This is a genomic window from Azospirillum brasilense, from assembly GCF_003349955.1.
Classification (GTDB): domain Bacteria; phylum Pseudomonadota; class Alphaproteobacteria; order Azospirillales; family Azospirillaceae; genus Azospirillum; species Azospirillum brasilense_B.
In genome coordinates this window covers 1-56814 of record NZ_QLKQ01000040.1, presented here as the reverse complement: position 1 = coordinate 56814, position 56814 = coordinate 1, and the positions used below count along the sequence as shown (strand labels likewise).

General features: G+C 69.2%; 48 protein-coding genes and 1 other RNA gene (1 of these 49 only partly in view). 18 read left to right on the top strand and 31 right to left on the bottom strand.

The window, feature by feature from the left end:
• On the top strand, positions 1–97 hold the 3' portion of the coding sequence (locus DXK32_RS18210) for a CBS domain-containing protein (protein WP_162801244.1). It extends 344 nt beyond the left edge of the window; only the last 97 of its 441 coding nucleotides appear in the window; its start codon lies off the left edge, out of view; the stop codon is at positions 95–97.
• Positions 98–155: 58 nt separating this feature from the next.
• Here DXK32_RS18210 and DXK32_RS18205 read toward each other — a convergent pair whose 3' ends face one another.
• A complete protein-coding gene (locus DXK32_RS18205; RefSeq protein WP_114859811.1) occupies positions 156–1430 on the bottom strand; it encodes a hypothetical protein in 1275 nt (424 codons plus the stop codon).
• 177 nt (positions 1431–1607) lie between these two features.
• Between DXK32_RS18205 and DXK32_RS18200 the strand changes: the two genes are divergently transcribed.
• Positions 1608–2765: a DUF3095 family protein gene (locus DXK32_RS18200; RefSeq protein ID WP_114859810.1), complete on the top strand. Its 1158-nt coding sequence runs from the start codon at positions 1608–1610 to the stop codon at positions 2763–2765.
• On the opposite strand, the gene DXK32_RS18195 is transcribed toward DXK32_RS18200, so the two are convergent.
• The gene (locus DXK32_RS18195; RefSeq protein WP_035675480.1) at positions 2759–3208 is read right to left on the bottom strand and encodes a YccF domain-containing protein; all 450 of its coding nucleotides are present in this window, start codon (positions 3206–3208) and stop codon (positions 2759–2761) included. The two genes, DXK32_RS18200 and DXK32_RS18195, sit on opposite strands and share 7 nt — an antisense overlap.
• Positions 3209–3440: 232 nt before the next feature.
• On the opposite strand from DXK32_RS18195, the gene DXK32_RS18190 reads away from it, so the two are divergent.
• Together DXK32_RS18190 and DXK32_RS18185 are read left to right on the top strand one after the other, a co-directional pair.
• Positions 3441–4001, top strand: a complete 561-nt coding sequence (locus DXK32_RS18190) for a hypothetical protein (RefSeq protein ID WP_114859809.1) — start codon at positions 3441–3443, stop codon at positions 3999–4001.
• 212 nt (positions 4002–4213) lie between these two features.
• A complete protein-coding gene (locus DXK32_RS18185; protein ID WP_114859808.1) occupies positions 4214–4981 on the top strand; it encodes an alpha/beta fold hydrolase in 768 nt (255 codons plus the stop codon).
• A 25-nt stretch (positions 4982–5006) separates the two neighbouring features.
• Here the strand turns inward: DXK32_RS18185 and DXK32_RS18180 are convergent, their stop codons facing one another.
• Positions 5007–5702, bottom strand: a complete 696-nt coding sequence (locus tag DXK32_RS18180) for a LuxR C-terminal-related transcriptional regulator (protein WP_432612354.1) — start codon at positions 5700–5702, stop codon at positions 5007–5009.
• A 227-nt stretch (positions 5703–5929) separates the two neighbouring features.
• Complete coding sequence (locus DXK32_RS18175; protein ID WP_114859807.1) at positions 5930–6619, bottom strand: LuxR C-terminal-related transcriptional regulator; 690 nt, start codon at positions 6617–6619, stop codon at positions 5930–5932.
• Positions 6620–7181: 562 nt separating this feature from the next.
• Here DXK32_RS18175 and DXK32_RS18170 point away from each other — a divergent pair.
• Complete coding sequence (locus DXK32_RS18170) at positions 7182–9524, top strand: ATP-dependent helicase (protein ID WP_114859806.1); 2343 nt, start codon at positions 7182–7184, stop codon at positions 9522–9524.
• Positions 9525–9660: 136 nt separating this feature from the next.
• Positions 9661–10857 (top strand): hypothetical protein, encoded by a 1197-nt coding sequence (locus DXK32_RS18165; protein WP_114859805.1) that lies wholly within the window; start codon positions 9661–9663, stop codon positions 10855–10857.
• A 16-nt stretch (positions 10858–10873) separates the two neighbouring features.
• On the opposite strand, the gene DXK32_RS18160 is transcribed toward DXK32_RS18165, so the two are convergent.
• A complete protein-coding gene (locus DXK32_RS18160; protein ID WP_162801242.1) occupies positions 10874–12013 on the bottom strand; it encodes a PDZ domain-containing protein in 1140 nt (379 codons plus the stop codon).
• Between the two features lie 319 nt (positions 12014–12332).
• On the opposite strand from DXK32_RS18160, the gene DXK32_RS18155 reads away from it, so the two are divergent.
• From DXK32_RS18155 to DXK32_RS18110, 10 genes are all read left to right on the top strand, one after another.
• Positions 12333–13247: a 50S ribosomal protein L11 methyltransferase gene (locus tag DXK32_RS18155; RefSeq protein ID WP_114859803.1), complete on the top strand. Its 915-nt coding sequence runs from the start codon at positions 12333–12335 to the stop codon at positions 13245–13247.
• Between the two features lie 67 nt (positions 13248–13314).
• Complete coding sequence (locus tag DXK32_RS18150; RefSeq protein WP_114859802.1) at positions 13315–13776, top strand: TerB family tellurite resistance protein; 462 nt, start codon at positions 13315–13317, stop codon at positions 13774–13776.
• A gap of 109 nt (positions 13777–13885) precedes the next feature.
• Positions 13886–15916, top strand: a complete 2031-nt coding sequence (locus DXK32_RS18145; RefSeq protein WP_114859801.1) for a M24 family metallopeptidase — start codon at positions 13886–13888, stop codon at positions 15914–15916.
• A 368-nt stretch (positions 15917–16284) separates the two neighbouring features.
• Complete coding sequence (locus DXK32_RS18140) at positions 16285–16650, top strand: chemotaxis response regulator CheY (RefSeq protein WP_014241240.1); 366 nt, start codon at positions 16285–16287, stop codon at positions 16648–16650.
• Positions 16651–16653: 3 nt separating this feature from the next.
• Positions 16654–17838: a protein phosphatase CheZ gene (locus tag DXK32_RS18135; protein ID WP_114859800.1), complete on the top strand. Its 1185-nt coding sequence runs from the start codon at positions 16654–16656 to the stop codon at positions 17836–17838.
• A gap of 201 nt (positions 17839–18039) precedes the next feature.
• Complete coding sequence (locus DXK32_RS18130) at positions 18040–18777, top strand: protein phosphatase CheZ (RefSeq protein WP_114859799.1); 738 nt, start codon at positions 18040–18042, stop codon at positions 18775–18777.
• Between the two features lie 141 nt (positions 18778–18918).
• Entirely contained in the window at positions 18919–19737 is an 819-nt protein-coding gene (locus DXK32_RS18125; RefSeq protein WP_014241237.1) for an outer membrane protein assembly factor BamD, read from the top strand.
• A gap of 8 nt (positions 19738–19745) precedes the next feature.
• Positions 19746–21416: a DNA repair protein RecN gene (recN, locus tag DXK32_RS18120; RefSeq protein WP_114859798.1), complete on the top strand. Its 1671-nt coding sequence runs from the start codon at positions 19746–19748 to the stop codon at positions 21414–21416.
• A 334-nt stretch (positions 21417–21750) separates the two neighbouring features.
• On the top strand, positions 21751–23601 hold the full coding sequence (locus DXK32_RS33180; protein WP_247877218.1) for a carbohydrate-binding domain-containing protein: 1851 nt from the start codon (positions 21751–21753) through the stop codon (positions 23599–23601).
• Between the two features lie 109 nt (positions 23602–23710).
• On the top strand, positions 23711–24385 hold the full coding sequence (locus DXK32_RS18110; protein WP_162801241.1) for a hypothetical protein: 675 nt from the start codon (positions 23711–23713) through the stop codon (positions 24383–24385).
• Positions 24386–24412: 27 nt separating this feature from the next.
• On the opposite strand, the gene DXK32_RS18105 is transcribed toward DXK32_RS18110, so the two are convergent.
• On the bottom strand, positions 24413–25759 hold the full coding sequence (locus DXK32_RS18105) for a globin-coupled sensor protein (RefSeq protein WP_162801239.1): 1347 nt from the start codon (positions 25757–25759) through the stop codon (positions 24413–24415).
• Positions 25760–26139: 380 nt separating this feature from the next.
• Positions 26140–26682 carry a hypothetical protein gene (locus DXK32_RS18100; protein WP_114859818.1) on the bottom strand — a complete coding sequence of 181 codons (543 nt, stop codon included), beginning with the start codon at positions 26680–26682 and terminating at the stop codon, positions 26140–26142.
• Between the two features lie 231 nt (positions 26683–26913).
• On the opposite strand from DXK32_RS18100, the gene ligA reads away from it, so the two are divergent.
• Complete coding sequence (gene ligA / locus DXK32_RS18095) at positions 26914–29301, top strand: NAD-dependent DNA ligase LigA (protein ID WP_114859795.1); 2388 nt, start codon at positions 26914–26916, stop codon at positions 29299–29301.
• A 109-nt stretch (positions 29302–29410) separates the two neighbouring features.
• The gene (locus DXK32_RS18090) at positions 29411–29809 is read left to right on the top strand and encodes a bacteriohemerythrin (RefSeq protein WP_162801238.1); all 399 of its coding nucleotides are present in this window, start codon (positions 29411–29413) and stop codon (positions 29807–29809) included.
• A 367-nt stretch (positions 29810–30176) separates the two neighbouring features.
• Here the strand turns inward: DXK32_RS18090 and lpxC are convergent, their stop codons facing one another.
• The 24 genes from lpxC to DXK32_RS17970 form a co-directional block, all read right to left on the bottom strand.
• Positions 30177–31121, bottom strand: coding sequence for a UDP-3-O-acyl-N-acetylglucosamine deacetylase (lpxC, locus tag DXK32_RS18085; RefSeq protein ID WP_114859793.1), 945 nt, complete (start codon positions 31119–31121; stop codon positions 30177–30179).
• Between the two features lie 359 nt (positions 31122–31480).
• The gene (gene ftsZ, locus DXK32_RS18080) at positions 31481–33244 is read right to left on the bottom strand and encodes a cell division protein FtsZ (RefSeq protein WP_114859792.1); all 1764 of its coding nucleotides are present in this window, start codon (positions 33242–33244) and stop codon (positions 31481–31483) included.
• Positions 33245–33385: 141 nt separating this feature from the next.
• The gene (ftsA, locus tag DXK32_RS18075) at positions 33386–34648 is read right to left on the bottom strand and encodes a cell division protein FtsA (protein ID WP_205215759.1); all 1263 of its coding nucleotides are present in this window, start codon (positions 34646–34648) and stop codon (positions 33386–33388) included.
• A 68-nt stretch (positions 34649–34716) separates the two neighbouring features.
• Positions 34717–35679 carry a cell division protein FtsQ/DivIB gene (locus tag DXK32_RS18070; RefSeq protein WP_114859790.1) on the bottom strand — a complete coding sequence of 321 codons (963 nt, stop codon included), beginning with the start codon at positions 35677–35679 and terminating at the stop codon, positions 34717–34719.
• Positions 35664–36614 carry a D-alanine--D-alanine ligase gene (locus DXK32_RS18065; protein WP_038526503.1) on the bottom strand — a complete coding sequence of 317 codons (951 nt, stop codon included), beginning with the start codon at positions 36612–36614 and terminating at the stop codon, positions 35664–35666. Before DXK32_RS18065 ends, DXK32_RS18070 begins: the two co-directional genes overlap by 16 nt.
• Complete coding sequence (gene murB / locus DXK32_RS18060) at positions 36611–37537, bottom strand: UDP-N-acetylmuramate dehydrogenase (protein WP_114859789.1); 927 nt, start codon at positions 37535–37537, stop codon at positions 36611–36613. The genes DXK32_RS18065 and murB overlap by 4 nt, the downstream gene beginning before the upstream one ends.
• Before the next feature lie 11 nt (positions 37538–37548).
• The gene (murC, locus tag DXK32_RS18055) at positions 37549–38964 is read right to left on the bottom strand and encodes a UDP-N-acetylmuramate--L-alanine ligase (RefSeq protein WP_014241223.1); all 1416 of its coding nucleotides are present in this window, start codon (positions 38962–38964) and stop codon (positions 37549–37551) included.
• A 7-nt stretch (positions 38965–38971) separates the two neighbouring features.
• Positions 38972–39238 carry a hypothetical protein gene (locus DXK32_RS18050; protein ID WP_114859788.1) on the bottom strand — a complete coding sequence of 89 codons (267 nt, stop codon included), beginning with the start codon at positions 39236–39238 and terminating at the stop codon, positions 38972–38974.
• Positions 39235–40374 carry an undecaprenyldiphospho-muramoylpentapeptide beta-N-acetylglucosaminyltransferase gene (gene murG / locus DXK32_RS18045; RefSeq protein WP_114859787.1) on the bottom strand — a complete coding sequence of 380 codons (1140 nt, stop codon included), beginning with the start codon at positions 40372–40374 and terminating at the stop codon, positions 39235–39237. Before murG ends, DXK32_RS18050 begins: the two co-directional genes overlap by 4 nt.
• A gap of 5 nt (positions 40375–40379) precedes the next feature.
• Positions 40380–41501 (bottom strand): putative lipid II flippase FtsW, encoded by a 1122-nt coding sequence (gene ftsW, locus DXK32_RS18040; RefSeq protein ID WP_205215758.1) that lies wholly within the window; start codon positions 41499–41501, stop codon positions 40380–40382.
• Complete coding sequence (gene murD, locus DXK32_RS18035; RefSeq protein ID WP_114859786.1) at positions 41501–42904, bottom strand: UDP-N-acetylmuramoyl-L-alanine--D-glutamate ligase; 1404 nt, start codon at positions 42902–42904, stop codon at positions 41501–41503. The genes ftsW and murD overlap by 1 nt, the downstream gene beginning before the upstream one ends.
• A 13-nt stretch (positions 42905–42917) precedes the next feature.
• On the bottom strand, positions 42918–44003 hold the full coding sequence (mraY, locus tag DXK32_RS18030) for a phospho-N-acetylmuramoyl-pentapeptide-transferase (protein WP_035675379.1): 1086 nt from the start codon (positions 44001–44003) through the stop codon (positions 42918–42920).
• A gap of 10 nt (positions 44004–44013) precedes the next feature.
• Positions 44014–45510 carry a UDP-N-acetylmuramoylalanyl-D-glutamyl-2,6-diaminopimelate--D-alanyl-D-alanine ligase gene (locus tag DXK32_RS18025; RefSeq protein ID WP_114859785.1) on the bottom strand — a complete coding sequence of 499 codons (1497 nt, stop codon included), beginning with the start codon at positions 45508–45510 and terminating at the stop codon, positions 44014–44016.
• Positions 45507–46961 (bottom strand): UDP-N-acetylmuramoyl-L-alanyl-D-glutamate--2,6-diaminopimelate ligase, encoded by a 1455-nt coding sequence (locus tag DXK32_RS18020; RefSeq protein ID WP_114859816.1) that lies wholly within the window; start codon positions 46959–46961, stop codon positions 45507–45509. The genes DXK32_RS18025 and DXK32_RS18020 overlap by 4 nt, the downstream gene beginning before the upstream one ends.
• Positions 46942–48747 carry a peptidoglycan D,D-transpeptidase FtsI family protein gene (locus tag DXK32_RS18015; protein WP_114859784.1) on the bottom strand — a complete coding sequence of 602 codons (1806 nt, stop codon included), beginning with the start codon at positions 48745–48747 and terminating at the stop codon, positions 46942–46944. The genes DXK32_RS18020 and DXK32_RS18015 overlap by 20 nt, the downstream gene beginning before the upstream one ends.
• Positions 48744–49454, bottom strand: a complete 711-nt coding sequence (gene ftsL / locus DXK32_RS18010) for a cell division protein FtsL (RefSeq protein ID WP_114859783.1) — start codon at positions 49452–49454, stop codon at positions 48744–48746. Before ftsL ends, DXK32_RS18015 begins: the two co-directional genes overlap by 4 nt.
• Positions 49451–50455, bottom strand: a complete 1005-nt coding sequence (rsmH, locus tag DXK32_RS18005; protein WP_114859782.1) for a 16S rRNA (cytosine(1402)-N(4))-methyltransferase RsmH — start codon at positions 50453–50455, stop codon at positions 49451–49453. The genes ftsL and rsmH overlap by 4 nt, the downstream gene beginning before the upstream one ends.
• On the bottom strand, positions 50452–50949 hold the full coding sequence (locus DXK32_RS18000) for a division/cell wall cluster transcriptional repressor MraZ (RefSeq protein WP_014241212.1): 498 nt from the start codon (positions 50947–50949) through the stop codon (positions 50452–50454). The genes rsmH and DXK32_RS18000 overlap by 4 nt, the downstream gene beginning before the upstream one ends.
• A 553-nt stretch (positions 50950–51502) precedes the next feature.
• An RNA gene (rnpB, locus tag DXK32_RS17995) (RNase P RNA component class A) lies at positions 51503–51920 on the bottom strand.
• A gap of 97 nt (positions 51921–52017) precedes the next feature.
• Positions 52018–52368 (bottom strand): hypothetical protein, encoded by a 351-nt coding sequence (locus tag DXK32_RS17990; protein ID WP_114859781.1) that lies wholly within the window; start codon positions 52366–52368, stop codon positions 52018–52020.
• Positions 52365–53084, bottom strand: a complete 720-nt coding sequence (locus DXK32_RS17985) for a hypothetical protein (protein ID WP_114859780.1) — start codon at positions 53082–53084, stop codon at positions 52365–52367. Before DXK32_RS17985 ends, DXK32_RS17990 begins: the two co-directional genes overlap by 4 nt.
• A gap of 119 nt (positions 53085–53203) precedes the next feature.
• Positions 53204–53902, bottom strand: a complete 699-nt coding sequence (locus DXK32_RS17980; RefSeq protein WP_114859779.1) for an N-acetylmuramoyl-L-alanine amidase — start codon at positions 53900–53902, stop codon at positions 53204–53206.
• Between the two features lie 22 nt (positions 53903–53924).
• Positions 53925–54803 carry a DMT family transporter gene (locus DXK32_RS17975; protein ID WP_114859778.1) on the bottom strand — a complete coding sequence of 293 codons (879 nt, stop codon included), beginning with the start codon at positions 54801–54803 and terminating at the stop codon, positions 53925–53927.
• A complete protein-coding gene (locus tag DXK32_RS17970; RefSeq protein WP_114859777.1) occupies positions 54800–56626 on the bottom strand; it encodes an ATP-binding cassette domain-containing protein in 1827 nt (608 codons plus the stop codon). The genes DXK32_RS17975 and DXK32_RS17970 overlap by 4 nt, the downstream gene beginning before the upstream one ends.
• Between the last annotated feature and the right edge of the window lie 188 nt (positions 56627–56814).

Genomic DNA, 56814 nt, shown 5'->3' with positions numbered 1-56814 from the left:
CGGCGTCCTGTCCATGCGCGACTTCCTGGGCGAGGAGCTGATGCTGATCGAGCACGAACGGGAGATGATGGACAGCCTGACCGAAGTCATGATGTGACGCCGCCCGACGCCTCCCGCGCCCGTCCGGGCGGCGCGGGAGGTGCCGGACGGTCCCGTCAGCCCAACTTCTTCAGGGCGGTCTCGACCTTGTCGATCTTGGTCTCGGCCTTGACCAGGGCGGCGTGCGACTCCTTCAGCCCGTCCAGGGACACCTTCGCCCCGGCGAGCAGCGGGCCGAACTCGGGGTCCTTGTCGGAGACCATGGACGGGAAAGACTTGCGGGTGCTGGTGATCTCGTTGGCGGCGGCGAGGATCTCCTTCTTCGCCTGGGCGGCCTGCTGGCGCACCTGCGTGATGTAGAAGGTCGCCGTCTTGATCGAGGCCGCGCGCTTGTCGTCCGCCGCCTCCTCGGCGACCATCTGCTCCTGCTGCGCGCGGTCGGCCTGCCCGCCGACGTCGCGGGCGACGGTGTCATAGAGGGAGTCGGCGTCCTGCGCCCGCTTGGCCAGCTTGCGGCAACTCGCCAGATAGGTGGCGCGCAGGTCCAGGGCGCCCTTCAGCGCCTGGGCGGCCTCCTTGACGGTGCCGGCCGCCTCGACGGCGGCCTCGGCGGCCTCGTCCTTGATCTGGTCCAGCTTCATGACGATGCCGTCGGCCCGGTCGAAGGCCCCCTGGGCCGGGTCGCGCCCGCCATGCTGCTTGGGGTCGAGCTTCATCTTGGCGACGGCGGCCTTGCCCTGGGAGAACAGCTTGGCGGCCTGCGCGGCGGTCGCGGCGATCTTCTTGGCCTGGGTGTCCACGGCCTTGGCGGCGGTCTGGACCGCGGCGGCCTGGGACTTCGCCTCCTTGGCGTTGCCCGCCCCCTGCGCCTCCAGCACGTTGCGCAGCGCGAGGTCGGCGTTGGCGGCGGCCTGGTCGAGCAGCTTGACGTCGGCGTTGGTGGTCTTCAGCAGCCCGTCGATCTGCACCGCGACCTTGTCGGCGATGGCGCGGGCGGCCTTGCCCTGCTCCTCGATCTCCTTGGCCTTCTCGGCCTCGGCGTCCTCGCGCATCTCGGCGATGCGCTCGTTGACGGCCACGCCGGCGCGGCGCCCGATGTCGTCCAGCGCCTGCCCGAGCTTCTTCAGCTCCGCCGCGATGGTCGCGACGCCCTCGGCCTTGGCCGACTTCTCCAGCGTCGTCTGATAGGCGGTGGCGCTCTTCACATAGTCGAGCAGCGCCTTCTCCAGCGCCTTGGCGTCGCTCTTGCCCAGCGCGCCGTCGAGCGCCTTGGTCACGTCCTCCAGCCCGGACTTGTGGAAGACGCCCATGAATTTGGCGCTCGGCTTCTTCTTGCCGGTGGCAGTTTCAAAAGCCGTCTTGGCGGATTTCCAGTCGCTTGCGAATCCCATGGCGTTCCTCCCCGGATTGGACGGCGGAACGATGGGCCGGACGGGTCGGACCGACAATCCGGGATGGGTCCATTGCGGATGGGTTCGGGGGTGCGGCGCGGGAGCGATTCACAGGGGGCGTGACTGGGGGTAGACTGGCGCGGCCCGTCCCCGGAACCTCCTGGCGCGAGGAAGGCGATGTCTCTGCCGTCCATCCACGATTTCACCGCCGAAGCCGCCGACCCCGCCCATTACGCGGCGCTGGACGGCGACTGGTCGCTGGCCGTCGCCGACGTGGTGGCGAGCACCCGCCTGGCCGGTGAGGGGCGGCACCGCGACGTGAATTTCGTGGCGGCCGCGGTGGTCGCCGTCCTGTCGGAGGCGGTGCGGGAACCGGAGCAGCTCCCCGCCTGCCAGTTCGGCGGGGACGGCGCCATCGCCGCGGTTCCGCCGGGCCGCCGGGCGGCGGCGGAGCAGGCGCTGGCGGCGCTCGCCCATTGGGCGACGACGGAGATGGACGTGCCGCTGCGGGTCGGCCTCGTCCCGGTGCGGGCGCTTCTCGACGAGGGGCTGGAAGTGCTGGTCGCCCTGCAGGACTTCGGCAACGGCGACGCCTTCGGCCTGTTCCTGGGGCGCGGGGTCGCCGCGGCGGACGCCTGGGTGAAGGCCGATCCGCGCTGGCGGCTGGAACCGCGGCTGGGCCCGCTGACCGGGTTGGAGAGCGTGTCCTGCCGCTGGAACCCGGTGAACAGCGGGCGCGGCGTGATCCTGTGCGTGATCGTCGACCCGCTGTCCGGCGGCGGTCCTGGGCTGTCGGTGCTGGCCCGCGTCCAGGCCGACATCGAGCGGATCGTGCCGACGGCCACGGCGGCGCCGCTCGGCATGGGGGAACGGCTGGCGGTGCGCTGGCCGCCTTCCTGGCGGTCGCTGTGGCTGGAGGCGCGGACGCGCCCGCGCGGGCGGCGGCTGGGCTGCGTCCTGTCGCTTCTCGGGAAATCCGCGCTGCTCGCCGCGACGCTGGGGGGTGGCTGGCGGCTGGCCGGCTTCGACCCGGACCGCTACCGCCGCGGCATGGCGGAGCGGTCGGACTTCCGCAAGTCGGCGGGCGGGCCGCGCCTCGTCCTCGACGTCACGGAGGCGGAGGCGGAGGCCATCGAGGCCATGCTGGCCGACCACGCGGCGGCCGGGCGCATCCGCTACGGCACGGCGCGGGCGGCGGCCTCCACGGTGACCTGCCTGGTCGGCGACCTCGCCGCCGACCGGCACGTCCATTTCGTCGATGGGGCGGAACTCGGCTTCTGGCGGGCCTCGGTCATGCTGAAGCGGATGGCCGGACAGGAGCCGTCTGTTCAGTAAGCCCCGCGTCCGAGCAGGCGGCGGCGGGATTCCGCCTCGTCCACCGTCACGATCTCGGTGCCGACCGGCCACAGGGCCAGCAGGGCGAGCTTCAGATGCGCCCAGGCGAAGGGCAGGCCGATGATGGTGATGGCGAGGCCGACCGCGGCCACCAGATGGCCGAGCGCCAGCCACCAGCCGGCCAGCACGAACCACAGGATGTTGCCCAGCGTGCCGAGCAGGCCGGTGCCGATGTCCTCGCGGCCACGGAACTCATCCCGGCGGACGGCGGTTTGTCCAAAGGGCAACAGGGTGTACCAGGCGATCGTGAAGGCCGACCGCGCCCACGGGATGCCGACGATGGTGATGACCATCAGGATGGCCGCGAAGAGCCATCCGGCGGCCATCCAGATGCCGCCGGTCACCACCCACAGGATGTTGAGAAGAAGGCTGAGGAAGGGCATCGGGTGTTTCTCCTTTTGCCCGCACATGTGGGGATGGTGGGTGGCTTCGCCCAGAGGAGGGATCGGCGAAAGTGGCGCATCGAAAGATTCACCCCCTCCCGGCTTCCGGCGGCTTGAATGCCCTCCGGAAAGGCCACAGATCGAAAGAGGGACCTTTGAGCAAAAAGCGGTTCCGCAGGGAACCGGGGTCCGCGCCGCACGCCATCCAGGGTATCACCGGATCGGAGGCCGCATGAACGAGGTCCAGAACCACGACGAGTCCACCGACGCTGCCGTCATGGGCGACGACGCCGAAAGCATGGCGCCGGTGGTCACCGCCATCCTTGGCACCGCCATCGCCGCGGCGGCCAAGCGCGCCGGAACCGCCGACGTCACCCACGGGGTGATCGCGGGCTTGCGCCTGCTGCGCTCCGCGGCGGAATCGGAGGCCGGCTACACCATGGGGGCGGCGATCGACACCGCCATCCGCACGCGCCTGCTGGTGGAAAACCTGTCGGCCCTGCGCACCACCGGGTCCGCCCCGGCGCCGGTGCCGCTGCCCGCGCCGGGACCGGGGGTGGCCATCGCGTCGGCCATCTTCGTCAGTGCCGCGGAATCCTGCCTGACCGTCAACGCCCACGCCGAGGACAACGGACCGCTGGAGATGGCCGTCTTCGCCTTCTCCACGCAGTTGATCCAGCAGCTCGGCGGGTCGCCGGACTGGCGGGATCTGATGCGCGAACTGCACCGTCCGTCCGAACCGCGCGACGACCGTCCGGTCGAGGCGCTGCCCGACGGCAACACCATCCACTGAGCGTCCCCAATTCTTGTGCGGATTCCGCGGGCGATCGCGGAACTGCACAACAATTGGGGTAAAAACCTGCGATTTTCGGGATTTACGGCCACCGTTCGCGCCATTTCGGGCCTTTTTATGGTACGGGACAAGGCCGCGAACCCTCCATTAGGCTCCCTGTCAATCGGCGGAGACGATCTCCGCACCATGTTCGGGAATCGGGGAGCGGAGCCTTGACCATACACAGCAGCGCCGGGCGGCCCGCCGGAGCCGCGTTCGGCATCGTGCCGTCGTCGCCCGGCGAGGCGCCAACCGCACGCTGCGGCGCATCGCGGGAGGTGGGGCCGGGCTGCGTCGTCGCCGGCGATCCCGCCGGACGGCGCATCATCCTGGTCCACGCGGCGTCCAGCGAATCCCGGGCCTGGACCCGCCTGCTGCGCGCCGTTCCGGCGGGGCAGGAGTGGGTGGCCGTGCCGCGTCCCGATCCGGCGCCGATCAACGGCGCCTCCCGCCTGCGCGGCGACCCGGGCGTGCCGGCGGCGGCGCTGCGTCCGCTTCTGGCGCTCCGCCGCTCGCGCAAGCCGCTTCTCATCGGCTGCGGCAGCGGCGTTTCGGTGGCGTTGCGGGCGGTGCTGGATTTCCCCGAGCTGGTCGGCGGTCTTTTGCTGATCGACCCGATGGCCGGAGAGGCGGTCCGGCCGGGCGTGTTCCGACGCATCGCCGCCCGCATCCTGCCGCCGGTCGCCCGCGACAGCGCGGCGGAGCTTCAGGCCATGGGCCCCATGCTCGACGCGGTCCGCGTGCCGGTCACCTTGGTGCAGGGCAAGGATGGGCCGGACGGCGTGCCGGGCGCGTCCTTTCTGGAACAGCGCCTGACCGGCTGCCGCAACCTGACCGTGGTGACCGTCCCCGGCCAGCAGGTTCTGCCCGCCAAGCACGAGTCGGCGATCCGCGGCGCCTTGGCCGCGTTGGTCGCCTCGGTGGAGCGGGGAGGGGCCTGAGAGCAACGAGTCTCAGGGCGTCCGGTCAGAAGCCGTTCGCGGTGATCGCCGCCTGGGTGCGGTTGCGGACGCCGAGCTGGCGCAGGATCGCGGTGACATGCACCTTCACGGTGCCTTCGGTCAGGCCCAGCTCATGGGCGATCTGCTTGTTGGACTTGCCGTCGCGCAGGCGGTTCAGAACGTCGCGCTGGCGCGGGGTCAATTGGTCGCCCGCTCCGTCGGCCAGGGGGCCCAGCGGATCGCAATCGCCCGCGCCGTTGCCGGATTGCGGGGCGCTGTCGGCGGCCATCCGGTGGTCGCCGCGGATCGCCTGTTCCGGCAGATAGACGCCGCCGGCCAGCACGAGTTGCAGGGCGCCCATCAGCACCTTCGCGCTGCTCGACTTCGGAATGAAGCCGGCGGCGCCGTTCTCCAGCGCGGCCAGAAGGTCCGACCGCTTCTCCGATCCCGACACCACGACCAGCAGCGCCTTGGGCAGCCGCTGGTGGATCTCGCCGAGCAGGGAGAAGCCGTTCCATCCCGGCATCCCGAGATCCAGGAGAATCAGGTCGAAGGCGATGGCGCCGTCGCACAGGCGGCGGACGTCGTCGAACGTCCCGGCCTCGTGAAACACCATGCTGTCGTCCGACTGGGCGAGCAGACGCCGCAGCCCGTCCCGGAACAGCAGGTGGTCGTCGGCAAGCAGAACGTTCAGGGTCGGCTTTTCCGCGCTGTATTCCATGATGCTCATCGTGTCGGGGCTGCGATCCAACCAAATTCGGAACGTATTGCCGAAATAGCCATCATCATTTCGGGGCGGAAGAGGGCCTTTGGTCCTATGGCGCACCACTTATGGCGTGTCACCACACCCAAAACGGGTGATCCGGACGCGACAACGCCGGCCGCGGGATGGCGCGGCCGGCGTTGTCGGTGCCGGGAAGGCAGAACCGCAAGACGCAGGACGATGGATCAGACCACGTTGGCGCTGACCCCGGCGGCTTCCGCCGGCTGGTCGCCGATGCCGTTGTTGAGCGCCCAGATGGCCGCCTGGGTGCGGTTGGAGGCGTTGATCTTGCGCAGCAGGCTCTTCAGATGGACCTTCACCGTGGCCTCCGTGATGTGGAGGTGGTTGGCGATCATCTTGTTGGAGTTGCCGTTCAGCAGGCAGCGCAGGATCTGGATCTCGCGCTGGGACAGGCCCTTGCGGCGGGCCGGGACCTCGGTCGCCAGCTCGTCGCTGCGGCCGTTGATCAGAAGCTCGGCGAGGTGGGTGGGGAACACCTTCTCGCCCATCATCACCAGCTTCAGCGACTGCATCAGCGCTTCGCAGGCGATGTCCTTCATCAGATAGCCGTGGGCGCCGGCGCCGAGCGCCCCCGACAGGCGGCGGGTGCACAGGTCGGTGGTCAGGATGACGACGCGGATGCCGGGGTGGCCGTCGCGCAGGGCGCGGAGCTGGTCGGCCTCGTCCTCGCCGCCGTTGATGAGGTCGATGAGGACCAGATCGGGCTGGGTGCCCGCCGCCTCGACCGCGGGGACGCCCTCGCGCAGGGTGCCCGCCTCGCCCATCACCTTGAAGGGCGTGTTCTCGAACAGACGCTTCATGCCTTCGCGGAAGAGCTTGTTCGCGTCGATCAGGAAAACGTTCACGGGGTCCATTGTTCCTACCCGCCCTCTGTTTGTTTCAATTCGGTCGTTCGTCTGGCGCCTCCGTGGACATCCGGTCCGGGGGGAGGGCCGCTCTCCGCGGCTGTCCGTTTGGTTCCGGGGTGCCACGATCTGATTGGACATTACCCCGGATTTGCGGAACAGAAAATTTCCCCAAAGGAAAAATTATGTCTCGCAATGGGCATATGCCCTAAGCCGAAATAAGACAAACCGTTCAAGGAACCGCTCACGAATGTCCCACGTGGAATAATCAATCGGTCCTGAATTCGGTTCAGCCTGTGATTTGTCTGTGACTGCGGGTGATTCTTGGGATCCTATGGCCGATGTGACTTCGGGCGATTGTGATAAGACAAGCGCTATGGTGTCGGACATAGTGCGGGTCGCGTCCATCTCTGCCCATGGGCCTAGGTCCATGCCCATTGGCGGAGCGCTCCGGCCGTTCCGTCAAGGGAAGGGGTTCGATGCGCCGGGGGGCGTGCTATATACGGTGTCCTCTTTCGAAGAAGGGCGTCTCCCGGCCGCGGGGGAGCCCGCCCAGGAAATCCGGTGCCGCATGTCCGATCCCTACGCCTACGACGACCCGCTGGGCCATGATCCCCTCAGCCACGCGGGCGCCCCGGCCCCCGCGCCGGTCCAGCGCTTCGCCTATCTGGACGGGCTGAACCCCGTTCAGCGCGAGGCGGTGGAGGCTCTGGACGGCCCGGTTCTGGTTCTGGCCGGCGCCGGCACCGGCAAGACGCGGGTGCTGACCACCCGGCTGGCCCATCTGCTGATGACGCGCCGCGCCGCCGCCTTCCAGATCCTGGCGGTGACCTTCACCAACAAGGCCGCCCGCGAGATGCGCGAGCGCGTCGCCCATCTGGTGGGGATCGAGCCGGAGGGCTGGTGGCTGGGCACCTTCCACGCCCTGGCCGCGCGCATCCTGCGCCGCCACGCCGAGCTGGTGGGGTTGAAGTCCAATTTCACCATCCTCGACACCGACGACCAGATCCGCCTGATCAAGCAGCTTCTGGAGGCGGCGAACGTCGATTCCAAGAAGTGGCCGGCGCGGCAGGTGCTGGGCGTGATCGAGCGCTGGAAGGACCGCGGCCTGACCCCGGACCGGCTGAACGAGGGCGACGGCGGTGACGTGGCCGGCGGGCGCGTGGTGGCGCTCTACCGCGCCTATCAGGAGCGGCTGCGCACGCTGAACGCCTGCGACTTCGGCGACCTGCTGCTGCACAACATCACGCTGTTCCAGAAGCACCCGGACGTGCTGGCGGAATACCACCGCAAGTTCAAGTACATCCTGGTCGACGAGTACCAGGACACCAACGTCGCCCAGTATCTGTGGCTGCGCATCCTCTCGCAGGCCCACAAGAACATCTGCTGCGTCGGCGACGAGGACCAGTCGATCTACGCCTGGCGTGGCGCCGAGATCGGCAACATCCTGCGCTTCGAGGCCGACTTCCCCGGCGCCAAGGTGGTGAAGCTGGAGCAGAACTACCGCTCCACCGGGCACATCCTGTCGGCGGCCTCCGGCCTGATCGCCAACAACAAGGGGCGGCTCGGCAAGACGCTGTGGACCCAGGCGGACGGCGGCGAGCCGGTGCGCGTGCGCGGCGTCTGGGACGGCGAGGAGGAGGCCCGCTGGGTCGGCGACGAGATCGAGGCGCTGCAGCGCCAGGGCGTCTCGCTCGCCCAGATCGCCGTGCTGGTCCGCGCCGGCTTCCAGACCCGCGAGTTCGAAGAGCGCTTCATCACGCTGGGCCTGCCCTACCGGGTGATCGGCGGCCCGCGCTTCTACGAGCGGCAGGAGATCCGCGACGCGATGGCCTATCTGCGCGTCGTCAACTCCCCCGACGACGATCTGGCCTTCGAGCGCATCGTCAACGTGCCCAAGCGCGGCGTCGGGCCGGCGGCCCTGCAATGCCTCTATCAGGCGGCGCGCTCGCGCGGGATGCCGCTGACCGAGGCCGGCTGGGCGCTGACCGAGACGGACGAGCTGAAGCCCAAGCTGCGCGGGGTGATGCGCAACCTGCTTCAGGACTTCTTCCGCTGGCGCACCCTGTCGGCGACCATGCCGCACACCGAACTGGCCCGGATGATTTTGGATGAATCCGGCTACACCCGCATGTGGCAGGAGGACAAGACGCCCGAGGCGCCGGGCCGGCTGGAGAACCTGAAGGAACTTATCACCGCCATGGCGGAGTTCGAGAACCTGTCGGGCTTCCTGGAGCACGTCGCCCTGGTCATGGAGAACGCCGAGGCCGCCGGGGTCGATCAGGTCACGGTGATGACCCTGCATGGCGCCAAGGGGCTGGAGTTCGACATGGTCTTCCTGCCCGGCTGGGAGGAGGGCGTGTTCCCCAACCAGCGCGCGCTGGACGAGACCGGCATCGCCGGGCTGGAGGAGGAGCGCCGCCTCGCCTATGTCGGTCTGACCCGGGCGCGCAAGCGGGCCTACATCAGCCACGCCGCCAACCGGCGGCTCTACGGCAACTGGGTCAGCGCCATCCCCTCCCGTTTCGTCGAGGAGATCCCCGGCGGCGACGTCGAGGCCGAGGCGGCGAACGGCCTTTATCCGGGCGGCAACGCCGGGGGCGGGGCGTTTGGCGGGGGAGGGAGCTTCCGCGATTCGTCGAGCTACGCCGCCTTCCGCGCCGGCCAGCAGGCGGCGGGCCGGCAGCAGCCCCCGTCGCCGCGCACCATCACGCTGGACAGCGGGTCCTATCAGGTCGCTCCCCGCGCGCGTCCGAACGCGCCCTTCCCGAAGGGCGCACGGGTGTTCCACCAGAAATTCGGCTACGGCACCGTCACGGCGGTCGACCAGGACAAGCTGGAGATCGACTTCGATCAGGCCGGCAGCAAGAAGGTGATGGACAGCTTCGTGGTGCCGGCGGAGAAGGCGGGCTGAGGATCAGGGGGTGCTGAAGGCGGGGTGACCGATTGCCGCAGCGCCCCGCCGCGGTGACGATCGTCACAGGCCGGGCGGCGGCGTTCGGCTACTGGTGGGGTCCAGACAGCGTCCCCACAGTCACGGAACCCGCCCAGTGTTCGGCAAGAGCAGCACCGCGTTCGAGGTCCAGATCCGCCGCGAGGGACGCTGGACCATCGAGGGGACCTACGACGAGGAGCGCCGGGCCCTGGCCTCCGCCCGCAGTTGGCTGGCCGTCAGAGGGGTGGAGGAGGTCAAGGCCCTCAAGTTCCGCACGCTGGCCGGGCTGTCGCTGGAGACGGTGATCTTCCAGAAGGCCGTTCCGGTGGTGAAGGACAAGCCCATGACGCTGGGCGGCACGGCGGAGGGCGCGCCCTACTGCACGGCCCCCGGCGATCTCTACGGTTTCGAGGCTCGGGTGGTCACCGGGCGGCTGCTGCGCGCCTTCCTCGACAAGTTCCGCATCACCCCGACCGAGCTTCTTCATTCCTGGACCTACCTGCGCAAGCTCGACGAGCAGGGCCTGCTGCTCGGCGCGGCGATCCAGGCGGTGGCCCGCCACCACGCGGACCGCCATGGCGTCGCGGTGCCGGCGCGGGCGCGCGAGCTGCGGGGCTTCGCCGACGCGGTGATGGCGCGTGTCCGGGACTTCCAGGCGGAGCGCAAGGCCCTGCCGGCCTTCGACCCCGCCGACCTGTCCCGCTCCAGCCGCGCCCTGGTCATGGCGGTGGGGGAGGAGGGGCACGATTTCGCCTTCCTCAGCCAGCTCACCGTCCATCTGGCCGACCGCAATTCGCTGGCCGGCAAGCTGGAGATGCTGCTCGACCTGATCGGGCCGGAGGTGGAGCCGCGCCACCTCGCCCTGCTCGACGGGGTGATGGCCGACGCGCTGGGCTCCGCCGAGCTGGTGAAGGAGCTTCTCGGTGCGCAGCCGAACCTCGCCCTGGGTCTGTGCGCGCTGGCCGACCTGATCCTGGGCCGCGACCCGCAGCCGAAGAGCGAGCCGGTCAGCCCGCTGCTCGCCCATGTCGGGGCGCTGATCGTCCAGGGGCGCGCGCCGTGCTGCCGCGCCGTCCTGCTGGAGCGCATCCAGCATTCGCTGAACGGCACCCAGCCGCTCGACCGCCGCGACCCGAAGAAGGAGGCGCTGCTGGCCGACCATCTCGCCACCCACCTGCGCGATCCGCAGGGGCGCCTGCTCGGCGGCGCCGAGGTGGAGAAGGCGCTGGCCCGCCGCCTCATCCGCCACCGTCAGGCCATCCTGCGCGAGCAGGGGATGCACGACATCGCGGACCGGCTGTCGGGGCGGTGACCCCGCCGGCTTCGCCTCACGACTCCGGCGGCGACCAGGGCATTTCGGTCCGCGGCTTGTCCCGCCGCAGCGCTTCGTAGATCTCCACGCCCTTCCCGCGGTCCGTCTCGCACAGCATCATCAGCACGTCGGAGTCGGCGCTGACCGACGTGCAGACCTTCGAATCCCGGGTGCAGGTCGGCTGCGGGTGCGGCGCCAGCCAGTATCCGGGTTGAGCCTTCCGCGCCGCCTCCCAAAAGGCCGTCGTCAGCTTGGTGCTTTCCGCCTCGCTGCCGTCGTTGCGCACCGTGAACAGCGGCGAGTGCACGCTGCTCGAGAACAGGCCCGAACCGGTCATCTGGGCCACGCAGAAGCGTTCGCGCACCGGCGCGGCCGGCAGGACCGGCGCATCGGCGTACACGGCACCCGGCGGCAGGGCCGGGGTCGTGCTGATGATCGGGCCGACGATCAGCTCGCGCGGCTCGCGGGCGCGCCACAGCTTGACCAGCACGCTCTGCCCGCTGGGCACCACGCCCAGAACGCGGCGCATCTGCATCACATCATCCACCGCGACGCCGCGCACCTCCAGGATCACGTCGCCGCCGCGGATGCCCGACAGCTCGGCCGCCTTGCCCGGGACCAGCGCCGTCACCACCAGGCCGCGCGGCGACTCCAGCCCCAAGGCCTGCGTCAGATGGGGTGTCAACGGACCCACAGCCGCTCCCATCGCCCCCTGCGGTTCGCTCGCCGGTGCCGCGGCGGGAGCGGCCGTGCCGGCCACCGCTCCGCCGATGCCATTGGGGCCGGTGGTGACGGTCGTCGCCGGTGCGGAGCCCGCACCCGCCACCGTGCCGCCACCCTCCTCACAGCGCTGCTCCGCCATGACTTGACGCACCGCCTTGATGTTGACCACCACCGCCTCGCGGTACGCCGGGTCCACCGTGGGCAGTTGGTCGATGTAGCCTTTCTGGAGCGACGCCAGGGCTCGGCAGCCCGTGCCCCGGTAGGAGGGGACCATATCGGCCACCAGGGACGCTTCCGATGGCATGTTCGCCGCGTTCATCGCCCCGATCGCCAGCCCGACCGGATCGAGCGCGCAGCCCGACACCATCGCCGCCCCTGAAACCGCCACCAGCGCGGCCATCCATGCCCTGGCCGCTTTGCAAACACGCTGCATCAAGCCCGTCTCCCCCCTGTGCCCACGAAACAGCCTTTGGCGGGCCTCTGGCCCGCTTGTCTCCGGGTGCAGTGTGCCCGCTCAAAAGTGGTAAGAAAAGCGGCAGCAAGCCTGTGACGTGTTTTCGTCGGCCAAAATGTCGCATGCCGGGGTCGATCCAGCGTGGCCGACCGGTTTCCGGGTGCGGCAACCGTGTGCGGCGATGGCGAACGCGCTCGACCGCGGGACGTCCCGGCCGCAGGAAATCTTTGTGTCTCCGCGTCTCTGTGGTTAAGTCTCCCACCAGACAACGACCACCCCATCATCGGCGACCCTCCCCATGTCCTCCTCCAAGCTCTGGCGCATCGCGCTCGTCATTCCCGAAGCCCACGCCCCCGCGTTCGCCGAGGCGATTGGCGACCATGCCGACGCGGTGTCCACCTTCGAGCTGGAGGAGCATGGCGACTGGCTGGTCGAGGCGACGGTCTACGGGCAGCCGGACGAGCCGCGGCTGAATGCCCGCGTCGCCGTTCTGGCCGAGGCCATGGGCATCCCCGAGCCGAAGCTGATCGTCGAGGAGCTGCCGCTCATCGACTGGGTGTCGCACAGCTACCAGGGCTTTCCGCCGATCCAGGCCGGGCGCTTCTTCGTCCACGGCTCCCACCATGAGGGCATCGTCCCGGCGGGCAGCATCCCGCTGCTGGTCGACGCCGCCACCGCCTTCGGCACCGGCGAGCACGGCTCCACCAAGGGCTGCCTGATGGCGCTGGACCGGCTGGCCCGGCGGATGAGCCTGCCGCGCGCCGGCCGGGGCGGGGCGCTCGACATGGGCTGCGGTTCGGGCATCCTGGCTCTGGCGGTGACCAAGCGCTGGCGGGTGCCCGTCACCGCCGTGGACATCGACCCGGAGGCGGTGCGCGTCACCCGCGTCAACGCCGCGCTCAACGGGGTGAAGGCGCGCATCCGCTCGCAGGGCGGCGACGGCTACCACACCGCCATCGTGGGCAAGCACAAGCCCTACCGCCTGATCACCGCCAACATCCTGGCCCGCCCGCTGGCCCGCATGGCGCCGAAGCTCAAGCGCCATCTGCAGCGCGGCGGTGTCGCCATCCTGGCCGGCCTGCTGAACCGGCAGGAGCGCCACGTCATCCAGGCGCACCGCACCCAGGGCCTGCATCTGGTCGCGCGCATCCCGGTCGGCGAATGGACCACCCTTGTGGTGAAGCGCCCGAAGCGGACGGCCGTAAAGGGCTGACGCCCCTGGATTTCGGTCCTCCCGCCGCCAATGTCTTGCGGACATATGGACGACCCGCGGAGGACCGATGCTGAACCGGATCAGGGCGCTGTTCCAGGAGAACGACCCCGGCGACGACCGCCACAGGCTGGAGGCCGCCGCCGCCGCCCTTCTGGTCGAGGCCGCGCGCACCGACAACACCATTTCCCAGGCGGAGCGCGAGCGCATCCTCGACGTCACCCGCCGCCACTTCAAGCTGAGCGAGGAGGAGGCGCAGGACCTGCTGTCCGCCGCCGTGTTCGACACGGAGGGCGCCTCGCCCTACTACCGCTACGTCACGGTGATCAACGACCACTGCCCGCCGGACAAGCGGCTGTGGATCATCGAGATGCTGTGGGAGGTCGCCTACGCCGACGGCGAGCTGAACGACCTGGAATCCAACCTGCTGCGCCGCATCGGCGGTCTGCTGCACGTTCCCGACGTCGACCGCGGCCTCGCCCGCAAGCGCGTGCTGGAGCGGCTGGGCCTGCCCGACGATTCGGGGCTGTAGGGCGTCCCGCCGGGACCGTCGCGCGGCTATGCCCATTCCCGCGCTTGCGCGGTGGGGCGTCCCTGCCTAGCCTGTCGCGGACGGCTTCACCGGATGAGGATCAGCCCCCGTGTCCAGCGCTTACCGCGGCGACGAAACCCTGGCGCAGCTCCTGGCCCAGGCGGGCCTGCCCTACACCCCCGCGGACATCCGCGGCCTCGTCGCCGGGGTGCTCGCCGCGCCGGAGGGGGAGGAGCCCGACGGCTGGCTGGTCCTCGTCGGGGCGCGGCTCCCGGAGGACCTCGCCGGGCAACTCCGCGCCCTGAAGGCCGACCTTGCTGACGGTCGCGTCGCGGAGGCGCCGGATTACGCCGCCCGCATCGCCGCCCTGCGCGGCGTCCTGGCGCGCGCCGACCTCGACGGCTTCATCGTGCCGCGCGGCGACGAGCATCAGGGCGAGTATGTGCCGCCGCGCGCCCAGCGCCTCGCCTGGCTGACCGGCTTCACCGGATCGGCGGGCCACGCCGTCGTCGGGCGGCAGCGCGCCGCCATCTTCGTGGACGGGCGCTACACCCTCCAGGTCCAGACGGAGGTGTCGGGCGATCTCTACGAGTACCGGCATCTGGTCGACGACCCACTGACCGAGTGGGTGGGGGAGGCGCTGCCGCAGGGCGGCCGGCTCGGCTACGACCCGTGGCTGCACACCGCCGGCTGGGTGGAGCGCACCCGCCAGCAGATGGAGCGCATCGGCCTGTCGCTGGTGCCCTGCCCGGACAACCCGGTGGACCGCGTGTGGGCGGACCAGCCGCCGCCCCCCTTGGCCCCGGTGGTCGCCCAGGACCTTCTCTTTGCCGGGGACAGCGCCGCCGACAAGCGCGCCCGCATCGCCGGCGACCTGGCGCGCAACGGCATCGGCGCCGTGGTGCTGACCCAGCCCGACTCCATCGCGTGGCTGCTCAACCTGCGCGGCGCGGACGTGCCCTGCACGCCGCTGCCGCTGTCCTTCGCGATTCTGAAGGATGACGCGCAGGTCGATCTGTTCATCGACCGCCGCAAGCTGGCGCCGGGCGTCGAGGCCCATCTCGGCAACCAGGTCGCCGTGCGCGCCCCGGACGAGCTGGGGACCGCGCTCGACGGGCTGGGTCGCGAGGGGCGCAAGGTGATGGCCGACCCGGCCAGCACCTCGGCCTGGATCTTCGACCGGCTGCACATGGCCGGCGCCAAGCTGGAGCGCGACCCCGACCCCTGTGCCCTGCCCAAGGCCTGCAAGAACGAGGCGGAGCTGGCCGGCACCCGCGCCGCCCACGCCCGCGACGGTGCGGCGCTCGTCCGCTTCCTGCACTGGCTGTCGCAGGAGGCGCCGTCGGGCACGGTGACGGAGATCGCGGCGGCGGACCGGCTGCTGGCCTTCCGCCGCGCCAACGACCGCTTCCGCGGCCTCAGCTTCGACACGATTTCCGGGGCGGGGCCGAACGGCGCCATCGTCCATTACCGGGTGTCGGAGGCGACCGACCGCCGGCTGGAGCCGGGCAGCCTGTTCCTTCTGGACAGCGGCGCCCAGTATCAGGACGGCACCACCGACGTGACGCGCACCATCGCCATCGGCGCGCCGACCCCGGAGATGCGCGAGCGTTTCACGCTGGTCCTCAAGGGGCATATCGCCGTCAGCACGGCGCGATTCCCGCGCGGCACCACCGGGTCGCAGCTCGACACGCTGGCCCGCCTGCCGCTGTGGTCGCTGGGGCTGGACTACGACCACGGCACCGGTCACGGGGTGGGCAGCTACCTGTCGGTGCACGAGGGGCCGCAGCGGATCTCCAAGGTGCCGAACAGCGTGGCCCTGCAGCCGGGCATGATCCTGTCCAACGAGCCCGGCTACTACAAGACCGGCGCCTACGGCATCCGCATCGAGAACCTGATCGTCGTCCAGCCGCTTGACCTGCCCATGGCGGAACGGCCCATGCTGGGGTTCGAGGTGCTGACCCTGGCCCCCATCGACCGCAATCTGGTCGAGCCGGCGCTGCTGACCCAGGCGGAGATCGCGTGGCTGAACGCCTATCACACCCACGTGCGCGAGGCGCTGGAGCCGCGGCTCGCGGGCGAGGGGGATGCCGCCGTGGCGCAATGGCTGAGGCAGGCGACCTCGCCGATCATCGACTGAGGGACATGGTCCGGGATGGAGCATTGCCGGCGGGTGGAAGGCGTGTCGCGCGAGAATCAGCCCGTGCGTTCGCCTGTGAAATCTGGCAAGGTCCCCACCCGACGCAGGGGTATGTCCGTTCGGACCGCCGCCGGACGCGCGTCCGTGCCTTCAAGCGATGCCTCATCGCCTCGGGGAGCGGCCGAAATTCGGCGGTCTTGGTAACCCGATATTTACGGGCGTACGTCACTGTGGCCGTGAGGGATGACTTTTCGGCAGACTTAAGGCATCACAGTCGGACCAGACCGACCCCGGCGCACGCCATGCAGCGCCGGGCGGGCTGAACGCCGGGCCGGGGCCTAGCAACGGAAGAATGCGGAGACGCGTAGATGAAGATCCTTGTCGTCGATGACTACGCCACCATGCGGCGCATCGTGCGGAACCTCCTGACCCAGATCGGCTACACGGACATCGACGAGGCCGGCGACGGCGTCTCGGCCCTGCAGAAGCTGCGCGAGAGCAAGTTCGGCCTCATCATTTCCGACTGGAACATGGAGCCGATGACCGGCCTGCAGCTCCTCAAGGAGATCCGCGCCGACGCCAAGCTCGCCTCGACCCCGTTCATCATGGTCACCGCCGAGAGCAAGACCGAGAACGTGATCGCCGCCAAGCAGGCCGGTGTGAACAACTACATCGTCAAGCCTTTCAACGCCGATACCCTGAAGCAGAAGATCCAGGCCGTCATCGGCGGGTAAGGAGTGGTTGGGTTGGATCAGCTTCCGCAGCTTTCCGAGGAAGAGTTCGACCAGATCGAGGAAGCGATCGCCCGCACGACCAAGGGGCGAGCCTTCCTGCGCCGCTTCCACCGCCGGGCCCATGGGGCAGCGGCGGAGGAGGTGCGCAAGATGCTGCTGGAGTTCCGCAGCTCCTGGCATCAGCAGAGCGAGGTGGTGGAAGCCTCCAAGCACGTCGAGGTGCTGCGGCGCGAGCTGATGGAGATGGCTGCCTCCATCGAGCAGGCGCGGCGCGAGGTCGCAGCCCTGCGTCCGCCCGACGCCGGCGGCGACAAGATCACCTCGGCGACCAACGAGCTGGACGCCATCGTCATCTCCACCGAACGCGCGTCCTTCGAGATCCTGAACGCCGCCGAACGGCTGATGGACCTGTCGGGCAAGCTGAAGGCGGAGGGCGCCGACCCCGGCCTGTGCTCCGAGATCGAGGGGGAGGTGACCAACATCTTCACCGCCTGCTCGTTCCAGGACCTGACCGGCCAGCGCACCAGCAAGGTGGTCAACGCGCTGCGCTACATCGAGCAGCGCGTCAACGCGATGATCAACATCTGGGGCGTCGAGAAGCTCGCCGGCCTCCAGGTCGCGCCTGACAACACGGACACCCGGCCGGACGCCCATCTGCTGAACGGCCCGCAGCTCGACGGCCTCGGCGTCAGCCAGGCCGACGTGGACAGCATGTTCGACAGCCCGGCGATGGCGGTGCCCCCGCCACCGGCTCACGAACCGCCGCCCGCTCCGCCTCCGGCCCCCGCTCCGGCGGCCCCGGCCCAGACCGGAGCCAAGGCGAGTCAGGCCGACATCGACAGCCTGTTCGACAGCCCGGTTCCCGCTCCGGCCGCTCCGGCCAAGGCCAGCCAGGCGGACATCGACAGCCTGTTCGACAGCCCGGCCCCTGCCGCTCCGGCCAAGGCCAGCCAGGCGGACATCGACAGCTTGTTCGACAGTCCGGCTCCCGCCCCGGCCGCGGCTCCGCCGGCCCCCGCTCCGGCTCCGGCCCCTGCCGCCAAGAAGCCGGTGCCGAAGCCGGCCACGGCGGCAAAGCCCACCCCGAAGCCGGCCCCGGCTGCCAAGCCGGCGGCCGCCCCGCCGCCCGCGGCGGACGAGCCTCCGACTCCGCTGGATCAGGCGGCCATCGACGCCCTGTTCGGCTGACCTCACGGTCAACAAGACGGTTCGGCGTCGGATTTGTGAAGAGTTGCCGCCGCACCAAACGGCGGGCGCATTGGGACCTTGAAGTTTGCTATGACGATCGTCGCCCGCCGGGTCGATGCCGGCCTTGGCGGGCAGTCCTGACCAGACGGGCCGGCGTGCGCGGATGCCCCGGACGTCCCTTCGGAAAGAGGCGCAGCCCGCATGAGGAATCTCTCGAAACCCTTCATGGCGGAGCTTCAAAAGGCCCGCCGGACCGGCAATCCCTATCAGGCGGTGGTGGACGACGCCTCCGCCCTGGCGCCGGCGCTGGCGTCGCTGCCGTCCGGTCCGGTCACGGTTGACAACAGCGACGTCATCCGCGCCATCGGCGACCTCGGCGCGAAGCTCGACCGCTTCCTGACCATGGACGCCCAGCAGATCGACCAGATCCAGGTCGAGATCGCCGACATCTCGGGCCGCATCAAGGCCACCAAGGTGGAGATGGCGGCGATCCGCCACCCGCTGGCCGGCGACGACAAGTTCGTGCAGGCGTCCCAGGAACTGAACGCCGTCGTCTCGGCGACGGAGGCCGCCACCAACACCATCATGGCCTGCGCCGAGGAACTGGAGGAGGTCGTTCACGAGCTGAAGTCGTCGCTGCCGGAGGGCTACCACGCCGACCGCGTCAACGACATGAACGACGTGATCGTCCGCATCTACGAGGCCTGCAACTTCCAGGACCTGACCGGCCAGCGCATCACCAAGGTCGTCCGCGCCCTGTCCTTCATCGAGGAGCGCGTCGACGCGATGATGAGCCACTGGAACAAGCGCGAGTTCGAGGCGATGCCGCTGCCGCCCACCGTCACCAAGATGGACGAGTCGCTGGAGCTGCACGGCCCGGCCGACCATCAGGAAATGGGCAACATCAGCCAGGCCGACATCGACGCCCTCTTTGGCTGATCAGTTCGGCTGATCGCCGTCCATTCCGGGTGTCCGTCCGCGTCATGCCGGCGAGGTTCGAAATTTGTTCGCCGAAGCGGCTTGCCGCCCCCGCGCCCCGGCGTGCTATATAGGGCCAACTTCGAAAGCATCGCGACGACCATGCCCTGCCGTTTTTCCCGTCTGCCGCTTGCGGCCCTCCTCCTGGCTTCCGCCCTGACCGCCTGCTCCTCGACCAAACCCGAGGACCAGTATGTCGAGCGTCCGGCCGAGCAGATCTACCAAGAGGCCGACGCCGCCATGCGGGAAGAGCGGTTCAAGGTGGCCGCCAAGCTCTATGACGAGGTGGAGCGCCAGCACCCCTATTCCGAATGGGCGGGCAAGGCGCAGATCATGGCGGCCTACGCCCATTACCAGGACCTGAAGTACGACGACGCCATCCTGGCGCTCGACCGCTACATCCAGCTCCATCCGGGCAGCCCCGACGTCTCCTACGCCTACTACATGCGGGCGCTGTCCTATTACGAGCAGATCACCGACGTCCGCCGCGACCAGCGCATGACCCGTCTGGCGCTCGACGCGCTGTCGGAGGTCGTGCGCCGCTTCCCGGACAGCCAGTACGCCCGCGACGCCAAGATCAAGATCGACCTGACCAACGACCATCTCGCCGGCAAGGAGATGGAGGTCGGGCGCTTCTATCTGAAGCAGGGGCAGTACACCGCGGCCATCGGCCGGTTCCGCACGGTGATTGAAAACTACCAGACCACCTCCCACGTCCCTGAGGCGCTGCACCGGCTGGTGGAGTGCTATCTGGCGCTGGGAATCACGGACGAGGCGAAGACCGCCGCCGCCGTGCTCGGCCACAACTTCCCCGGCAGCGAATGGTACACGGACAGCTACGCACTGCTGGTGGACGCCAACGTGCGTCCGGAGCGAAACGAGAAGTCCTGGATCAGCAGAGCCTGGAGCTCCCTGTTCTAGGACGATCCATGCTGGCCTCGCTGACGATCCGGGACGTCGTCCTGATCGAGCGGCTGGGGCTGGGCTTCCGCAAGGGCCTGTGCGTCCTCACCGGCGAGACCGGTGCGGGCAAGTCGATCCTGCTCGACGCGCTGGGTCTTGCGCTCGGTGCGCGGGCCGATTCGGGCCTCGTCCGCCACGGCGCCGATCAGGCGTCGGTGACGGCGGAGTTCGACCTGTCCGGCGACCACCCGGCGCTCGCCATCCTCAAGGAGCAGGGGCTCGACCCCGAGGAACGGCTGGTCGTCCGCCGCACCGTCAGCGCCGACGGACGCAGCCGCGCCTGGGTCAACGACCAGGCGGTCGGCGTCGGCCTGCTGAAGCGGCTGGGCGAGGAGCTGGTCGAGGTCCATGGCCAGTTCGACACCCACGGCCTGCTGAATCCGCAAACCCACCGCGGCGTTCTGGACGCCTACGCCGGTCTGTCCGGCCACGCCGCCCAGGTCGCCGCCGCCCACCGGGCGTGGAGGCAGGTCGAGGACGCGCGCGCCAACGCCGCCGCCGAGATCGCCCGCGCCCGCTCGGAGGAGGAGTATCTCCGCCACGCCGTGGCCGAGCTGGATGCCCTCGCCCCCAAGCCGGGCGAGGAAGAGGAACTCGCCGAGACCCGCGCCGTGCTGATGCACCGGGAAAAGCTGGTCGACGCGCTGAACGCCGCCTATGGGGAGCTGTCGGGCGACCGCGGGGTGGAGCGCGCCCTGTCCTCGGCCATCCGCACGCTGAGCCGCATCGCCGACAAGGCCGCCGGCAAGCTCGACCCGGTCATCGCCGCCCTGGACCGCGCCGCGACCGAGGCGGGGGAGGCCATCGCCGGTCTCCAAGCCGTGTCCTCCGACGTGGACATGGACCCGCAGGCCCTGGAAAAGCTGGAGGAGCGGCTGTTCGCCCTGCGCGCCGCCGCCCGCAAGCACGGGGTGGACGTGGACGCGCTGGCTCCCCTGCGCAAGGACATGGCCGACCGGCTGCTGCTGATCGAGGATCAGGGCGATCTGCTGGCCCGCCTCGCCCGCGAGGCGGAGATCGCCCGGGATGCCTACCGCAAGGCCGCCGAGTCGCTCAGCGGGGAGCGCCAGCAGGCTGCCGGCCGCCTGGACGCCGCCGTCGCCACGGAACTCGCTCCGCTGAAGCTGGAAAAAGCGAAGTTCCGCACGCTGGTCGAGCCGCTGGCCGACGAATCGGATTGGACGGCGTCGGGCATGGACCGCGTCGCCTTCCAGGTCGCCACCAACCCCGGCTCGCCCCCCGGCGCGCTGAACAAGATTGCGTCGGGCGGTGAACTGGCGCGCTTCATGCTGGCGCTGAAGGTGGTGCTGGCCCAGACCTCGACCGTCGGCACGCTGGTGTTCGACGAGGTGGACACCGGCATCGGCGGCGCCGTCGCCGCCGCGGTGGGCGAGCGGCTGAAGACGCTCGGCAACGGGCTCCAGGTGCTCGTGGTCACCCACAGCCCGCAGGTTGCCGCCCGCGGCTCCATCCACCTCAAGGTGCAGAAGTCGGTGAAGGGCGAGCAGGTGACGACCGGCGTGGTCGAACTGGACGGCGACGACCGCCGCGAGGAGATCGCCCGCATGCTGTCCGGCGCCACCGTCACCGCCGAGGCCCGCGCCGCCGCCGACAGCCTGATCGCCGGGCGGGGATAGTGCTTCTGTCCCCTCTCCCCTCCGGGGAGAGGGTTAGGGTGAGGGGGTTGCGCTTTTGCCGAACGTACCGCTATGGCGGGACCCCCTCACCGGCCCTTCGGGCCACCCTCTCCCCGCTTTCGGCGGACCGGAGGTCCGCCTGTCGCGTCAGCGCAAACGAAGTTTGCGCGTGAGCGGAGGGGAGAGGGCTAAATCCTCCGTCCAGGTCACAGCATTCGCCCGCAGCGGTCATACGGCGGCCACAGCAAAACACGCATAGTCCAGCCTTGCGCGTCCGGTAACCGGGCGCCGTTCGCCCAAGAACGAACGCCCAAGAACGAACAAGGTTGGCAAGATGTCGAACAGCTCCGCTTCCGCCGGCAACGTCGTCGTGATCGACAGCGGCCTGTCCTCCGCCTGGAACACGGGTCGGCTGGTCTATCAGTATGACTTCTACGGAAACGACAACGACGTCATGGTCGCCAACGCGAACACGCACGGCGCCCTGGTCACCGCGGAAATCCTGGAGAACGCGCCGGACGTCGGCATCATCGCGCTGAAGGTCATGCCCGATGACGGCAGCGGCGCCAGCGAGGCCAACATCGAGAAGGCCCTGCAGTGGGTTGTCGCCAACGCCGACGCCTACAACATCACGGCTGTGAACCTGTCGCTGGGCGGCGGCGCGCAGACGACCGCGGCCACCACCTCGATCTCCGACGAGTTGGCGGCGCTGGCCGCCAAGCGCGTGCTGACCGTGGCCGCCGCCGGCAACAGCGGCGACGGCGGGGTGTCGCAGAGCGTGTCCAGCTACTCGGCCGACGTGAACCAAATCTGCGTCTCGGCTTCCACCGGCGACGGCGCCTTCCCGTCCTGGGCGCAGCGCAGCCCGTCCCTGACCGACGTTTGCGCCGACGGCACCGACGTGCGGATCACCAACCTCTCGGGCGTCACCTACACGGCCAACGGCTCCTCCTTCGCCGCTCCGGCGGTCACCGCGGCGGTGGCGAAAGCGCAGCAGGCGTGGGTGGAGCAGACCGGCACCCGGCTGACCCAGTCGGAGTTCCTCGATCTCGCCCGCAGCACCGGCAAGGCGATGGGCACCGCCGGCTATTTCGAGCTGGACACCGATGCCCTGCTCGCCAAGATCGCCCAGTCCGCCCCGGTCTCCACGGCGCAGAGCGCCACGACGATCACCGTCAACGCCTCCGGCGCCCCGGCCGGCGGGGTGAACGCCCATTTCAAGCTGCTGGTGGACGGCAAGACGGTGGGGCAGGCCACGGTGGATTCGGCGGCGAAGGACTACAGCTTCACCACCAACCTGACCGCCGACCAGGCCCACAAGGTGCAGGTCCAGTACGACAACGACGGCTTCGTGAACGGCCAGGACCGCAACCTGTTCGTCAACAAGGTCACCATCAACGGCACCGCCCACAGCCCGACCGCCGCCAACGTCACCTATGACAAGGGCGCTCTCGACGGCAAGGACGTGGTGAAGGGCCAGTCGTCCATGTGGTGGGGCGGTACGCTGGTGGTCGATGCCCCGGCCAAGGATTTCCCGGTCCAGGCGGCGCCGGCCAACACGACCATCACGGTCAACGCCTCCGGCACACCGGCCGGCGGGGTGAACGCCCACTTCAACCTGCTGGTCGATGGCCACAAGATCGGCGAGGGCGTGGCCGGCACGGCGGCCAAGGACTATACCTTCGCCACCAACCTGACCGCCGATCAGGCGCACAAGGTCCAGGTGCAATACGACAACGACGCCGTGGTGAACGGGCAGGATCGCTCGCTGTTCGTCAACAAGGTCACCATCAACGGCCACGCCGTCGCTCCCACGGCGTCGAACGTCACCTACGACAAGGGCGCGCTCGACGGGAAGGACGTGGTCAAGGGGCAGGCCGGCCTGTGGTGGAACGGCACGCTGGTGGTCGACGCCGACAAGTCCTGGTTCCCCTCCGCTACTGGGATGGGCGCCAACGGGATGGGCGCCGTGGCGTCGGCCCAGTCCGTGAACCAGCTCGCGGATGGCCAGGACACCGTGTGGCAGCATCTCGTCGCCCAGGGGTTGGAGGCGGCGGCTCCATCGCATGGGGATCATGGGGCGCCGCTGTACGACGCCGCGTCGATGGACGCCTACGCCCTCGCCCACGCCGCGACTCCGGCGGAGCATCACCCCGACCCGCTGCACCCGCTCGACATGGTTTGAGGGCGGCCCCGTTCACGAAAGTCCGTTTCCGCTCGTCCTTTCCAGTGGTGTCCGGCCGGTGCGCGTCTTCGCGGGCGCCGGCGGCACCGCTGCCGATCGAGGAGGAGCGATGCCCAGGGAAAAATTCATCGGGAACGACAGCCATCACGATATGGCGTGCCATGTCTTCGCCCTGTCCGGCGATCCCGACACGGCCATCGCGGTCAACGCCCGGTACGCCAAGCTGGGCGACCTGCTCTACGGGGTGGAGGTGGTCCCGGTCGACGACGAGGTCGCCAACGGGCTGACAACGGTCACCAACAACGACATCTGGACATGTCCGGGGCCCGATCAGCCTGCGGCGCAGGTCGCTCCGATCAGCCTCACTCTGCTGTGCCGGGAGTTCGGGTTTGCGCCGCAGGAAGGCAGCGGCATCCGTCTGTGGGGCCGCTTTCTTCCGGGGCAGGTGCTGCCGCAGCACATGTATGTGACCACGCCCAACGGCATGATCTGGGACACCATGCCGGGGATGCCGATCTACCGCCGCATCAACCAGGACGGACGGAATCCCGGGGCCGAGGGTGACGGACCCGACGGGCAGGACATCATGTTGGCCCCCGACGAGGTCTTCAGCATCGAGGTGGCGTCCCTGGCCCTGAAAACCCGGGAGGTCATCGAAACCCCCAACGACCAGTGGGAAGTGGATGCCGGGGATGCCGACGCGGGTCAGGCCGGGCTGAACGGGCTTGGAGCCGGCGGCGATTTCATCGGCGGCGAGGACGAGAACGCGCTGGGCGATCCCTGACTCCTGGCCGCCGCCGATCCCGTCCGGTCACGCCGCCACGCGCAGGGACATCATGTGCGACAGGAACTTGTCCAGCGCGGTACGCAGTTCCTCCGCCGTCCCGGTCAGCCGTGCGGTGGTGTGAAAGGCGTCCTCGACCGATGCCATGACCGACCGCGCGCCGTCGGCAAGGTGCCCGGCCTCTTCGGACATGTGTTCCGCGGACCGGCTGGCCTCATGGATGTTCTGGGCGATTTCCCGCGTCGCGTCGTTCTGCTGGCCCATGATGGACAGCACGTCCTGCGAATGGGTGCGCAACGACCCGACCACCGCGCCGATCCCGGCGATCTCGTCGCGGGTCCGCCCGGTCGCGCCATCGATTTCCTGCAACAGGCGGGTGATGTCCTCGGTCGCACCGGCGGTCTGCTTGGCGAGCACCTTCACCTCCGCCGCCACGACGGAGAAGCCACGCCCGGCCTCGCCGGCGCGGGCCGCCTCGATGGTGGCGTTGAGGGCCAGCAGGTTGGTCTGGTTGGCGATGGTGTTGATCAGCTTCAGCGTTCCACCGATCCGCCCGGCGATCCCGGCCAGCGCGGTGACCGCCTCGGTGGAGCGCTGGGTGGCGGCCTGGGCCTCGGTGACGATGGAGAAGGCGCTTTCCATGCGCGACACCACGCTGTGGTTGGTGGCGGTCAGCTCCTCGGCGGCGGCGGCGATGGCGCGGGCGTTGCTGGCGGTGCCGGAGACCGCGCCGGTCAGATGCTCCGTGCGCACGCCGGTGTCCTGGGCGATGCCGCGCACCGTGCCGGTCGCCGCGTTGACCGCCGCCGCCGACTGTCCGACGGTTTCGATGGTGCCCTGCACCGTGTCCCGGAAATTCTCCGCCAGCTCGACCAGCATCCGGTTGGTCATGGTCATCACGGCGGTGCTGTAGGCGTCGAAGGACAGGTCGAGATCGAGGAAGATCGCGGTTTCCACCGCCCCCATGATCTTCATGGCGCGCGGCGCGTCGCGGCGGTGCCGCTCGCCGATCAGCCCGCCCAGCCGTCCCATGACCAGCCGGTAGGCGCCGAAGTACCAGCGCGGGTGCAGGCCGATGCGGTAATGCGCCTGACCCACCGCCTTCACGCGCGTCAGGTAGACGTCGTCGAAGCTTCCGGAAAACAGATGCCGCCAGTGGTTGACCTGAGCTTCCTTCAACCGCTCGACGGATTTCCCATCAAGGATTTTCCGGAGTTCGGGAATGGCGAGAAGGTGGTCGTAGAAGTCTTTGAGAATGACGGGCAGGTGGGGCTCGGCAATGCTCCAGGCTTCCTTCAAAAGCGTGGCCGTCTCGCCACCGATCCGCAGAAAGGAAAGGCGTTCCTGAACGCCGCTTCGAATGCCACTGTCCATGGTGTTGGTCTCTTTGTTCTTGGTTGGCAAGCGTTGGCGCGCGGCTGGACCGGGGCTCCTCCTGGTTGGCTGCCGCTCGGTTATCACCATACGAGGATCATGGACATGACAGTTTTAACGATCGGTTTCATGCTACATTGCAGATTTGTAAAATATTGAACTTATTCAATTTCAAGGAATAAGAAGGGGAAATCATGGGAACAACTTAATTTCAGAGGCCAACTTCCGGCGGTGGTCATAGGAAGCAAGGCGGGGGCTCAAGTCTTTGGAAATTCTGGCAAAGGCGCCGCGTTGCAGACTTGCTGCGCCGTCTGGGGATAGACTGTAGGAACGTTTTAATACTCCGGTATGCGACAACCGGGCGCAGGCCTATGCCGGTCTCAGGCAGCGCGCTTCCACGGCTGCCAGCCACCCAGGCGAAGTCCAACAGCGATGCCTGTGAAGGGAATTCTCAACTCCAGATCGCGGGGCTGGAAGAAGGTCAGGCGTTCCGGTGCGCCGGTGGGGCCGTATTCCAGGCGGGCGCCCTTCGGCTCCTCGGCGAACTCGTCGCTCATCACCTGCCAGATCTCCAGGTCGTCGCCGTGGTTGGAGATCTTGTACTGGCCGCAGCGCCAGACCTGGGCTTCTCCCACACCGCCCTCGACCACCTTTTTGTCACCGTCCATCTTCACGTCGCCGACGCCGGCAGCGCGGCCCGACATGGACGGCCCCTGGCTTTCCGCGCGGAAGCCCAGCCGCAGCCAGGGGGAGCGGGTGCGCGGGATCATGCGGCGCAGCAGGCGCGCATCCTCCGTCGCGAACTGGTCGGGATCGTCGTACAGGATGCGGTCAAGCGCCGCGGCGATGACGAAACGGTCGTCAATGGTCAGGTTGCTGGCGGTCAGGCTGCCGGCGGTCGCACGGCTGGTCGGCTCGGTCATGCAGCACATCCGTTTACGGGCGCCGGCTCATCATACACGCAACCCCAGCACCCCCGCAGCTTTCTAGGTCTGCTCGATCTCGGCGGTTTCAAGGGTGGTGCGGACGGGGCCGAATGCCAGACCGGCTCAAGGGCGGACTCCACGGCACGCCGCCGCGGCGCTATGCTGCGCCCCCGGCGGCGCCCGCCGATCCCGCGCCGTCCCCACGAGAAGGCACCGAAGAGACCCGCCATGAACGACCTGTTCGACACCCCCGCCGCGCTCCGCAGCATCCCCGTGGAGGAGCTGACGGTGGAGCAGGCGCAGGCGGAACTGGCCGCGCTGGCCCAGGAGATCGCCCACCACGACCGGCTCTACCACCAGCAGGACAAGCCGGCGATCTCCGACGCCGACTATGACGCGCTGGTCCGCCGCAACAATGGGATCGAGGCGCGCTATCCGGAGCTGCGCCGGGCCGACTCGCCGTCGCTGCGTGTCGGGGCCGCCCCGTCGGCGGCCTTCCGCAAGGTGCGGCACGCGCTGCCCATGCTGTCGCTCGGCAACGCCTTCGAGCCGGAGGAGGCGCACGAGTTCGTCGCCCGGGTCCGCCGCTTCCTCGGCCTGTCCGACGACGCTCCGCTGGAGTTCGTGGCCGAGCCGAAGATCGACGGGCTGTCCTGCTCGCTCCGCTACGAGAACGGCCGGCTGGTCCTGGCCGCCACCCGCGGAGACGGGACGGAGGGCGAGGACGTGACCGCCAACGTCCGCACCATCAAGGACGTGCCGCAGACCCTGGAGGCGCCCTATCCCGCGGTGCTGGAGGTGCGCGGAGAGGTCTACATGAACCGCGACGACTTCCTGGCGATGAACCGCGGCTACGCGGAGCGGGGGGAGGACCTGTTCGCCAACCCGCGCAACGCCGCCGCCGGGTCGCTGCGCCAGAAGGATTCGACGGTCACCGCGTCGCGCCCGCTCTGCTTCTTCGGCTACGCGCTGGGCGAGCTGTCGGAGCCGATCGCCGACACCCAATGGGGCATCCGCGAGCGGCTGCGCGGCTGGGGCTTCTCGCTGAACCGCCCGGCCAACCTGTGCGACGGCGCCGAGGCGCTGCTGACCCACTACCGCAAGATCGGCGAGGAGCGCTCGGCGCTGCCCTTCGACATCGACGGGGTGGTCTACAAGGTCAACAGCCTGGAGCTTCAGCAGCGGCTGGGCTTCGTCAGCCGGGCGCCGCGCTGGGCCATCGCCCACAAGTTCCCAGCCGAGCAGGCGCAGACCCGGTTGAAGGGCATCACCATCCAGGTCGGCCGCACCGGCGCCCTGACCCCGGTGGCCGAGTTGGAGGACATCACCGTCGGCGGCGTGGTGGTCAGCCGCGCGACCCTGCACAACGAGGACGAGATCGCCCGCAAGGACGTCCGCATCGGCGATCTGGTGACCGTCCAGCGGGCCGGCGACGTGATTCCGCAGATCGTCGGGGTGGTGGAGGGGCAGCGCCCCGACGACGCCGTGCCCTATGTCTTCCCCGACCATTGCCCGGTCTGCGGCAGCCTCGCCGTGCGCGAGCCGGACGAGGCGGTGCGCCGCTGCACCGGCGGTCTGATCTGCGCCGCCCAGGCCAAGGAGCGGCTGCGCCATTTCGTGTCGCGCAACGCCTTCGACATCGAAGGGCTGGGCGAGAAGACCATCGAGGAGTTCTGGGAGGACGGGCTGATCCGCTCCCCCGTGGACATCTTCACGCTGGAGCGCCGGGTGGCGGCGGGCGAGATCGCCATCCTCGGCCGTCCCGGCTGGAAGGAGAAGTCGGTCGAGAACCTGTTCGCCGCGATCAACCAGCGGCGCGAGCGCATCGACCTGCACCGCTTCATCTTCGCGCTGGGCATCCGCCACATCGGCGAGGTGACCGCCAAGTCGCTGGCCCGCCAGTACGGCTCCATCGAAGGCTGGCTGGAGGGGATGGAGCGCGCCGTCGCCAACATGCCGGGCGATGCGTGGCGCGACCTGCACGCCCTCAACGGCCTCGGCCCGGTGAAGGCCGACGCTCTGCTCGCCTGGTTCGCCGATCCGGAGAATCTGCCGAAGCTGGACTTCTACGCCGGCCAGGAGGCGCTGCGGCTGGACAGCGTCATCAAGCTGCTGGGCATCAAGAAGGTGGACAGCCGGGCCGCCCAGGCTCTGGCCGAACGCTACGGCACGCTGGCGGACTGGAAGGCGGCGATGCTCGCCGCGGTCGCCGCGCAGCCCGGCCCCGGCTGGGGCGAACTGGTCGCCATCCCCGACGTGGGCGAGGTCGCCGCGGAGGAGTTGGCCGGCTTCTTCCAGGAGGAGCGCAACCGCGCCATCATCGACGACCTCCGCGCCGCCGGCGTGCGGGTGGCCGACGCCGAGCGCCCGAAGGCGGCCAGCGGCTCCCCGGTCGCCGGCAAGACGGTGGTCTTCACCGGCACGCTGGAGACGATGACCCGCACCGAGGCCAAGACCCGCGCGGAGTCGCTGGGGGCCAAGGTCGCCGGCTCGGTCTCGGCCAAGACCGATTACGTCATCTGCGGGGCGGACGCGGGCAGCAAGGCCGCCAAGGCGCGCGACCTGGGCGTGACCATCCTCAGCGAGCAGGAGTGGGCCGAACTGATCGCCGGCTGAGCGGGGTCGAGCGGTGAGGGGCGGCGCGGCCGAGTGCCGCGTTGACGCCCCTCGCCGCCGGTTCCATAAAGGGTCGAAGCACCATAAGAAAAATGAGGCGGAGGATCGCATGGACTCCATTCAATGGTCACGCTGGATGAGCGTCGGCATCGAAGAACTCGATGACGATCACCGCGTTCTCGTGGACATCGTCAACAAGCTGGGAGCGGACGAAAACCGCGCCTCTCCGGATGTTGTCGAAGCGATCCTCGACGAACTGATCCATTACACAAAGGATCATTTCGCACGCGAAGAAGCGCACATGGCCCAGGCCAACTACCCGACCTTCGCCGCGCACAAGGCCCTGCACGACACCCTGACGCGCAACGTCGAGTCCTACCGCGAACGCTTCCACGCCCAGCGTGAGACCATCACGGGGGACGAGGTGTTCGAGTTCTGCGCCGACTGGCTGGGTAAGCACATCCTGAAGGAAGACACCCGTTTCGGCGCCTACGCCGCGGAGCAGTGAATTGTTTCATTTCCCCTCACCCTTCCCACGCCGGAGGCGTGGGAAGGGTGAGGGGGGTGCGCGTGGTGGTGTGTTCGGCAAAAGCACAACCCCCTCACCCCGACCCTCTCCCCGGAGGGGAGAGGGATTTGATGGCGCCATCTCAGGCGACATCTCAAAAACACCACATAAAATATTGATATAATTCAATATTTTACTGAATCTGTGCGCGGCGCGGAAAAACCCATTCCCTTACTCCCCCGGAAGGGGAGGGGAGTGCGTGTGTGATGCGCCTCGCGCGAGTCCGAGAGGGGAGGGGAGTGCGCAAAACGAAAATGCCCTCCCCGGAAGGGGAGGGCAGGGGCAACGCGGCGCTGTGAGGCGCGTATCAGGCGACGGCGAGACGATCGGCTGCGTGCCAGACGGCGCCCGGCAGCGCCGTGCTCGGCGGGGTTTCGTAGCACCAGGCGCTGGCGTCGGCGAACAGCGCGTGCAGGAGCTGGTTGTTCAGGGCGTGGCCGGACCGCACGCCGTGGAAGTGACCGACGAACATCGCGCCGGCCAGATAGAGGTCGCCGACCGCGTCCAGGATCTTGTGGCGCACGAACTCGTCGTCGAAGCGCAGGCCGCCTTCGTTCATCACCTCGTCGCCGGAGATGACCACCGCGTTGTCCAGCGAACCGCCACGGGCGAGGCCCATCTTGCGCAGGCCCTCGACCTCGTGCAGGAAGCCGAAGGTGCGGGCGGCGCTGATCTCGTCGCGGAAGGTCTCGGCGTCCAGCTCCACCTCGTGGCTCTGCTGGGCGATGGCCTTGCTGGCGAAGTCGATCTCGAAGCTGAAGCCCGTCGTGTGGTCCGGCGTGAAGGTGGCGCTCTTGTTGCCCTCGGTCACGGTGACCGTCTTCAGGATGCGGATGGCCCGGCGCGGCGCGTTCTGCGACACGGTGCCGACGCGCTCGATGGCCTCCACGAAGGGGGCGGCGCTGCCGTCCATGATCGGCACCTCGATGTTGTCCAGCGCGACCACGGCGTTGTCGACGCCGCAGCCGGCCAGCGCCGACATCAGATGCTCGATGGTGCCGATGGTGGTGCCGTGGGCGTTGCCGATGACCGTGCACAGCTTGGTGTCGACGACATGGTCCCAGCGCGCCGGGATCACCGCGGCGGCGCCGCTGAGATCGGTGCGCCGGAAGACGATGCCGCTGTTCGGCTCGGCCGGGGAAATCGTCAGGGTGACCGTCGCGCCCGTATGCAGCCCGACGCCCGAGCAACGCACCGGCTTCGCCAGGGTACGCTGCAGCATGCCTTCGGTCTTGATGCGATTCTGAGCCACGGTGTCTGTCCCGTTCCAATCTTGGTCTTGTGCGGCCGGTTTGCGACTTGCCGCCGGTCTCCGTCGGGAGGGGGGCGGGTCAGCGCTTATGACCGCATATGCTAGGTATCATTGGCCCCTATGGAGGACAAATCACTCTTTGTTACCGTTTGTTGCAGGGCGGTAGAGCACCGTCGCCGGACGCGAAACGGGCGTCGTCCAGACACGAAAAGACCGCCCCCGGAGCGTTCTCGCGAAGCTCTGGAGGCGGTTGAAGTCTAACAGGTTGTGGAAGCCCGCCGATGCCGCTTCGAAAGAGGCGGCGGCGACCGGCGGGTTGCTGTTGCCCTCAGATCAATTGGGCCAGCCTCGGTGACGCGTCAGTTGGCCTGACGGCGGAGGAAGGCGGGGATGTCCAGCGCTTCCTCGTCGATCTTCTGGGTGGTGCCGTCGCCCATCGCCTGCGGGCGCGGGGGCTGGGCCATCGGCGGCTGCTGCATCACCGGCTGCTGGTGTTGGGGCTGCTGGTGCTGGGGCTGATGGTGATGCTGCGGCTGGTGTTGCGGCTGATGCTGCGGGGCCGGCTGCGGCGCCGGTTCGGCCTTGCGGCCGGCCAGGCCGGTGACCAGGCCGAACAGGAAGTTCGGCTTGCGGGCCGGCGGTTCCGCCTGGGCGGCGGCGGCGAGCTGGCTCGACATCGGCGGGGCGTTCATCGGCTGGCGCGGGCCGGGATCGGCGGCCTTCGGGGCGATGAAGTGGCCGTCGCGGCGCTCGCTGTGCAGCGGACCGGTGGCGACGTTGCGCGTCGGAGCGGACTCGACCGGCTGCATGGCGTCGTGGCTCATCGGCATGTGCGGGTGGGGCGCATGCTGCGGAGCGTGCTGAACCATCGGCTCGACCGGCTGCTGGACCGGCTGCTGGACCGGAACATGCTGCTGGAACTCCGACGGATGAACCGGCGGCTGAACCTGCGGCTGCGCGACCCCGCCCATCGGGCGCGGGGGCAGACCGGCACCGGGGATCGCCGGGGCGACCTGGCCGGGGGAGGCGAGCGGCGCCGGAGCGGCCTGGGTCAGGCCGGCCGCGCCGGCGGGCTTCTTGGCGCCGCCGTTGCCGCCGTTGCGGTCGGAGACCAGCGACAGGTTGACCGGGTGCAGGGTGCGCGGGTTGGACATGGCCGCGGCGTCGATGCCGGTGGCGACCACCGACACGCGCATCACGCCGTCCAGCGAGCTGTCGAAGGTCGAGCCGAAGATGATGTTGGCGTCCGGATCGACCTCGTCGCGGACGCGGTTCGCCGCTTCGTCGACCTCGAACAGGGTCATGTCGTAGCCGCCGGTGATGTTGATGAGGACGCCGCGCGCCCCCTTCATCGACACGTCGTCGAGCAGCGGGTTGGAGATGGCGGCCTCGGCGGCCTCGATGGCGCGGCGCTCGCCGCCGGCCTCGCCGGTGCCCATCATCGCCTTGCCCATCTCGGTCATCACCGAGCGGATGTCGGCGAAGTCGAGGTTGATGAGGCCGGGCATGACCATCAGGTCGGTCACGCCGCGCACGCCGGAATGTAGCACGTCGTCGGCCATCTTGAAGGCGTCCGCGAAGGTCGTCTTCTCGTTGGCGATGCGGAACAGGTTCTGGTTCGGAATGATGATCAGCGTGTCGACATACTGCTGCAGCTCGGCGATGCCCGATTCGGCCAGGCGCATGCGGTGCGCGCCCTCGAAATGGAAGGGCTTGGTCACCACGCCGACGGTCAGCAGGCCGCGCTCGCGGGCGGCGCGGGCGATGACCGGGGCCGCACCCGTGCCGGTGCCGCCGCCCATGCCGGCGGTGATGAACACCATGTTGGCGCCTTCGAGGTGACCGATGATCTCCTCGAGCTGCTCCTCGGCGGAGGCCCGGCCGACGTCCGGCTTGGAGCCGGCGCCCAGGCCGCGGGTCATGGTGGTGCCGAGCTGGACGCGCTTCTCGCAGAGCGAGCCCTTGAGGGCCTGCGCGTCGGTGTTGCCGACCACGAAGTCCACGCCTTCGAGGTTGGACTTGATCATGTTGTTCACGGCGTTGCCGCCGGCGCCGCCGACACCGAAGACGGTGATGCGGGGCTTCAGCTCGGGTTCGATGCTGGGGATGGTCACGTTGATCATGTTATGGCCTCCACAACCTTTTGATTGGTTCGATGCTTTGCGTCGCGGGTTCTTGCCCGGTTGGGTCCGGGTGATGTTTTTAGGCAGGAATGCCGTGGTGCGGCAGGGGCCTTTTTGGGGCCGGGAACCATGTCCGATGGGTCATAGGTTCTCCCGCAGCCACAGGCCGACGCGCCCGAAGAACCCCGTGCCGGCGCCAGCCTCATGGCCCGTCACGGGAAGTTCCGCCGGATTGCGCACGGCGTGGAGAAGAAGGCCCGCGGCGGTCGAATAGGACGGACCGCCTTGCGCCTCGTTCAGACCGGTGATCCGCGTCGGTCGCCCGATGCGGACCTGTTTGTCCAGGATCAGCTGCGCCAACTCGCGCATGCCCGGCAGCTGGCTGGCGCCGCCCGTCAGGACGACGCGCCGGCCGACCAGCTTCGCGTAGCCGGAATGCTCCAGCCGCGAGCGGACATGCTCGAAGATCTCCTCCAGCCGCGGCTGGATGATGCGCACCAGATAGGATTTCGGCAGGTTGTTGGCGCCGAGGCGCTCCTCCTCGCCGACCTGGGGGACGTCGATCATCTCGCGCTCGTCGGCGGGGCTGGTGATGGCGCTGCCGTGCAGCGTCTTCATGCGCTCCGCATGGACGACCGGCGTGGTCAGCCCGCGCGCGATGTCGTTGGTGACGTGGTTGCCGCCCAGCCGGATGCAGTCCGACCAGACCAGCGTGCCTTCGGAGAAGACCGAGATCGTCGTGGTGCCGCCGCCCATGTCGATGCAGGCGGAGCCCATCTCCATCTCGTCGTCGACCAGGCAGGCGAGGCCGGAGGCGTAGGGGCTGGCGACCAGACCCTCGATGTCGAGGTGGCAGCGGGCCACGCAGGTCTGCAGGTTGCGCACCGCCCCGGCGGGCGAGGTGATGACGTGGGCCTGGACGCCCAGCCGCTCGCCGTACATGCCCTTGGGGTCGCGGATGCCGCGGCTGCCGTCGAGCGCGAAGCCGACCGGGATCGCGTGGACCAGCGCCTGGTCCGGGCCGACCTGCAGGCTGCGGGCGTGGGCCAGCGCGCGGCGGACGTCGCTCTCCGTCACCTCCTGGCCGGAGACGGGGACCTCGGCGTTGAAGCCGTGGGAGATCGGGGAGGACACGTTGACGATCACGTCGCGGATCGTCTCGTTGGCCATCTGCTCGGCGGCGTGGACGGCGGCTCCGATGGAGGTCTCCGCCGCTTCCATGTCGATGATGGCGCCGGCGCGCACGCCCGTGGCGATCTGGTGGCCGATCCCCACGATGCGCACGGCTCCCGCATCCTCGACGCGGGCGATGAGGCAGCACACCTTGGTCGAGCCGACGTCCAGCGCGGCGATGATCCCGCCGCGCGTGGCTCGTTTCGGCTTTTTCGCCCCGTTGAAGCCCATGTTCAGCACAACCCTATGGCCTCGATGCGTCCGGTCGTTCGTGATTCAGGAAAAGGGATGGGGAAGGATCACGTCTTCTTGCCCGGCTTCTTCTTGTTCTCCTCCTCCGTCCAGGGCAGGACGGCGGTGGCGGAGGTCTGCAGCACGGCGCGGTCGTTCTGGCGCAGGTCGATGGCCACGATGTCGCGGTCCAGGACCTGACCCGTCGCGTCCAGCTCCGCCAACTGGCGCAGCGCGGCCTGCATGCGGGCTTCCGGAAGCTTCACCACGACACCGTTCTTCAGCTTGAGATCCCAGCGGCGATCGCCGACCCAGGAGGCGGCGCTCACCTTGTCGCGCAGCGCCGGCACATTGTCGAGGGCCGCGAGCAGCTTCGGCACCTGCATCGGCGCGTTGGCGCCGACGACCTGCGGCAGCGTCTCGATCCGCCGGTTGCCGCGGCGCGCCAGCTCGGTCGCGTCGGCCAGCGGGCGGCCCTCGCGGTCGATGACGGTGAACTTGCGGTCGTGCTGCCAGATCGCCATCGGCTGCCGTTCGGTCAGGCGGACGAACAGGATGCCGGGGAGATGGCGCTCGATGGAGGCCGAGGCGACCCAGGGCAGGCTTTCCAGCCTCTCCTTGGCGTCGGACAGCGTGACGGCGAGGATGGGATCGCCGCGCTGCACGCCCAACACCTGCAGGATGGAGGCCGGGTCGGTCTCGGTGCGGCCCTCGACCAGAACGTCGGCGATGGCGAAGCCGGCCGACGCGCTGGCCTGGATCAGGCTTTCCTGGAGCGCCGCGGTGGTCTCGGCGAAGGTGCCGCGCTGCCACGCCGACGCGGCCATGCCGGCGCCGACCAGGACCGGCGTCAGCAGGATGGCCGCCTTGATGGCGGGGCGGGTCCAGCGCGGCCAGGCGCGGCGGCGGTTGCCTTTCTGCGCCGACTTCGCCATGGCGCGCGGCGGCACGGGCATGTCCTCGCGGCCCCGGTTCGCAGAGCCCCCGAAGCCGGCGCGGAACTGCGGATCGATGCTCAGTCGAGTTGACATGCGGCGTTCTCCACCATCCAAGCGACGAGAGCCCCGTAGGAGAGCCCCACGGCAGCGGCCTGTTCGGGAACCAGCGACAGCGGCGTCATGCCCGGCTGGTTGTTGATTTCCAGGAAAAAGAGTCCGTCGGTCCCACTTTTACGATCATCCCAGCGGAAGTCGCTGCGCGAAACGCCGCGGCACCCCAGGGTCCGGTGGGCCAGGACCGCCAACCTCTTGGCTTCTTCCGCGACATGGTCGGGAATCTGCGCGGGCACAGTATGAACGGCATGACCGGCGCTGTATTTAGCCGTGTAGTCATAGACCTGCGCTTCGAAGCGGATCTCCGTCACGGTCAGGGGGCGGCACTCGCCGTCCAGCCCGCCCATGACGCCCACGGTCAGCTCGCGGCCCGGGATGAACTCCTCGACCAGGGCGCGCTCGCCGAAGGTCCAGGCGTCGCCGACCGGGCTGTTCTGCCCCTCGCGCACCAGCGTGACCCCGACGGTCGAGCCTTCGTCCACCGGCTTGACGATGTAGGGGGCGGGCATCGGGTGGGCGCCGCCGGTCAGCTCGCCCTTGGTCAGGACGAGGCCCTTGGGCGAGCGCACGCCGACCGGGGCGAGCAGCGCCTTGGTCATCGCCTTGTCCATGGCGACCGCGGCGGCGCGCACGCCGGAATGGGTGTAGGGGATGCCGAGGAATTCCAGCACGCCCTGGATGGTCCCGTCCTCGCCGCCGCGCCCGTGCAGGGCGTTGAACACCGCGTCGGGGCGCGGGTCGGTCAGCGCGCGCAGCAACCCCTCCAGGTCGCGCTGCACGTCCACCGCGGTGACGCGGTAGCCTTCCTCCTCCAGCGCCTTGGCGACGCCGGCGCCGCTGACCAGCGACACCTCGCGCTCCGCCGACCAGCCGCCCATCAGGACGGCGACATGCTTCTTGTGGGGGGTGGTCATGCGGACGCTCCTTCGCGGGCCACGCCGACCCGCTTGATTTCCCACTCCAGCGTGACGCCGGAGGTCTCGAACACCCGGCGCCGGACCTCTTCGCCCAGCGCCTCCAGCTCCGCCGCGGTGGCGGCGCCCTGGTTGATGAGGAAGTTGCAGTGCTTCTCCGACACCTGGGCGCCGCCGATGGCCAGCCCGCGGCAGCCGGCCCGGTCGATCAGCTCCCACGCCTTGTGGCCGGGCGGGTTCTTGAAGGTCGAGCCGCCGGTGCGTGAGCGGACCGGCTGGGTGTCGGCGCGCTGGTCGGAAATCTCCGCCATGCGCCGCGCGATCGCCGCCGGGTCGCCGGCCACGCCGCGCAGGGTGGCGCCGGTGAAGATCACGTCCTCCGGCACCCCGGCGTGGCGGTAGGTGAAGCCCATGCCGGCATTGTCGTAGGACACGCGTTCGCCGCGGCGGGTCACGCCCTGGGCGGAGACCAGCACGTCCTTGATCTCGTGGCCGTAGGCGCCGCCGTTCATGCGCAGCGCGCCGCCGATGGTGCCGGGGATGCCCGACAGGAACTCCAGCCCGGCGACGCCGGCGTCGCGCGCCACGGCGGCGACGTTCAGGTCGAGCGCCGCGGCCCCGGCCTCCAGGGTCAGCCCGTCCGCCGCGATGCCGGCGAAGCCGCGGCCCAGCCGGATCACCACGCCGGGAATGCCGCCGTCGCGGATCAGCAGGTTGGACGCGACGCCCAGCACCGTCACCGGCACGTCGTCCGGCAGCCCGGCCAGGAAGCCCGCCAGATCGTCGGCGTCCTCCGGCCGGAACATGACCTCCGCCGGACCGCCGACGCGGAACCACGTCACGTTGGCCAGCGGCGCCGCGGCGGTCAGCCGTCCGCGGCAGGCGGGCATCCGGTCGATGAGGGAGGCGGTGGTGGCTGTCATCGGAGAACCCGTCACGCCTTGCCCGACAGCTTGTCCAGCTCACCCGGCAGGGCGTTGGCCCACTGGGTGATGTTGCCGGCGCCCAGGCAGACCACGAGGTCGCCGGACCGCGCGATCTCGCGGACCAGCTGCGGCAGCTCGTCCGGGCCGTGCAGGGCGAGCACCTGACGGTGGCCGTGCATGCGCAGGCCCTCGACGAGGCTGTCGCGGTTGACGTTCTCGATCGGCTGCTCCCCGGCGGCGTAGACGTCGGCCACGATCACCGCGTCGGCGTCGTTGAAGCAGGTGCAGAACTCCTCGAACAGGTTGGCGAGGCGCGAATAGCGGTGCGGCTGGACGACGGCGATGGTGCGGCCGGTGCCGGCGGTGCGCGCGGCCTTCAGCACGGCGGCGATCTCCACCGGGTGGTGGCCGTAATCGTCGATGACGGTGATGCCGTTCGACTCGCCGGTCTTGGTGAAGCGGCGCTTGACGCCCTGGAACTTCGCCATGCTGTCGCGCATCACCACGTCGGGCAGGCCCATCTCGTTGCCCACGGCGAAGCAGGCCAGCGAGTTCTGGACGTTGTGCGGCCCGTACATCGGCAGGCGGACGCCGATGATGGTCCGGCTCTCCCCGGTGTGGCGGTCGTCGATCACCACGTCGTACTCGGCCCCCTCGGTGCCCAGCCGCATGTTCACGGCGCGCACGTCGGCCTGCGGGCTGAAGCCGTAGGTGATGATGCGGCGGTCCGACACGCGCGGGATCATCGCCTGCACCTCCGGATGGTCGATGCAGAGCGCCGCGAAGCCGTAGAAGGGGATGTTCTGAACGAAGCTGTCGAAGGCGGCCCGCATGTTGTCGAAGGTGCCGTAATAGTCGAGATGCTCCGGGTCCATGTTGGTGACCACGGCGATGCAGGCCGGCAGCTTGATGAAGGTGCCGTCGCTCTCGTCCGCCTCGACGACCATCCAGTCGCCGGAGCCGAGCCGCGTGTTGGTGCCGTAGGCGTTGATGATGCCGCCGTTGATGACCGTGGGGTCGAGGTTGGCGTGCTCCAGCATGTTGCCGACCATCGAGGTCGTCGTGGTCTTGCCGTGGGTGCCGCCGATGGCGATGGCCCATTTCAGGCGCATCAGCTCGCCCAGCATCTCGGCGCGGCGGACGACCGGGACCAGGGCGGCGCGGGCGGCGACGACCTCCGGGTTGTCGCGCTTGACGGCGGAGGAGACGACGACGACCGCGGCCCCGGCGATGTTCTCCGCGCGGTGGCCGATGCTGATCTGGATGCCCAGCCCGCGCAGCCGCTTGACGTTGGCGCTCTCCGCCAGGTCGGAGCCCTGGACGGTGTAGCCGAGGTTGCGCAGCACTTCGGCGATGCCGCTCATGCCGATGCCGCCGATGCCGACGAAATGGATGGTGCCGATCGAGAGGGGGAGGGCGCGCATGTCTGGATTACTTTCCGCGGCGGAGCATCAGGCTGAGGGTGGCGTCCACGGCCATGTCGGACAGGCCGTAGGGAAGGGGCTGGGAACCGATCGTGACGTGCAGACGGTCGCGCAGGAAGCCGGCGCCGGCGCGTGGCAGCAGCGGGCAGTCGGGCCGCTTGCTCCAGGCGCCCTCGGTCCGCGTCATGTCCGCCGGCCAGTCGCCCAGGGGCCGGGACGAGGGGGGCCGGGACGAGCGGGGGCGTGCGATGGAACTGCGCGTTGCCTTGTTCATTCCGCGGCTTCCTTGGTTCGGGCGTGGTTCGGGTTGGCGATCATGTCGAGCACGGCGTCGGCCAGCCGGCGGGCGGCGTCGGCCATGCCCCAGCCGTGGGCGGCCTGCGCCGCGGCGGTGAGGGCATCCGGCGATTCCAGCAGGTCCGTCAGGCGGGCGGCGAGCGCGTCGGCGGTGAAGTCCGGCTGCGCCATCACCCAGGCGGCCCCGGCGGCGGCGAGCTGCCGCGCGTTGGCCGTCTGGTGGTCGTCCATGGCATGGGGATATGGCACAAGGATGGCGGGGCGCCCGACGCAGGTCAGTTCGGCGATGGTCGAAGCGCCGGCCCGCGTGACGGCGAGATGGCAGGCGGCCAGCCGGTCCGGCACGTCGCGGAAGAAGCTCTCCAGCTCCAGCCCGCCGAGGCCCATGCCGGCGTAAGCGGCGCGGGCGGCCTCCAGATCCTCGGGCCGGCACTGCTGCGCCAGATGGATGCGGGCGCGGAGATCGGCGGGCAGCCGGCCGAGCGCCTCGGGGATGACCTCGGAGAAGACGCGGGCGCCCTGGCTGCCGCCCATCACCAGGATGCGGACGGGGCTGCCGGATGTGGGAACGGCGTAGGCGGCGTCGCGCTTGGCGGCGATGGCCGGGCGGACCGGGTTGCCGGTGCGGACGAGGCGCGGACGGTGCTCCGCCTTCACCGAGGCGACCTCGGGGAAGGCGACGGCGATTCGCCGGGCCGCGGCGGCGAGCATCCGGTTGGCGCGGCCGAGAACGGCGTTCTGCTCGTGCAGCATCACCGGCACGCGGCCTTGCGCGGCGGCGTAGACCGTGGGGACGGAGGGGTAGCCGCCGAAGCCGACGACCGCCGCCGGCTTCAGATGGCGCATCAGCGCGTTGGCGCCGAGAAGGCCGAGGCCCATCTGCCACGCCGCGTTCATCTTGGCCAGCAGGTTGCCGCCGGGGGCGGCGGAGCGGATGCGGTGGACCGTCACCTCCGGCAGGCTGTCGCCGAAGGCCTGGCCGCGCTTGTCGGTGACCAGCGCCACCGCCTCGCCGCGGGCCAGCAGCTCGCGCGCCAGCGCCTCCGCCGGGAAGAAGTGCCCGCCGGTGCCGCCGGCGGCCAGGATGATGGGGCGTTGGGTGGTGTCGGCCATGCGCGTCACTCCGCCGGGCCGAAGCGTTTGCGGGTCAGCGCCAGCACCATGCCCATGCCGAAGCCCAGCGCCAGCAGCGAGGAACCGCCGTAGGAGATGAAGGGCAGCGTCATGCCCTTGGTCGGCATCAGATGCAGGGCGGAGCCCATGTTGATCGCCGCCTGCAGGCCGAACTGGATCAGCAGGCCGCTCGCCGCCAGCAGCACGAAATAGTTGGTGTCGTTGAACACCCGCGCGAAGCCGCGCAGCACGATGAAGGCGAACAGCAGGATGATGATCAGGCAGAAGATCAGCCCCATCTCCTCGCCGGCGACGGCGAAGATGAAGTCGGCGTGGCTGTCCGGCAGCGAGTATTTCACCGTTCCCTGGCCGGGGCCGGTGCCCATCAGCCCGCCGTTGGCGAAGGCCTCCAGCGAGCGGCTGACCTGATAGGTGTCGCCGCTCGACGGGTCGAGGAAGCGGTTGATGCGGCTGTGGACGTGCGGCAGCGTGAAATAGGCGCCGACGATGCCCGCCACACCCGCCACGCCCATCCCGGCGACCAGCATGATGTTCAGGCCGGCCAGGAAGAACTGCGAGAACCACACCGCCGACACCACCACCGTCATGCCCAGGTCGGGCTGGAGCAGCAGGCCGCCGACGGTGACGCCATAGAGGAGGATGGACAGGGCCCGACCGGGAAAACCCGGGTTGGTGCGCTTCAGCGAGAACAGCCACGCCGCAACCACCGCGAAGGCCGGCTTCACGAACTCCGAGGGCTGGATCGACAGGCCGGGAATGTGGATCCAGCGCCGCGCGCCCTTGATCTCGACGCCGACGACCAGCGTCGCGTAGACCATCGCCACCGCGATCAGGAACACCACCAGCGCCGCCCGCCGCACGCCGCGCGGGCTGAGCAGCGAGACGCCGCACATGATGGCGACGCTGGGGATCAGCATCATCAGGTGGCGTTCGACGAAGTAGAAGGTGTCCTGGATGCCGATGCGCTCCGCCACCGGCGGGCTGGCCGCGGTGATCAGGACCGTGCCGAGCGCCATCAGCACCGCCAGCGCGGCGAGCTGCCAGCGGTCGACCGTCCACCACCAGCGGCCGAAGATGGATTGGTCGGTGCGGTCGAAGGTCATCATCAGGCGCGGTCCCCCGGAACGGCGTTGCCTTCGAGGCGGTTCACGGCGTCGGCGAAGGCCTCGCCGCGTTTCTCGAAATTCGCGAACTGGTCCCAGGAGGCGCAGGCCGGCGACAGCAGCACGCAGGCGCCGGGCAGCGCCTCGGCCAGCGCCAGCTCCGCCGCGGCGTTGACTGCCACGTCCAGCGTGCCGCAGCGGGTGTGCGGGACCTTGTTGGCCTCCAGCCACGCGGCGAAGCGGTCCGACGCCTCGCCGATCAGGAAGGCGTGGCGGACGCGCGGCGCGTAGGCCTCCAGCCCGTCGAGCCCGGTCTCCTTGGCCTGACCGCCGAGGATCCAGTAGATCGGGTCGAAGGTCGCCAGCGCCTTTTCCGTGGCGTCGGCGTTGGTCGCCTTGCTGTCGTTGACGAAGCGCACGCCGTCGATGGTCCGCACCAGCTGCTGGCGATGGGCGAGGCCGGGGAAGGTGGTCATGGCGGCGACGATGGCCGGGGTCGGCACGCCCGCCGCCTTGCAGGCCGCGAAGGCCGCGGCGGCGTTCTGCCAGTTGTGGGTGCCGAGCAGCGCTGGGAAGGCGGCCAGTTTGGCCACGCGCTCCGCGGCGCCGAAGGTGTCGTCGACCAGCCAGCCGTCCGCGGCGTAGACGCCGCCGGGCACCGGGCCCAGGGCGGAAACCGGCCAGATCACCTGATCGCCCTTGGCCTTCAACTCCTCCCAGATCGCCCGGCAGGTCGGGTCGTCCACGCCGATCACCGCGGTGCGCGGCTTGGTCTGGCGGTGGAAGATCAGTTTCTTGGCCGCGACGTAGCCGTCCATGCCGCCGTGCCGGGCCAGATGGTCCGGCGTGATGTTGAGCAGCACCGCTACGTCGAAGGTGATCGAGTAGGTCAGCTCGAGCTGGTAGCTCGACATCTCCAGCACGTAGCTGCCGCCGGCCCCCACGGAGGGGAAGGTGAGCACCGGGGTGCCCAGGTTGCCGCCGACCGCGATGCGCCGCCCGGCGGCCTCCATCACATGGCCGATCAGGGTCGTGGTGGTGGACTTCCCGTTGGTGCCGGTGATGCCGATGTAGGCCGAATCGCGCTCCGACCGGGCCAGCATCTCGATGTCGCAGACCAGCTCGATGTTCGCGGCGCGGGCGCGCAGGGCCACCGGGTGGGGCTTCGGATGGGTGTGCGGGATGCCGGGCGACCAGACGATGGTGGTCAGCTCGGTCAGGTCCGCCGTGGTCAGGTCGACGACCTTGTAGCCCTTGCTCAGCGCGTCCGCGCGGCTGGACTCGTTGTCGTCCCACACCCACACGTTGGCGCCGCTCTGGGTCAGCGCCTCCGCCGTGGCGAGGCCCGACTTGCCCAGCCCCATGACCGCCACCGGCAGTCCTTCCATGTAGAACAGGTTGATCATCGGGCGGCGACCCTTACCGGAGCTTCAGCGTGGACAGGCCGACCAGGGCCAGGATGGAGGCGATGATCCAGAAGCGGATGACCACGGTGGACTCCGCCCATCCCTTCTTCTCGAAGTGATGGTGCAGAGGCGCCATGCGGAACACCCGCTTTCCGGTCAGCTTGAACGAGGCGACCTGGACGATCACCGACACGGTCTCCAGCACGAACAGGCCGCCGATGATCGCCAGCACGATCTCGTGCTTGGTGACCACGCTGACGGCTCCCAGCGCGCCGCCGAGGGCCAGCGAGCCGGTGTCGCCCATGAAGACCATGGCGGGGGGCGCGTTGTACCAGAGGAAACCGATCCCCGCACCGACCAGAGCCCCGCAGAAAACGGCAAGCTCACCAGCACCGGGCACATGGTGGATCTGGAGATAGTTGGCGAAGATCGCGTTGCCGGTCAGATAGGCGATCAGGCCGAAGCAGCCCGCCGCGATCATCGTCGGCACGATGGCCAGCCCGTCCAGCCCGTCCGTCAGGTTCACCGCGTTCGACGCGCCGACCATGACGAAGGCGCCGACGGGGATGAAGAACCAGGAGAGCTGGATCAGGAAGTCCTTCACGAAGGGCACGGCCAGACCGCCGGACAGCGGCGGCGCCGACACATACATGATGGCGGCGGCGGCGGAGACTCCGATGATGATCTCCCAGGTCAGGCGGAAGCGGCCCGACAGGCCCTTGGTGTTGCGCTTGGTCAGCTTCAGGTAATCGTCGCCGAAGCCGATCAGCCCGTAGCCAATCGTCACCAGCAGCACGATCCAGGTGTAGGCGTTGGTCAGGTCGACCCACAGCAGCGTGCTGATCGACACGGCGATCAGGATCATCAGGCCGCCCATGGTGGGCGTGCCCTTCTTCTTCGCATGGCTTTCCGGCCCGTCGGAACGGATCGGCTGGCCCTCGCCCTGCTTGCGTTTCAGCCACGCGATCAGGCGCGGAAAGAACACGAAGCTGATGACGAGCGCCGTCAGCACCGCGCCCCCCGTCCGGAAGGTCAGATACCGGAACAGGTTGAACGGCGTGAAGACGTCCGCCAGAGGGAAGAGCAGGTTGTAGAGCATCGTGAAGCGGTCAGCCTTTGTGCCCGTGCGCCGCGGTCTGATCCGTGTCAGTCGCGGGCGAGGAGCCGTTGTTGTTCTTTTCGGTTTGTTTGCCGTCTTTGGTGTCCAGGGCGGACAGGGCGTCCACCACCGTCGCCATGCGGCTGCCAAGGGACCCCTTGACCAGCACCACGTCGCCGCCGCGCACCGCGCCGGCCAGGAGGGGGGCCAACTCGGCGCTGGTTTCCGTCCAGGCGCCGCGCAGGGCGGCGGGCAGGCGGTCGAACAGGGCGCGCATGTGCGGGCCGCAGGCGTAGACGGCGTCCACACGCGCGGCGCGCAGCGGTTCGGCCAGCGCGGCGTGCAGGGCGTCGGCGCGGTCGCCCAACTCCCGCATGTCGCCCAGCACGGCGAGGCGCTTGCCGCCGGCGCCGGGGTCGATCTTGCCGAGCACCGCGAAGGTCGCGGTCATGGCGGCGGGGCTGGCGTTGTAGCTCTCGTCGATCAGGGTGAAGGCGCCCCGGGCGGCCTGGACGCGCTTGCGCGTGCCGCGGCCCTTCACCGGCGCGATGGTGGACAGGGCGCGGGCCGCCGCGGCGACGTCGGCGCCCAGCGCCTTGACCGCCAGCAGCACCGCGAGGCTGTTCATCACCCAATGCCGGCCGGGCAGGGCCAGACAGTATTGGATGCGCTCGCCGCGGATGACCGCGGTCACGGCGCTGCAGGTGGCGTGCAGCGAGCAGTCCACCAGACGCGCGTCGGCGTCGGCGTGGGAGCCGAAGCTCCAGATGCGGCTCAGTCCCTGGGTGCGCGCGGCGGCGAGCAGACGGGCGAAATGCGGGTTGTCGCGGTTGAGGACGGCGACCCCGTTGGGGTTCATACCCTCGAAGATCTCGGCCTTGGCGTCGGCGATCGCCTCGACGGAGTCGAAGAACTCCAGATGAGCGGCCTCGACCGTGGTGATGACCGCGACGTCGGGCATCACCTGCCGCGACAGCGGGCCGAGTTCCCCGGCGTGGTTCATGCCCAGCTCGAACACGCCGAACTCGCTGTCCTCCGGCATGCGGGCCAGCGACAGGGGCACGCCCCAATGGTTGTTCAGACTGCCTTCGGTGGCGAAGGTGCGGCCTTGCGCCGACAGGACGTGGCGCAGCGCCTCCTTGGTGCTGGTCTTGCCGACCGAGCCGGTGACGCCCACCACCCTGGCCTGGGTGCGCAGCCGCGCGACGTGGCCGAGATCGCCCAGCGCCGCCAGCGTGTCCTGCTCCACCGCCAGAAGGGAGGCGTCGCCCGGCACGCCGGGGGGCACGGTGCTGACCAGCGCCGCGGCGGCGCCGGCCTCCAGCGCCTTGGCGACGAAGTCGTGCCCGTCGAAGTTCGGCCCCTTGATGGCGACGAACAGGTCGCCCGGCGCCACCTTGCGGCTGTCGATGCTGACCCCGGTCGCCGCCCAGGAGCGCGTCGCCTGACCGCTGGTGGCGGCGGCGGCGTCCTCGGCGGTCCACAGGACGGTCTTGGCCTCGCTCATGCTGCTCCAACCTCTGCCACGGCGGCTCGTGCCTCGGTCGCGTCGTCGAAGGGAAGGACCTCCGTCCCGACGATCTGACCATGCTCATGTCCCTTGCCGGCGATGACCAGGACGTCACCGGGCCGGAGGCTGCGGACGGCGGCGCGGATGGCCTCGCGCCGGTCGCCGATCTCCTCCAGAGCCGGATGGCCCGCCAGGACCTCCTTGCGGATGGCCGCCGGCACCTCGGTGCGCGGGTTGTCGTCGGTGACGATGGCGCGGTCGGCCAGACGGCCGGCCAGCTCCCCCATCACCGGCCGCTTCCCGCGGTCGCGGTCGCCGCCGCACCCGAACACCGCGATCAGGCGGTTCCGGGCGTGCTGCTTCAGCGCCAGCAGCACCGTTTCCAGCGCGTCGGGCGTGTGGGCGAAATCGACATAGACCGCCGCCCCGCAGGGGTGGGTGGCGACGTGCTGCAGGCGTCCCGGCACGCCGTCCAGGCGGGTCAGGGTGGCCAGGGCCTCGTCACGGTCCGCGCCGGAGCCGATCACCAGACCGAGCGCGCACAGCGCGTTCCACGCCTGGAAGCGGCCCGCCAGCGGCAGGTCCACGGTGATGTCGCGGCCCAGGACCGTCAGGTCCAGGCGCTGGCCGTGGGCCAGCGGCTCGACCCCGTTCACCCGGATCTCGCGACCGGCCAGACCGTACCCGAAGACGCGGTGACCGCGCTGTGAACAAATCCCGGCAAGCTCGGCGAAGGTGCCGCTGTCGGCGTTCAGGACGGCGGTTCCCCCATCGGGCAACACCCGTCCGAACAGCATCGCCTTGGCCTGGAGGTAGGCCTCCATCGTGCCGTGGTAGTCCAGATGGTCGCGGGTCAGGTTGGTGAAGCCCGCGGCCTTGAGGGCCACGCCGTCGAGACGGAACTGCTCCAGCCCATGGCTGGACGCCTCCATCGCCAGATGCTCGATCCCCTTGTCCTTGACGGCGGCGAGGTCGCGGTGGAGCGACACCGGGTCCGGCGTGGTCATCCCGCCGTAATCGTCCAGCCCCGGCCCGATCAGCCCCAGCGTGCCCAGGCTGGCCGCTTTCAGGCCCATCAGGTCCCACATCTGGCGGGCGAACTGGACGGTGGAGGTCTTGCCGTTGGTCCCCGTCACGGCGACCACGGTGTCCGGCTGCCGCCCGTGGAAGGCGGCGGCGAGGCGCGCGAAGAGGCGGCGCGGCTGCTCGTCGGCGACCAGAGCGGCGGCGCTGCCGGCGGGCAGGGCGGTGCCGACGGGCGCCACCACCGCGACGGCGCCCTTGGCGAGCGCGTCGGCGATGAAGGCGCGCCCGTCCGCCTTCGCGCCCGGCAGGGCGGCAAAGACGAAACCGGGCCTGACCGCGCGGCTGTCCGCGGTCAACCCGGTCACTTCGACGGCTGGCACCTCGACGGAGGAGGACGCAGCGTCAGCGCGGCTTGTTGCCAGCAGGTGGGACAGAAGCAACGGTGCTGCCTTTCGGTTGCGCGGGCGGAGGCGGCGGTGCGGGCGGGGTCGTCTGACCGGCGGTGTTGATGTAGGTGGCGTTGATGACCTCGGGCGACGCCTCGTCCACCGGCTGGACGCCCAGCAGCGGGCCGATCTGCTTGACGATCCGGCCGACCGCGGGAGCGGCGACCCAGCCGCCGGTGGCGAAGCCGTAGGTCTTCTTGGTGCCCTTCGGCTCGTCCACCAGGACATAGACGATGTAGCGGGGGTCGTGCATCGGGAAGGCGCCGAGGAACGACGACATGCGGGAGTTCCGCGCGTAGCTCCGGCCCTTCTGCTTCTCCGCCGTGCCGGTCTTGCCGCCGACGACGTAGCCCTTGGCGTTGGCCGACTTCGCCGTGCCGTCGGTGACCACGAAGCGGAACAGGCGGCGCATCATCGCCGAGGTCTTCGGGCTGATGACCTGCTCGCCCGGCACCTCGACCGTGGGGTCTCGCTTCAGCAGGGTCGGCGGGTGCAGCACGCCGCCGTTGATGATCGAGGCCGCCGCATTGACCGTGTGCATCGGGCTGACCGACATGCCATGGCCGAAGGAGATGGTCATGGTGTTGACCTCCCGCCACGGATTGGGCACCAGCGGCCAGCCGTTCTCCGGCAACTCCAGCGAGGTCGGGCGGGTCATCCCCAGCTTGGTCAGGAAGGACTTCTGGTGCTGCACGCCCAGAGACATGGCCATGCGCACCGACCCGAGGTTCGACGATTCCTGGAACACCTCCGCCACCGTCAGGTTGTGGCGGAAGGGGTGGTATTCGCGGATCGTGAAACGGCCCACCTTGATGTTGTTGATGGTGTCGAAAGTGTCGGAGACGCGGATCTTGCCCGAATCCAGCGACATCGCCGTGTTGAAGATCTTGAAGGTGGAGCCCATCTCGTACACGCCGAGCGTCGCGCGGTTGAACAGCGTGTCCGGGTCGAGCCCCGTCGGGTTGTGCGGATCGTAATCGGGCAGCGAGACCATCGACATGACTTCGCCGTTGCGGACATCGTAGATGATGCCGGTGGCGCCGATGGCGCTGAACTCGTCGATCGTCGTCTGCAATTCCTTCTTCATGATGTGCTGAAGGCGCAGGTCGATCGACAGCTGCAACGGCTTCGGGTCGGTGGTCAGCCGCTTGTTGAACTGCTGTTCCAGCCCGGCGAGCCCGTTGTTGTCGACGCCGGTGAAGCCGACCAGATGCGAGGTCAGGTTGGAGGCCGGGTAGAAGCGGCGCTCCTCCCGTTCGAAATAGACGCCGGGCAGGCCCAGCCGGAACACCGCCGCCTGCTGCCTCGGCGTCAGGTTGCGCTTGATCCAGACGAACCGCTTGTCGCCGCTGAGCTTGGTCAGCAGGTCCTTGTAGTCCAGCTCCGGCAGGGCGGTGGTGAGCTTGCGCGCGACCTCGTCCGGGCGGCTGATCAGCTTCGGGTCAGCGTAAAGCGACTGCGTGGCGAGCGAGGTCGCCAGCAGGTTGCCGTTGCGGTCCACGATGTCGGCACGGTTGACCGGCGGGGCGTCGACCTCCGCGGCCATGCGCGGACGCGGTTCCGCGGCGTGGTTGAACAGCGTCGCGTCCACGAGCTTCACGCCGATGGCGGAAAAGACCACGGCGACCATGGCCGCGGTCACCATCAACCGGTTCCGGCTCTGCTCCAGCGCGACCGACAGCGACGTCCGCGGCTTGGAAGCCGGGGGCGGGACGCTGTAGGCGCCGTGCGCGGGATCGATGCCGGGCGGCGGAACGCTCATCGGTTGGCTCCGAGACGGGCGACGAGAAGACCGATGCTGTCATGCTGCGCCGGAGGAGCGGCCGGCGGCTGGAAGCCGGCCTGCTGCGGCTGAGGACGGGCCGCGGGCGGCGGCGCCAGCGTCCGGGCGGTGACCGGCGGCTTGGTGGCGACCTCGGTCGGCCCGGTCGTCACCATGCGCGCCGGGGCCGACTTGGCGGCGGAGGGCAGGGGCGGCGCCTTGGCCGAGGCGGGCACGATGGCCGAGGGCTTGATCGGGGCCGGCTTGATCGGCGAGGCCGAGGCCGGGATCACCACGCCACCCTGAATGATGGCGCCGCCACCCACGACGCTGTCCCCGGTGGAGGCCGTCGCCACGTTCGGCGCCTTGCCCGGCGTCTGGTTGCGGACCATCGGCGGCAGCGGGGCCTCCTCCGGCGCGACGGTGGGGGAGGGGCGCATCGGCACGATGGTCATCGCCACGAACTGGCGCGCTTCGGTCGGCTGCAGCGCCAGATGCTCGCGCGACAGATTCTCCAGGCGGGTCGGGTCGTTCAGAAAGCTCCACTCGGCCTTGAGGACCTGGATGGCCTCCTGCTCCACCATGATCTTGCGATTGAGCGAGCCCAGCTTTTCCTCCAGCTCCTGAACCTCGTAGCTGGTCTCGAACAGGACGAAGCCGGCGGCGGCGATCAGGCCACCCCAGAAAAGTGCGGATTTGTATTTCATGCCGCCTCCTTGCCGGGCGCCGGATAGGCCGGCGCCGCCGTGCGTTCAGCCGCGCGCAGCCGGGCAGAGCGCGCGCGTGGGTTGCTGTGGGCTTCCTGGTCCGTCGGCACGATGGGCTTGCGCGACAGGAGCCGGAAGGATGGGGAACGCGCGTCCGCCGCAAGGCTCGGCGCGTGTCGGGACGGGGAGGGCGGGGGCGAGGAGCGTTCCTTCAGGAACATCTTCACTTCCCGGTCCTCCAGCGAATGGAAGGAGACGACGGCAAGGCGGCCGCCGGGCTTCAGCAGCGATTCGGCGGCGGCGAGGCCGCGGCGAAGCTCGCCCAGCTCGTCGTTCACATGGATGCGCAGCGCCTGGAAGGTCCGGGTCGCCGGGTCGATGGCGTCGCCCTTCCCCTTCGGCACCACCGACCGCACCACGTCGGCCAGCTGCTTGGTGCGCGCGAACGGGGTGTCCAGCCGCGCGGCGACGATGGCGCGGGCCACGCGGCGGGCCATGCGCTCCTCGCCGTAATGGAAGACGATGTCGGCCAGCTCGTCCTGGGTGGCGGTGTTCACCACGTCGGCGGCGGTCGGCCCATCGCGTCCCATCCGCATGTCGAGCGGACCGTCGAATCGGAAGGAGAAGCCGCGCTCCGGCTCGTCGATCTGCGGGGAGGAGACGCCGATGTCCAGCGCCACGCCGTCCACCGATTCGACGCCGTGCTCGGCGAGCAGCCGGTCCATGTCGCCGAATCGGCCTTCGACGATCTCCAGCCGGCCCGGATAGGCGAGGGCGAGCTGGCGGCCACGTTCGATGGCTTCGGGATCGCGGTCGATTCCCCAGACCCGGCAGTCGGCCCGGTCGAGAATCGCGCGGGAATAGCCGCCGGCGCCAAAGGTGCCGTCCACATAGACGCCGCCGTCGCGCGGGGAGAGCGCGTCCACGACCTCGTTCAGCAGGACGGAGATGTGCGGCGAATCCGGAGCGGAGGAGACGGGAGCGGGGAATTTCACGATCATGCGCCCTCCCCTGCCCGGCCGGCGGCGGCGCGGGACGCCTTGGCGACGATCTGGCTCAGCGAAATGTCCTTGCGCACGACCTGGTCGCGCAGCGTCTGTTCATGGGCCTTCAGGGCGCCGGGCTCCCAGATCTGGAAGGTCTTGCGGCGGCCGATGAAGGCGGCTTCCTCGTCGATTCCGGCGAATTCGGCGAGTTCCTTGGGCAGGACGATCCGGCCTTCGGTGTCCAGCGAGACGGGGATCAGCTTGCCGAAGATGAAGGTCTCGATCATGTCGCGCTCGTCCGAATCCAGATCGGGGGATTCCAGGCTTTCGGACAGCACGTCGAGATAATCCTGATCGGCGCCTTCCAGCGCCTGATGATTCAGCGAAGGCCAGAGATAGACGGTGCCGGGAGCCGACGTCTTGGCAAGCGACTGCCGGAACTGCGCCGGGATGGAGCAGCGGCCTTTCCTGTCAACTTTGTTGACGTATGTGGACAGGAAAATGGCCATCGGCCTGACGAACGCCCCCCTTATCCCGTTGCCGGTCTTCGCCGTCGCGAAGCCCTATCCGCTCTTGCCGCTGAACGTGCCCGGTTTGGCTACCTTGGTTGGGTAGTTCCCCCTCCGAACTGGGCTTTCATGGGATAGCATGGGACAGTTTGGGCGTCAACGCCCCCTCCAGTATTCATATGGTGCTGTCAAGACTTTTGGGGCGATGTGTTGCCAGCGTGCAAATAGGTGAACCGAATCGGCGAGAATCGGCAATATACCAGCGCGCTAATGAGCGATTACGCGGGGTTGCCCCACAGAGTTCGCAGGATGTTCCGTGAGTCCCGCGAATAGTTCCCATCATGTGGCTTTCCATAAAGGCGAATCGCACCCTACGAATGGTATAGCCTTCTGGGGTAACCTACCGACGCATGGCATGGGACGGCATGGGAATTTGCCCCACAGTTATCCACCGGCTGTGGATGAAGCTGGGGACATCTGTGGACAAGGGCGCGCAATCCCAGGCCCGGGCCGCGGGAAAGGGGTGGTCCGTTGTCCGGAGGTGGTGGGGATAAACGCCAGATGGCCTGTAAGCCGGGTTTTGTCCTCAGGTTACCCTGATGGATGGCCATTCATCTGGGACGCCGGTTGCCCGGCGCCTCACGCAACCAACCCGGGCGGCGGCGCGGAAACGCGCTTGGCCCCAGACCATCCCAACCGATCAGGGATCAGCGGAGATGGCGGGCCGTGCCGCCCCTATTCGGTCTTGCTCCCGGTGGGGTTTACCGTGCCGCCCCTGTTGCCAGGCGCGCGGTGCGCTCTTACCGCACCCTTTCACCCTTACCGCCGGCACGAGGCCGGTGGCGGTTTGCTCTCTGTGGCACTTTCCCTAGGGTCGCCCCCGCCGGCCGTTAGCCGGCACCGTGTTTCCGTGGAGCCCGGACTTTCCTCCCCCGATCCAAAAGGTCGAAGGCGGCCATCCGGCCATCTGGCGCGGCAGTGTGTACAGAGTCGCCGTGTGATTCGCAACAGGCTTCCAGCCGTTGCTCCGGCGTTCGTCCGGGGCGATGCCCGTTCGGAACGGACGGGTTAGCGTTGGGGCGTGTTTCCTATGGCGCGCAACGCTTCGACCTCCTCGTCCGTGAAGCCGAACTTGACGCGCATTCTCTCGATCTCGGATTCGGAAAAGCGGGCTGGTACCGGCATCAGGCCGTCGAGCATGGCTTCTTCGTCACGAAGATAGCCATCGGCGCCGTGAACGGGCTCCTCATGGAGACAACCCTCGTCCAGCCGATCGGGGGCGCCGTCCCCGGAGGGATCGTTCGCCGCGCTGATCTGGGATACCGATGGTTCGATGCGCCATCCCTGCGGAGGCCAGCCGGCGAACTGCAGGTGTTGCACATATCCGTCGTCCATGAAGCTCATGATGTGTCTGGTCATGGCAGCACTCCCGTTTCGGACAGGTACATGGTAACGGATTCTCGGTTCGTGAGGTCCAAAAATCCAGTCCAGCTCTCACCTTCCAAAAGGAATCGCCCCACCGAATGTCCGCTCGGGGGGTGCCGGAAGCGAGGGTCGACGAGTTCTCGCAACGATGTCGGAGACGGATGATTGAGAATTCTCTCGACGAGCCGGTAGGTCATGGAATCCACGCTGGACCGTTCCGCGCCCCACCGGACAAGCAGGCGATTCGCCAGACTCCTCCATGCGGACGGCGAGTCCGGCAGAAAGCCGGACTTTGCCCAGACATATCCCCCCATGGTGAGCGCCGCGTGCAGGTCGATGCGGTGGATGCCGAGCATCCTGTAGATCAAATAAAAATTCTGGTGAATGGGATGCGTCAGGGCACCCCGCCTTGCACGGTTGGAAACCTTGAGCAGCGTGTTGTAAACGTGAAGATTGATGGGATCGATGCGCCGGACGGCCACTCCATCGGCGCCGGTGAGCGTGAAGACGCGCAACCGAACCATCAGTTTATCGCCGTTCACGACACGACACAACACCCGTGCGACCGGTATGCGTGCGGTCAACGCCATGGCGAAGCCCCATAGTGGCATGCCCAGATGGGCCATGCACCAGACATTCACTTGGGCAAGGGAGCGGCCGCTGGCGACGATTTTGGAACGGCCGTGATCGATGTCTATGCGGGCGGTCATCGGTGCGTGTGCATTTCCAGGGGAAATCGCCTTTTCGGGCGCAATGACTCGCCTTTAGCGCATCTGGAGAGAGCCGTTCAACCACAACCTGACCGCCGGAGATCGATCCGCCCGCGGGATCACCGCCCGGTCATGCGCGTCAGCGCCCGCAGCCGCCGCACCGTTTCGGCGTCGGCCCTGCCGGTCATCCCGTCCGGCTGAAAGTGCCGCTGGAAGGCCAACTGCGCGCGTGGGCAGGCCGAGTCGTACCCATAGCGCTTCAGGAGGTCCGCCGCCTCCTCCTCGGTGAACGGCCCGTCGTCGACGGCGCAGACCTTCGGCCACAGCCCGATTCCGCGCGCGGCCAGCCCCGGCCAGTCGAACAGCTCGCCGGGGTCCTCCTTGCGGGCGGGGGCGATGTCGCTGTGGCCGAGCACGTCGGCGGGCGCGATGCCATGCCGGCCCATGATGTCCAGGCAGAGATCGGCCACGGCGGCCATCTGGGCGGCGGGGAAGGGGCGGTAGCCGAACTCGTGCCCCGGATTGACGATCTCGATTCCGATGGAGCGGCTGTTGACGTCGGCCCGGCCCCGCCAGGAGGACAGGCCGGCGTGCCAGGCGCGCCGGTCCTCCGGCACATGGGTGTAGACGGTGCCGTCCTCGTCCACCGTGTAGTGGGCGCTGACCTGGGCGGCGGGCTCGCACAGCCGGCTCAGCGCCGACTCGGCGGTGGGCATCCCCGTGTAATGGAGGATCAGCAGTTCCACCCCCACGCCCTCGGGCCGCGGCCCGTGGTTGGGGGAGGGGAGGTCGATGCATCCGGTGCCCGTGCGCGTCATGATGTCCTCAGGTCGGGCTTCCTCAGGTCGGATTCGTCACCTTCTCCGCCAGCGTCGTCGGGCGCCGCTTCACGATGACGGCCATGCCGCCCACGGTCAACAGTCCGCCCAGGACCAGCCGGAGCGTGAAGGGATCGTCCATCAGCAGAACGCCCGCCAGCACGCCGAAGACCGGCACGGTCAGCAGGAAGGGCATGGTCTGGTTGACCGAGTATTTGCGCAGCAGCGGGTACCACATCCCATAGGCGCCCATGGTCACGCCCACCGCCATGTAGGCGACGGAGCCCCAGCCCCACAAGGTGGCGTTGGTGAGCGCGGCCATCTGCCCCTCCTCGAACAGGAAGGAGAGCAGCAGCAGCTGCGGGGCGGCGAACAGCGCCATCCAACCGTTCAACGCGAAGCCGTCCACCCCGACGATCATCTTCATCTGGATGCTGGCGACGGCGAAGGCGAAGCTGGCGCCAAGGATCATGAACAGCGGCACCAGCGACCCGGACAGACGCGGCTCGCCCGCGATCACCGCGACGCCGGCGAAGGCCGCGGCCATGCCGGTGGCGCGGCGCCAGCCCAGCTTGTCCTTGAAGATCAGCGCGGCCAACAGGGAGGAGAAGGGCACCTGCGCCTGCGCGGCCAGCGACGCGGTGGCCGCGTCGATGCCGTTCAGCCCGGTGAACATCAGCGGGAAATGCACGGTCCCCAGCGTCACCGACAGAATCGCGATGGGCCGCACCGCGCTCCAGGGGATCCGCTTGAAGGGCAGGATCAGCGCCGCCACCGCGATGAAGCGCAGGGCCATGATGAAGAGGGGCGGGAACTCGGCCAGCCCCCACTTGGCGACAACGAAGTTCAGGCCCCAGATCGCCATGACCAGGAGCGCCAGCAGCGAGTCGCGCAGACTCATCCGCGGCCGCCTTCCAGCTCCTCGCGCAGGGCCTCCAGCTCCAGCCAGCGCTCCTCGGCGCCGGCCAGCTCGTTTTGTTTCGCCTGCAACTGATCGGACGTCTTCTGGAACTTGGCGGCGTCGCGGGCGAACAGGTCGGGATCGGCCAGCGCCGCCTCGAGCTTCGCCACCTCGGCGGTCAGCTTGTCCATGCGGGCGGGCAGGTCGTCCAGCTCCCGCTGGTCCTTGTAGCTGAGCTTGCCCTTCGGCTTGGCGGCCGCCGGGGCGGCGGCGGGCTTCGCCTTGGCCGGGGCGGCGGCCTTCTCCTTGGGCGGCGGGCGCTGCACCAGATAGTCGGAGTAGCCGCCGGGATACTCGGCGATCACGCCGTCCCCCTCCACCGCGATGGTGCTGGTGACCAGCCGGTCGAGGAAGTCGCGGTCGTGGCTGACCAGCAGCAGCGTGCCCTGGTAGTCGCCGAGCACGTCCTCCAGCAGGTCCAGCGTGTCCATGTCGAGGTCGTTGGTCGGCTCGTCGAGGATCATCATGTTGCTGGGCCGCGCGAACAGCCGGGCGAGCAGCAGCCGGTTGCGCTCGCCGCCCGACAGCGCCTTGACCGGGCTGTCGAGCTGGCGCGTGTCGAACAGGAAGTCGCGCATGTAGCCGGCGACGTGGCGCGGCTGGCCGTTGACCATCACGCTGTCGCCGCCGAAGGGGCACAGCACCTTGCGGATGGTGTCCTCGGGGTCCAGCCCGTCGCGCCGCTGGTCGAAATAGGCGGTTTCCATGTTGGTGCCCAGCCGGACCGTGCCCTCGTCGGGCGCCATCTGGCCGGTCAGCATCTTCAGCAGCGTGGTCTTGCCGGCACCGTTCGGCCCGATCAGCCCGACCCGGTCGCCGCGCAGGATGCGGGTGGAGAAGCCGTTGACGATGGTCTTGCGGCCGTCCGCCGTGTCGAAGCCCTTGGAGATGCGCTCCGCCTCGATGACCAGACGGCCGCCGCGCTCGGCCTCGGCGACGGCGAGCTTGGCCTGCTGGCCGCCCTTGATTCGCTCGGCGCGGTCGGTGCGGAGCTGGAGCAGGGCGCGCACGCGGCCCATGTTGCGGGTGCGCCGGGCCGAGATGCCCTCGCGCAGCCACTTCATCTCGCCTTCGATCTTGCGGTCGAGCTTCTGGGCGGCGATCTCCTCCGATTCGAACACCTCGGCCTGCCAGGTCTCGAACTCGGCGAAGCCGCGGTCGGTGGCGCGCACCGTGCCGCGGTCCAGCCACAGCGTGCGCTTGGCCAGCCGGTTCAGGAAGCTGCGGTCGTGCGAGATCAGCAGCAGCCCGCCGCGGTAGGCCAGCAGCTCCTCTTCCAGCCACTCGATGGTGGGGAGGTCGAGGTGGTTGGTCGGCTCGTCGAGCAGCATGACGTCGGGGGCGCCGACCAGCGTGCGGGCCAGCGCCGTGCGCCGTGCCTCGCCGCCCGACAGCGTGTTGGGGTCGAGATGGCCGGGCACCTGGAGCCGGTCCAGCACGGCGTCCACCCGGTGGGTCTCGTCCCGCTCGTCGGCGGGCAGGCCGGCGGCGACATAGTCGTGGACGGTGGCGCAGCCGGTGAAGTCCGGCTCCTGCGGCAGATAGGCGATGCGGGCGCCCGGCTGGGTGAAGACGGTGCCGCCGTCCGGCTGGATCATGCCGGCCAGCACCTTCATCAGCGTCGATTTGCCGGACCCGTTCCGCCCGACCAGACAGGCCTTGTCGCCCCGCCCGATGGACAGGTCGATGGTTTCGAACAGCGGACGGCCACCGAAGGTGACGGACACGCCCTGGAGCGCGGTGATCGGAGCGGGAGGAGCCATGACCCAACGATACGGTGTGCGGAGGTGTGCTTATATAGCGTGCGGTCCGCAGGCCCGCGACACCCGATTGCGCCGGGGCGGGGATGCACGGGGAGGGACGGGGGGTGGTTTCGTCGGGCCCCCACCCTAACCATCCCCCGCTTCGCAGGGGAGGGGATTCGAGTCCCCCTCCTGCGAAGCGGGGGAGG

What these genes read in the sequence shown, in the direction of transcription:
- DXK32_RS18205 (WP_114859811.1), bottom strand. Translation starts at nt 1,430, where the DNA reads ATGGGATTCGCAAGCGACTGGAAATCCGCCAAGACGGCTTTTGAAACT.
- DXK32_RS18200 (WP_114859810.1), top strand. Translation starts at nt 1,608, where the DNA reads ATGTCTCTGCCGTCCATCCACGATTTCACCGCCGAAGCCGCCGACCCC.
- DXK32_RS18195 (WP_035675480.1), bottom strand. Translation starts at nt 3,208, where the DNA reads ATGCCCTTCCTCAGCCTTCTTCTCAACATCCTGTGGGTGGTGACCGGC.
- DXK32_RS18190 (WP_114859809.1), top strand. Translation starts at nt 3,441, where the DNA reads ATGAACGAGGTCCAGAACCACGACGAGTCCACCGACGCTGCCGTCATG.
- DXK32_RS18180 (WP_432612354.1), bottom strand. Translation starts at nt 5,702, where the DNA reads ATGGAATACAGCGCGGAAAAGCCGACCCTGAACGTTCTGCTTGCCGAC.
- DXK32_RS18175 (WP_114859807.1), bottom strand. Translation starts at nt 6,619, where the DNA reads ATGGACCCCGTGAACGTTTTCCTGATCGACGCGAACAAGCTCTTCCGC.
- DXK32_RS18170 (WP_114859806.1), top strand. Translation starts at nt 7,182, where the DNA reads ATGTCCGATCCCTACGCCTACGACGACCCGCTGGGCCATGATCCCCTC.
- DXK32_RS18160 (WP_162801242.1), bottom strand. Translation starts at nt 12,013, where the DNA reads ATGCAGCGTGTTTGCAAAGCGGCCAGGGCATGGATGGCCGCGCTGGTG.
- DXK32_RS18155 (WP_114859803.1), top strand. Translation starts at nt 12,333, where the DNA reads ATGTCCTCCTCCAAGCTCTGGCGCATCGCGCTCGTCATTCCCGAAGCC.
- DXK32_RS18150 (WP_114859802.1), top strand. Translation starts at nt 13,315, where the DNA reads ATGCTGAACCGGATCAGGGCGCTGTTCCAGGAGAACGACCCCGGCGAC.
- DXK32_RS18140 (WP_014241240.1), top strand. Translation starts at nt 16,285, where the DNA reads ATGAAGATCCTTGTCGTCGATGACTACGCCACCATGCGGCGCATCGTG.
- DXK32_RS18130 (WP_114859799.1), top strand. Translation starts at nt 18,040, where the DNA reads ATGAGGAATCTCTCGAAACCCTTCATGGCGGAGCTTCAAAAGGCCCGC.
- DXK32_RS18125 (WP_014241237.1), top strand. Translation starts at nt 18,919, where the DNA reads ATGCCCTGCCGTTTTTCCCGTCTGCCGCTTGCGGCCCTCCTCCTGGCT.
- recN (WP_114859798.1), top strand. Translation starts at nt 19,746, where the DNA reads ATGCTGGCCTCGCTGACGATCCGGGACGTCGTCCTGATCGAGCGGCTG.
- DXK32_RS33180 (WP_247877218.1), top strand. Translation starts at nt 21,751, where the DNA reads ATGTCGAACAGCTCCGCTTCCGCCGGCAACGTCGTCGTGATCGACAGC.
- DXK32_RS18110 (WP_162801241.1), top strand. Translation starts at nt 23,711, where the DNA reads ATGCCCAGGGAAAAATTCATCGGGAACGACAGCCATCACGATATGGCG.
- DXK32_RS18105 (WP_162801239.1), bottom strand. Translation starts at nt 25,759, where the DNA reads ATGGACAGTGGCATTCGAAGCGGCGTTCAGGAACGCCTTTCCTTTCTG.
- DXK32_RS18100 (WP_114859818.1), bottom strand. Translation starts at nt 26,682, where the DNA reads ATGACCGAGCCGACCAGCCGTGCGACCGCCGGCAGCCTGACCGCCAGC.
- ligA (WP_114859795.1), top strand. Translation starts at nt 26,914, where the DNA reads ATGAACGACCTGTTCGACACCCCCGCCGCGCTCCGCAGCATCCCCGTG.
- DXK32_RS18090 (WP_162801238.1), top strand. Translation starts at nt 29,411, where the DNA reads ATGGACTCCATTCAATGGTCACGCTGGATGAGCGTCGGCATCGAAGAA.
- ftsZ (WP_114859792.1), bottom strand. Translation starts at nt 33,244, where the DNA reads ATGATCAACGTGACCATCCCCAGCATCGAACCCGAGCTGAAGCCCCGC.
- ftsA (WP_205215759.1), bottom strand. Translation starts at nt 34,648, where the DNA reads ATGGGCTTCAACGGGGCGAAAAAGCCGAAACGAGCCACGCGCGGCGGG.
- DXK32_RS18070 (WP_114859790.1), bottom strand. Translation starts at nt 35,679, where the DNA reads ATGTCAACTCGACTGAGCATCGATCCGCAGTTCCGCGCCGGCTTCGGG.
- DXK32_RS18065 (WP_038526503.1), bottom strand. Translation starts at nt 36,614, where the DNA reads ATGACCACCCCCCACAAGAAGCATGTCGCCGTCCTGATGGGCGGCTGG.
- murB (WP_114859789.1), bottom strand. Translation starts at nt 37,537, where the DNA reads ATGACAGCCACCACCGCCTCCCTCATCGACCGGATGCCCGCCTGCCGC.
- murC (WP_014241223.1), bottom strand. Translation starts at nt 38,964, where the DNA reads ATGCGCGCCCTCCCCCTCTCGATCGGCACCATCCATTTCGTCGGCATC.
- DXK32_RS18050 (WP_114859788.1), bottom strand. Translation starts at nt 39,238, where the DNA reads ATGAACAAGGCAACGCGCAGTTCCATCGCACGCCCCCGCTCGTCCCGG.
- murG (WP_114859787.1), bottom strand. Translation starts at nt 40,374, where the DNA reads ATGGCCGACACCACCCAACGCCCCATCATCCTGGCCGCCGGCGGCACC.
- ftsW (WP_205215758.1), bottom strand. Translation starts at nt 41,501, where the DNA reads ATGATGACCTTCGACCGCACCGACCAATCCATCTTCGGCCGCTGGTGG.
- murD (WP_114859786.1), bottom strand. Translation starts at nt 42,904, where the DNA reads ATGATCAACCTGTTCTACATGGAAGGACTGCCGGTGGCGGTCATGGGG.
- mraY (WP_035675379.1), bottom strand. Translation starts at nt 44,003, where the DNA reads ATGCTCTACAACCTGCTCTTCCCTCTGGCGGACGTCTTCACGCCGTTC.
- DXK32_RS18025 (WP_114859785.1), bottom strand. Translation starts at nt 45,510, where the DNA reads ATGAGCGAGGCCAAGACCGTCCTGTGGACCGCCGAGGACGCCGCCGCC.
- DXK32_RS18015 (WP_114859784.1), bottom strand. Translation starts at nt 48,747, where the DNA reads ATGAGCGTTCCGCCGCCCGGCATCGATCCCGCGCACGGCGCCTACAGC.
- ftsL (WP_114859783.1), bottom strand. Translation starts at nt 49,454, where the DNA reads ATGAAATACAAATCCGCACTTTTCTGGGGTGGCCTGATCGCCGCCGCC.
- rsmH (WP_114859782.1), bottom strand. Translation starts at nt 50,455, where the DNA reads ATGATCGTGAAATTCCCCGCTCCCGTCTCCTCCGCTCCGGATTCGCCG.
- DXK32_RS18000 (WP_014241212.1), bottom strand. Translation starts at nt 50,949, where the DNA reads ATGGCCATTTTCCTGTCCACATACGTCAACAAAGTTGACAGGAAAGGC.
- DXK32_RS17990 (WP_114859781.1), bottom strand. Translation starts at nt 52,368, where the DNA reads ATGACCAGACACATCATGAGCTTCATGGACGACGGATATGTGCAACAC.
- DXK32_RS17985 (WP_114859780.1), bottom strand. Translation starts at nt 53,084, where the DNA reads ATGACCGCCCGCATAGACATCGATCACGGCCGTTCCAAAATCGTCGCC.
- DXK32_RS17980 (WP_114859779.1), bottom strand. Translation starts at nt 53,902, where the DNA reads ATGACGCGCACGGGCACCGGATGCATCGACCTCCCCTCCCCCAACCAC.
- DXK32_RS17975 (WP_114859778.1), bottom strand. Translation starts at nt 54,803, where the DNA reads ATGAGTCTGCGCGACTCGCTGCTGGCGCTCCTGGTCATGGCGATCTGG.
- DXK32_RS17970 (WP_114859777.1), bottom strand. Translation starts at nt 56,626, where the DNA reads ATGGCTCCTCCCGCTCCGATCACCGCGCTCCAGGGCGTGTCCGTCACC.